General features: G+C 72.3%; 52 protein-coding genes (2 of these 52 only partly in view). 26 read left to right on the top strand and 26 right to left on the bottom strand.

Features of this window, described 5'->3' with window-relative positions; translation table 11 throughout:
- Window positions 1-380 carry the 3' portion of a hypothetical protein gene (locus tag ABZ562_RS26765; RefSeq protein ID WP_361484334.1) on the top strand. It extends 265 nt beyond the left edge of the window, so 380 of the gene's 645 nt are visible here — the last part of the coding sequence; its start codon lies beyond the left edge, outside the window; its stop codon occupies window positions 378-380.
- A gap of 79 nt (window positions 381-459) precedes the next feature.
- Here ABZ562_RS26765 and ABZ562_RS26760 read toward each other — a convergent pair whose 3' ends face one another.
- Window positions 460-1,305, bottom strand: a complete 846-nt coding sequence (locus ABZ562_RS26760; RefSeq protein WP_361484332.1) for an LLM class flavin-dependent oxidoreductase — start codon at window positions 1,303-1,305, stop codon at window positions 460-462.
- Between the two features lie 86 nt (window positions 1,306-1,391).
- Between ABZ562_RS26760 and ABZ562_RS26755 the strand changes: the two genes are divergently transcribed.
- The 8 genes from ABZ562_RS26755 to ABZ562_RS26720 all read left to right on the top strand — a co-directional run bounded on the left by ABZ562_RS26755 (window position 1,392) and on the right by ABZ562_RS26720 (window position 8,469).
- On the top strand, window positions 1,392-1,838 hold the full coding sequence (locus tag ABZ562_RS26755) for a protein-tyrosine phosphatase family protein (RefSeq protein WP_361484330.1): 447 nt from the start codon (window positions 1,392-1,394) through the stop codon (window positions 1,836-1,838).
- A gap of 68 nt (window positions 1,839-1,906) precedes the next feature.
- Window positions 1,907-2,872, top strand: a complete 966-nt coding sequence (locus tag ABZ562_RS26750; RefSeq protein ID WP_361484328.1) for a DMT family transporter — start codon at window positions 1,907-1,909, stop codon at window positions 2,870-2,872.
- A gap of 215 nt (window positions 2,873-3,087) precedes the next feature.
- Window positions 3,088-3,267, top strand: coding sequence for a hypothetical protein (locus ABZ562_RS26745; RefSeq protein ID WP_361484326.1), 180 nt, complete (start codon window positions 3,088-3,090; stop codon window positions 3,265-3,267).
- A gap of 28 nt (window positions 3,268-3,295) precedes the next feature.
- Window positions 3,296-4,297 (top strand): Ppx/GppA phosphatase family protein, encoded by a 1,002-nt coding sequence (locus ABZ562_RS26740; RefSeq protein WP_361484324.1) that lies wholly within the window; start codon window positions 3,296-3,298, stop codon window positions 4,295-4,297.
- 100 nt (window positions 4,298-4,397) lie between these two features.
- Window positions 4,398-4,844: a nitroreductase family deazaflavin-dependent oxidoreductase gene (locus ABZ562_RS26735; protein WP_361484322.1), complete on the top strand. Its 447-nt coding sequence runs from the start codon at window positions 4,398-4,400 to the stop codon at window positions 4,842-4,844.
- Between the two features lie 201 nt (window positions 4,845-5,045).
- A complete protein-coding gene (locus ABZ562_RS26730; RefSeq protein WP_361484320.1) occupies window positions 5,046-5,228 on the top strand; it encodes a hypothetical protein in 183 nt (60 codons plus the stop codon).
- 201 nt (window positions 5,229-5,429) lie between these two features.
- Window positions 5,430-7,367, top strand: coding sequence for a molecular chaperone HtpG (htpG, locus tag ABZ562_RS26725; protein WP_361484318.1), 1,938 nt, complete (start codon window positions 5,430-5,432; stop codon window positions 7,365-7,367).
- Window positions 7,368-7,512: 145 nt separating this feature from the next.
- Window positions 7,513-8,469 carry an alpha/beta hydrolase gene (locus tag ABZ562_RS26720; protein ID WP_361484316.1) on the top strand — a complete coding sequence of 319 codons (957 nt, stop codon included), beginning with the start codon at window positions 7,513-7,515 and terminating at the stop codon, window positions 8,467-8,469.
- Window positions 8,470-8,476: 7 nt separating this feature from the next.
- On the opposite strand, the gene ABZ562_RS26715 is transcribed toward ABZ562_RS26720, so the two are convergent.
- The gene (locus ABZ562_RS26715) at window positions 8,477-9,127 is read right to left on the bottom strand and encodes a TetR/AcrR family transcriptional regulator C-terminal domain-containing protein (protein WP_361484314.1); all 651 of its coding nucleotides are present in this window, start codon (window positions 9,125-9,127) and stop codon (window positions 8,477-8,479) included.
- Window positions 9,128-9,196: 69 nt separating this feature from the next.
- Here ABZ562_RS26715 and ABZ562_RS26710 point away from each other — a divergent pair, with 69 nt between their 5' ends.
- The gene (locus ABZ562_RS26710) at window positions 9,197-10,141 is read left to right on the top strand and encodes a serine/threonine dehydratase (protein WP_361484312.1); all 945 of its coding nucleotides are present in this window, start codon (window positions 9,197-9,199) and stop codon (window positions 10,139-10,141) included.
- Between the two features lie 64 nt (window positions 10,142-10,205).
- Here the strand turns inward: ABZ562_RS26710 and ABZ562_RS26705 are convergent, their stop codons facing one another.
- Window positions 10,206-10,688: a VOC family protein gene (locus ABZ562_RS26705; protein WP_361484310.1), complete on the bottom strand. Its 483-nt coding sequence runs from the start codon at window positions 10,686-10,688 to the stop codon at window positions 10,206-10,208.
- Window positions 10,689-10,745: 57 nt separating this feature from the next.
- Complete coding sequence (locus ABZ562_RS26700) at window positions 10,746-11,477, bottom strand: MerR family transcriptional regulator (protein WP_361484308.1); 732 nt, start codon at window positions 11,475-11,477, stop codon at window positions 10,746-10,748.
- Window positions 11,478-11,599: 122 nt separating this feature from the next.
- Here ABZ562_RS26700 and ABZ562_RS26695 point away from each other — a divergent pair, with 122 nt between their 5' ends.
- The gene (locus ABZ562_RS26695) at window positions 11,600-13,891 is read left to right on the top strand and encodes an excinuclease ABC subunit UvrA (RefSeq protein WP_361484306.1); all 2,292 of its coding nucleotides are present in this window, start codon (window positions 11,600-11,602) and stop codon (window positions 13,889-13,891) included.
- Between the two features lie 10 nt (window positions 13,892-13,901).
- Here ABZ562_RS26695 and ABZ562_RS26690 read toward each other — a convergent pair whose 3' ends face one another.
- The 5 genes from ABZ562_RS26690 to ABZ562_RS26670 form a co-directional block, all read right to left on the bottom strand.
- Window positions 13,902-15,473 carry a PTS ascorbate transporter subunit IIC gene (locus ABZ562_RS26690; RefSeq protein ID WP_361484304.1) on the bottom strand — a complete coding sequence of 524 codons (1,572 nt, stop codon included), beginning with the start codon at window positions 15,471-15,473 and terminating at the stop codon, window positions 13,902-13,904.
- A 19-nt stretch (window positions 15,474-15,492) separates the two neighbouring features.
- Window positions 15,493-16,284, bottom strand: a complete 792-nt coding sequence (locus ABZ562_RS26685; RefSeq protein WP_361484302.1) for a PTS sugar transporter subunit IIA — start codon at window positions 16,282-16,284, stop codon at window positions 15,493-15,495.
- The gene (locus tag ABZ562_RS26680; protein WP_361484300.1) at window positions 16,214-17,875 is read right to left on the bottom strand and encodes a cation acetate symporter; all 1,662 of its coding nucleotides are present in this window, start codon (window positions 17,873-17,875) and stop codon (window positions 16,214-16,216) included. The genes ABZ562_RS26685 and ABZ562_RS26680 overlap by 71 nt, the downstream gene beginning before the upstream one ends.
- Window positions 17,872-18,306 carry a hypothetical protein gene (locus tag ABZ562_RS26675; protein ID WP_361484298.1) on the bottom strand — a complete coding sequence of 145 codons (435 nt, stop codon included), beginning with the start codon at window positions 18,304-18,306 and terminating at the stop codon, window positions 17,872-17,874. The genes ABZ562_RS26680 and ABZ562_RS26675 overlap by 4 nt, the downstream gene beginning before the upstream one ends.
- 216 nt (window positions 18,307-18,522) lie before the next feature.
- On the bottom strand, window positions 18,523-19,824 hold the full coding sequence (locus tag ABZ562_RS26670; RefSeq protein ID WP_361484296.1) for a helix-turn-helix domain-containing protein: 1,302 nt from the start codon (window positions 19,822-19,824) through the stop codon (window positions 18,523-18,525).
- A gap of 259 nt (window positions 19,825-20,083) precedes the next feature.
- Between ABZ562_RS26670 and ABZ562_RS26665 the strand changes: the two genes are divergently transcribed.
- Complete coding sequence (locus tag ABZ562_RS26665; protein ID WP_361484294.1) at window positions 20,084-20,845, top strand: dienelactone hydrolase family protein; 762 nt, start codon at window positions 20,084-20,086, stop codon at window positions 20,843-20,845.
- A gap of 78 nt (window positions 20,846-20,923) precedes the next feature.
- Window positions 20,924-21,727: a lytic polysaccharide monooxygenase gene (locus ABZ562_RS26660; protein ID WP_361484292.1), complete on the top strand. Its 804-nt coding sequence runs from the start codon at window positions 20,924-20,926 to the stop codon at window positions 21,725-21,727.
- Window positions 21,728-21,790: 63 nt separating this feature from the next.
- On the opposite strand, the gene ABZ562_RS26655 is transcribed toward ABZ562_RS26660, so the two are convergent.
- A complete protein-coding gene (locus tag ABZ562_RS26655) occupies window positions 21,791-22,237 on the bottom strand; it encodes a hypothetical protein (protein WP_055552212.1) in 447 nt (148 codons plus the stop codon).
- Between the two features lie 112 nt (window positions 22,238-22,349).
- Entirely contained in the window at window positions 22,350-23,540 is a 1,191-nt protein-coding gene (locus ABZ562_RS26650) for a LacI family DNA-binding transcriptional regulator (protein WP_361484290.1), read from the bottom strand.
- A gap of 114 nt (window positions 23,541-23,654) precedes the next feature.
- On the opposite strand from ABZ562_RS26650, the gene ABZ562_RS26645 reads away from it, so the two are divergent.
- Window positions 23,655-23,816 carry a hypothetical protein gene (locus tag ABZ562_RS26645; RefSeq protein ID WP_361484288.1) on the top strand — a complete coding sequence of 54 codons (162 nt, stop codon included), beginning with the start codon at window positions 23,655-23,657 and terminating at the stop codon, window positions 23,814-23,816.
- Between the two features lie 166 nt (window positions 23,817-23,982).
- Window positions 23,983-25,719 carry a glycoside hydrolase family 13 protein gene (locus ABZ562_RS26640; RefSeq protein WP_361484286.1) on the top strand — a complete coding sequence of 579 codons (1,737 nt, stop codon included), beginning with the start codon at window positions 23,983-23,985 and terminating at the stop codon, window positions 25,717-25,719.
- 93 nt (window positions 25,720-25,812) lie between these two features.
- Here the strand turns inward: ABZ562_RS26640 and ABZ562_RS26635 are convergent, their stop codons facing one another.
- A complete protein-coding gene (locus ABZ562_RS26635) occupies window positions 25,813-26,994 on the bottom strand; it encodes an aminotransferase class I/II-fold pyridoxal phosphate-dependent enzyme (protein WP_361484365.1) in 1,182 nt (393 codons plus the stop codon).
- Window positions 26,995-27,269: 275 nt separating this feature from the next.
- On the opposite strand from ABZ562_RS26635, the gene ABZ562_RS26630 reads away from it, so the two are divergent.
- The gene (locus ABZ562_RS26630; RefSeq protein ID WP_361484284.1) at window positions 27,270-28,385 is read left to right on the top strand and encodes a mechanosensitive ion channel family protein; all 1,116 of its coding nucleotides are present in this window, start codon (window positions 27,270-27,272) and stop codon (window positions 28,383-28,385) included.
- 7 nt (window positions 28,386-28,392) lie between these two features.
- On the opposite strand, the gene ABZ562_RS26625 is transcribed toward ABZ562_RS26630, so the two are convergent.
- Both ABZ562_RS26625 and ABZ562_RS26620 read right to left on the bottom strand, forming a co-directional pair.
- Window positions 28,393-29,016 carry a hypothetical protein gene (locus ABZ562_RS26625; protein ID WP_361484282.1) on the bottom strand — a complete coding sequence of 208 codons (624 nt, stop codon included), beginning with the start codon at window positions 29,014-29,016 and terminating at the stop codon, window positions 28,393-28,395.
- A gap of 62 nt (window positions 29,017-29,078) precedes the next feature.
- Window positions 29,079-29,663 (bottom strand): hypothetical protein, encoded by a 585-nt coding sequence (locus tag ABZ562_RS26620; RefSeq protein ID WP_361484280.1) that lies wholly within the window; start codon window positions 29,661-29,663, stop codon window positions 29,079-29,081.
- 137 nt (window positions 29,664-29,800) lie between these two features.
- Here ABZ562_RS26620 and ABZ562_RS26615 point away from each other — a divergent pair, with 137 nt between their 5' ends.
- The gene (locus tag ABZ562_RS26615; RefSeq protein WP_361484278.1) at window positions 29,801-30,562 is read left to right on the top strand and encodes a DUF2071 domain-containing protein; all 762 of its coding nucleotides are present in this window, start codon (window positions 29,801-29,803) and stop codon (window positions 30,560-30,562) included.
- On the opposite strand, the gene ABZ562_RS26610 is transcribed toward ABZ562_RS26615, so the two are convergent.
- Entirely contained in the window at window positions 30,559-31,569 is a 1,011-nt protein-coding gene (locus tag ABZ562_RS26610; RefSeq protein ID WP_361484276.1) for a LacI family DNA-binding transcriptional regulator, read from the bottom strand. The two genes, ABZ562_RS26615 and ABZ562_RS26610, sit on opposite strands and share 4 nt — an antisense overlap.
- 153 nt (window positions 31,570-31,722) lie before the next feature.
- On the opposite strand from ABZ562_RS26610, the gene ABZ562_RS26605 reads away from it, so the two are divergent.
- A complete protein-coding gene (locus tag ABZ562_RS26605; protein WP_361484274.1) occupies window positions 31,723-33,369 on the top strand; it encodes a fucose isomerase in 1,647 nt (548 codons plus the stop codon).
- Window positions 33,366-34,853, top strand: coding sequence for an FGGY-family carbohydrate kinase (locus ABZ562_RS26600; protein WP_361484272.1), 1,488 nt, complete (start codon window positions 33,366-33,368; stop codon window positions 34,851-34,853). The genes ABZ562_RS26605 and ABZ562_RS26600 overlap by 4 nt, the downstream gene beginning before the upstream one ends.
- 1 nt (window position 34,854) lies before the next feature.
- Here the strand turns inward: ABZ562_RS26600 and ABZ562_RS26595 are convergent, their stop codons facing one another.
- The 8 genes from ABZ562_RS26595 to ABZ562_RS26560 form a co-directional block, all read right to left on the bottom strand.
- A complete protein-coding gene (locus ABZ562_RS26595) occupies window positions 34,855-35,586 on the bottom strand; it encodes an oxygenase MpaB family protein (protein ID WP_361484270.1) in 732 nt (243 codons plus the stop codon).
- Complete coding sequence (locus ABZ562_RS26590; protein WP_361484363.1) at window positions 35,583-36,335, bottom strand: GntR family transcriptional regulator; 753 nt, start codon at window positions 36,333-36,335, stop codon at window positions 35,583-35,585. Before ABZ562_RS26590 ends, ABZ562_RS26595 begins: the two co-directional genes overlap by 4 nt.
- 14 nt (window positions 36,336-36,349) lie before the next feature.
- Window positions 36,350-37,288 carry an ornithine cyclodeaminase family protein gene (locus tag ABZ562_RS26585; protein ID WP_361484268.1) on the bottom strand — a complete coding sequence of 313 codons (939 nt, stop codon included), beginning with the start codon at window positions 37,286-37,288 and terminating at the stop codon, window positions 36,350-36,352.
- A gap of 10 nt (window positions 37,289-37,298) precedes the next feature.
- Complete coding sequence (locus tag ABZ562_RS26580) at window positions 37,299-38,300, bottom strand: proline racemase family protein (protein ID WP_361484266.1); 1,002 nt, start codon at window positions 38,298-38,300, stop codon at window positions 37,299-37,301.
- 4 nt (window positions 38,301-38,304) lie between these two features.
- Complete coding sequence (locus ABZ562_RS26575; protein WP_361484264.1) at window positions 38,305-39,213, bottom strand: dihydrodipicolinate synthase family protein; 909 nt, start codon at window positions 39,211-39,213, stop codon at window positions 38,305-38,307.
- Window positions 39,210-40,619: an FAD/NAD(P)-binding oxidoreductase gene (locus ABZ562_RS26570; protein WP_361484262.1), complete on the bottom strand. Its 1,410-nt coding sequence runs from the start codon at window positions 40,617-40,619 to the stop codon at window positions 39,210-39,212. Before ABZ562_RS26570 ends, ABZ562_RS26575 begins: the two co-directional genes overlap by 4 nt.
- An 82-nt stretch (window positions 40,620-40,701) precedes the next feature.
- Entirely contained in the window at window positions 40,702-40,983 is a 282-nt protein-coding gene (locus ABZ562_RS26565) for a (2Fe-2S)-binding protein (protein WP_361484260.1), read from the bottom strand.
- Window positions 40,980-42,173, bottom strand: coding sequence for an FAD-dependent oxidoreductase (locus ABZ562_RS26560; RefSeq protein WP_361484258.1), 1,194 nt, complete (start codon window positions 42,171-42,173; stop codon window positions 40,980-40,982). The genes ABZ562_RS26565 and ABZ562_RS26560 overlap by 4 nt, the downstream gene beginning before the upstream one ends.
- A gap of 99 nt (window positions 42,174-42,272) precedes the next feature.
- On the opposite strand from ABZ562_RS26560, the gene ABZ562_RS26555 reads away from it, so the two are divergent.
- Entirely contained in the window at window positions 42,273-43,205 is a 933-nt protein-coding gene (locus ABZ562_RS26555) for a hypothetical protein (protein ID WP_361484256.1), read from the top strand.
- Between the two features lie 19 nt (window positions 43,206-43,224).
- Here the strand turns inward: ABZ562_RS26555 and ABZ562_RS26550 are convergent, their stop codons facing one another.
- On the bottom strand, window positions 43,225-43,908 hold the full coding sequence (locus ABZ562_RS26550; RefSeq protein WP_361484254.1) for a PAS domain-containing protein: 684 nt from the start codon (window positions 43,906-43,908) through the stop codon (window positions 43,225-43,227).
- A gap of 167 nt (window positions 43,909-44,075) precedes the next feature.
- Between ABZ562_RS26550 and ABZ562_RS26545 the strand changes: the two genes are divergently transcribed.
- The gene (locus tag ABZ562_RS26545; protein ID WP_361484252.1) at window positions 44,076-47,255 is read left to right on the top strand and encodes a cytochrome P450; all 3,180 of its coding nucleotides are present in this window, start codon (window positions 44,076-44,078) and stop codon (window positions 47,253-47,255) included.
- A 12-nt stretch (window positions 47,256-47,267) separates the two neighbouring features.
- Here the strand turns inward: ABZ562_RS26545 and ABZ562_RS26540 are convergent, their stop codons facing one another.
- Together ABZ562_RS26540 and ABZ562_RS26535 are read right to left on the bottom strand one after the other, a co-directional pair.
- On the bottom strand, window positions 47,268-47,861 hold the full coding sequence (locus ABZ562_RS26540; RefSeq protein WP_361484250.1) for a helix-turn-helix transcriptional regulator: 594 nt from the start codon (window positions 47,859-47,861) through the stop codon (window positions 47,268-47,270).
- A gap of 87 nt (window positions 47,862-47,948) precedes the next feature.
- Complete coding sequence (locus ABZ562_RS26535) at window positions 47,949-49,151, bottom strand: cytochrome P450 (protein ID WP_361484248.1); 1,203 nt, start codon at window positions 49,149-49,151, stop codon at window positions 47,949-47,951.
- A gap of 184 nt (window positions 49,152-49,335) precedes the next feature.
- Here ABZ562_RS26535 and ABZ562_RS26530 point away from each other — a divergent pair, with 184 nt between their 5' ends.
- The 5 genes from ABZ562_RS26530 to ABZ562_RS26510 form a co-directional block, all read left to right on the top strand.
- Window positions 49,336-52,713: a pyruvate carboxylase gene (locus tag ABZ562_RS26530; protein WP_361484246.1), complete on the top strand. Its 3,378-nt coding sequence runs from the start codon at window positions 49,336-49,338 to the stop codon at window positions 52,711-52,713.
- 155 nt (window positions 52,714-52,868) lie between these two features.
- Window positions 52,869-53,900, top strand: coding sequence for a LacI family DNA-binding transcriptional regulator (locus ABZ562_RS26525; protein ID WP_361484244.1), 1,032 nt, complete (start codon window positions 52,869-52,871; stop codon window positions 53,898-53,900).
- Complete coding sequence (locus tag ABZ562_RS26520; protein ID WP_361484242.1) at window positions 53,897-54,895, top strand: 2-hydroxyacid dehydrogenase; 999 nt, start codon at window positions 53,897-53,899, stop codon at window positions 54,893-54,895. Before ABZ562_RS26525 ends, ABZ562_RS26520 begins: the two co-directional genes overlap by 4 nt.
- On the top strand, window positions 54,892-56,124 hold the full coding sequence (manD, locus tag ABZ562_RS26515) for a D-mannonate dehydratase ManD (RefSeq protein WP_361484240.1): 1,233 nt from the start codon (window positions 54,892-54,894) through the stop codon (window positions 56,122-56,124). The genes ABZ562_RS26520 and manD overlap by 4 nt, the downstream gene beginning before the upstream one ends.
- An 11-nt stretch (window positions 56,125-56,135) precedes the next feature.
- Window positions 56,136-56,442: the 5' portion of a mannitol dehydrogenase family protein gene (locus ABZ562_RS26510; protein WP_361484238.1), read on the top strand. It continues 1,223 nt past the right edge of the window; 307 of the gene's 1,530 nt are visible here — the first part of the coding sequence; the start codon lies at window positions 56,136-56,138; the stop codon falls past the right edge of the window.

Below are 56,442 nucleotides of genomic sequence, written 5' to 3'. Positions count from 1 at the left end.
TCAAGCGGAAGCAGCAGGCCTCCGGTTGCGCCGTGGACGCCCCCGCCGCCGCGTCCTCGCCGGGCGGCGGGGACGCGGCGGATGACGCGGCGGCCTCCGGTGACACGGCGGCTTCCGGGGACACCGCCGACGGCGACGTGGTCTGCGCGGGCTCGACGGTCACCCTGTCCGGCGAGGCCGGAGCACCGGCCGCGTCCAGCAACCAGTTCCCCGCCGGCACCAAGCTCAAGGTGACCAATCTGGACAACGACAAGTCCACGACGGTCTCCGTCACCTCGACGTCGGGCAGCTGCGCGCTGCTCAACGACGCCGCCTTCGAGCAGGTCCGTGAGCCGGGCAAGAACCTGATCCGCAACGCACGCATCGAGCGCGTGGGTTAGGCCCTGTCCCTGGCCGCCCCCGCCACGAGGGCCGGGAGCGAGGCCATCGGCCACCGCTCACCGGCCCTCCAGCGGCTGATCAACCCACCGTGCCCCGGCGGGCGGCCACCGCGGCGAGCGCCTGCCAGGCCGCCTCCGGGTGGCAGGTCTCCTCCGGGTCTCCGTTGAACGGGTCGAGCAGCACCGACTCGGCGCCCAGTCGGCGCAGTTCCGCGATGTCGTCCATGACCTGGTCGATCGTGCCCTGTCCGGCCGGGCGTTCGGGACCGGTGACCGGCTCGTCGGTGAGCTTCAGCACCACGCGCGGAGCGAGCCCCGGCACCGGGCGGCCCAGCTCGTCCGCGATGCCCTTCAACCGGTCCAGCGCCTCGCGCAGCCAGTCGAGCGTGAACCAGATGGGGTGCCACGCCTGGCCGTGCCGTACCGCCCGGCGCAGCGCGGCGTCGCTGTTGCCGCCGACCCAGACCGGTATCTCCCCGCTGCGGTAGTCCGCGTCGTTCTCCCAGGCCGTGCGGATGGTCTGGAGGGCCTCGTCGGTCAGTTTCCCGCGCTGCCCGAACTCCACGCCCAGCGCCTCGTACTCCTGCTTCGCCCATCCCACGCCGACGCCGAGGACCAGGCGTCCCCCGCTGAGCTGGTTGAGGTTGGCGGCCATACGGGCGATGAGGAGCGGATGCCGGTACGGGACGACCAGCACGGTGGTGCCCAGCCGCACCCGCTCGGTGATCCCGGCCAGCCAGGAAAGGGTGGTGAAGGGCTCGTAGAAGGGGGCGGGGTACTGCTCCGCCACATCGGGGGTGACCGCGACGTGGTCCGAGACCATCAGCAGGTCGAACCCCAGCCCCTCCACGGTTTTCGCCCACTGCCGCAGCACGTCAGGGCGGGTGCCCGGGCCGAAGTTCGGAACGTTGACTCCTATGTCCATGCGGTCACCCTAAGCAGTGATCAGGATGTCGGGGACAGCGCCCGTACCCCCTGCCGCGCCGCCGTCCGCGCCGCTACTCTCGCTCCATGAACGCCACTTGGAACCCTTCCGCGCCAGGCGTGCTGCGACTGCCCTCGGGGCGGCTCATCCGTGGCCGGGGGCTGCGCCATCCCCTTCCCGAGGGGCCCGCGCCCGACTTCGCGCTGTATCTGCTGGGCCATCAGCCGCCGCCGGTCGACTGGGAGGCCCGCTGGCTGCGCTGGCCCGACTTCCGGTGCCCGCCGGACCGCGAGGAGGCCGCCGCCGCACTGCGCGAGGTGTGGGAGCGGGCCGCGAGCGAGCGCGTCGAGGTGGCCTGCGGGGGCGGCCGGGGCCGCACCGGCACGGCGCTGGCGTGTGTCGCGGTGCTGGACGGTGTACCGCCCGGGGACGCGGTGCGGTACGTACGCGAGCACTACGCGGCGCGCGCCGTCGAGACGCCCTGGCAGCGCCGCTATGTCGCCCGGTTCGGGCAGCCCGTGGCCGGCAGGTGACCTCCGCTTCCCGTCCGGCGCCGAAACTTCGTTGAGCGCCGAAAAGAGCGCGGCATAGTGTCGGCGTCATGACCAAAGCGCCGGACACCGGTTACCCAAAGGAATGGCCCGCCGTGGCGGCGGCAGCCGTCACCGTCGTCTTGTGGGCCTCGGCCTTCGTTTCCATCCGCAGTGCGGGCTCGGCCTATTCACCCGGTGCCCTGGCGCTCGGGAGACTGCTCGCCGGATCGGTGGCGCTGGGCACGATCAGCCTGATACGGCGGGTCGGGTGGCCGCCCCGCGCCGCCTGGCCGGGGATCGCCTGTTCGGGTTTCCTGTGGTTCGGCGTCTACATGGTGGCGCTCAACTGGGGTGAGCGGCTGGTCGACGCGGGCACGGCGGCGATGGTCGTCAACATCGGCCCGATCCTCATCGCGCTGCTGAGCGCCAAGCTGCTGGGCGAGGGGCTGCCGCGGCCGCTGCTGTGGGGGATGGCGGTGTCCTTCAGTGGCGCGGTCGTCGTGGGGGTCTCGATGTCCGGTTCGGGCGGCGCGTCCGTCCTCGGTGTGCTGCTGTGCGTGGTGGCCGCGGTGTCGTACGCGAGCGGTGTCGTCTCCCAGAAGCCGGCGCTGCGGCATGGCGGGGCGCTCCAGGTGACCACGTTCGGCTGTCTGATCGGGACCGTGACCTGTCTGCCCTTCGCCGGGACGCTGGTGTCGGAGGCCGCGCGCGCCCCGCTGTCCGCGACGCTGAACATGGTCTATCTGGGTCTGTTCCCGACCGCGCTCGCCTTCACCACCTGGGCCTTCGCCCTGGCCCGCACCACCGCCGGCCGGATGGGCGCCACCACCTATGTGGTACCGGCCCTGGTGGTGCTGATGTCCTGGCTGGTCCTGGACGAGGTGCCGGGCGCGCTGACGCTCGCGGGCGGCGCCCTGTGCCTGGCCGGGGTCGGGGTCGCCCGCCGCCGTCCGCGCCCGGCGGGCTCGACGGTCGTGACCACCGGCGGCCGCACCGCCAGGGAGACGTCTCCGGCCGATGAGCCCATGAGCTGATGAACTGATGAGCCGCATATCGGCATCAGGCCCCCGCTAGCAGCTTCGGGCTCAGCACCGGCGCGATCCGGCCGTTGTGCCCGGGGCCGCGTGGCACACTTTTCTGCCTGAAATCGATCGCTTCCCGCTCGATATAGTCCGAATGTGACCGGTATCGCAGAGAAGAATCCGCTCCGCCGCGGATGAGCGCGATGCGCGAGGGTACCCATCGCTTCATGGACACAAACGAGCAAACCTTGCTCACGCCCGATCTGCCGCCCGTGGTCGACGTACCGGATCTGACGTTCTCCAGTGGACGTCGCACCACCACGTCCCCGGGCACGGCGGAGCGGAACGGCGAAAAGGAATCCCCCGCCCCCTCCTCCACCCCCCAGCAGCGCCGCCTCGCGGCGTAAAGTCCGGCAACTCGGGCACTGAGCAGGCATGCGTCTTGCAGTGCTCGACATAGGTTCACGTGCCGTTCATCTGAAAATCGCCGACCTGGTTCCGGGCGGGCCGCCCGAGCCGGTGACCACGCTCAAGCAGTCGGTCCACCTGGCCGAGGCGACCGACCACCAGGGCGTGATCAGCCAGGACGCCATCGGGCGTCTGGTCGGCGCCGTGACCGAGAGCGAAGCGGTCGCTACGGCGTATCACGTCGACGACCTGGTGCCCTTGGCGACTTCCGCGGTGCGTGACGCGGCCAACCGGACGGCCGTTCTCGCCGCGATCGAGAACGCGACCGGAATCCGGGTGCGCTTCTTCAGCGGTGTGGAAGAGGCCCGTCTGACCTTCCTGGCCGCGCGCGGCTGGCACGGCTGGTCGGCCGGGCAGATGCTGCTGCTCGACATCGGCGGCGGCTCGATGGAGCTGGCCTGCGGCAGCCGTACGGAACCCGCCGTGGCGCTCTCGCTGCCGCTCGGGGCCGGCCGACTCACCCGCCACCACCTGCCCGACGAGGCGCCGGTCCACAAGCGGGACGTGGCGCGGCTGCGCCAGTATGTGCGTGCCGTCCTCACGGAGGCCACGGTCGACCTGCGCGACCAGCCGACCCCCGCCTCCGCGATCGCCACGTCGAAGACCTTCACCCAGCTCGCGCGGCTCGCCGGGGCCCCCAAGCCGGCGGCCGGGGCATCCGGCCGCGCCACCCTGACCCGCTCCGATCTGCGGCAGTGGATTCCCCGGCTGGCGGCCAGATCCGACGCCGAGCGCGCCCGGCTGCCGGGCATCTCCGCGTCCCGGGCCCATCAGTCGCTCGCCGGGGCGATCGTGGCCGAGGCCGCCATGGAGCTGCTGGACGTGCGGCGGGTCACCATCTGCCCCTGGGCCCTGCGCGAGGGGATCCTGCTGGACCGGCTGGCCGGGCTCGGCGCACAGCCGCTCCCCGCGGCGGCCGTGCCGAGGGCCCGCAACCACGCCCTCCACCGGCTGCACACCGTCTCGTGATCGTCCGCCCTGTTCCCGCCCGGTCCCCCGGGATGATCGCGTGGGCCCGGGGCGTTATGCGGTGCGGACATCTTTGCCGACGACGATGGGGACGGATGACATGCCGATTCAAGGCGAGTACGAGCCGAGCCCGACCCAGTGGGTGCGCGATCAGGTCGAGCTGATGGAGAGTTCCGGCGGCACCAAGGGCACGACGATGCGGGGCATGCCCGTGATCCTGCTGACCACGCGCGGGGCGAAGAGCGGGAAGGTCCGCAAGACGCCGCTGATGAGGGTGGAGCACGAGGGCAGGTACGCGGCGGTGGCCTCGCTCGGCGGCGCCCCCAAACACCCCGTCTGGTACTTCAACGTGCTGGCCGACCCCCGGGTCGAGCTGCGCGACGGGCCGGCGGTGTGGGACATGACCGCCCGCGAGGTCACCGGCGAGGAGAAGGCGCTGTGGTGGCGGCGCGCGGTCGAGGCGTTCCCGGACTACGCCGACTACCAGGAGAAGACCGCGCGCGAGATCCCCGTCTTCGTCCTGGAGCCCGCGGACACTCCGCACTGAGCCCTTGACGCTGGTGGGCGGGGGCACGGCCGCCCGGGCCGTGCCCCCGCTCACCGCGTGACGGCCTCCGCCCGGCCATCACACAATATTCACGCAACCGGACCCGCGGGACGACGGTGATATGCGTCCTCGCGACAAGGGAAACCGGAGGTTAGGCTCGGGTGGCACACCTGCACCACGGCACGAAGGAAGTACCTCAGCATGACCACCGCGAACAAGGGCGACCTGTCCCCGATCTACGACAGTCTCATAGCGGAACAGGGCGACGTTCCCGCCGAGGCCCGGGAAGCGGCCGAGGTGATTCAGCGGGAGGCCGCCGAAGCCCTCGACTGGAGCCGGCTGCGTCCCGGCCAGGACTCCCACCCGCACCAGAAGAGCGAGTGACGAGGAGTCCGTACCGCCTCACCCCAGCGGGTCTTCGGATACGACAACGACAACCGCGCGGCCCGGGGCTCCGGCCGTCGGGCCACGCGCAACAGCGCGAAGACACCGGACCACCACGCGCAGTGACCTCCCTCTTCGATAAGATCCGGGCGACGCACCGGACTTGAAGGCGTCGCACACTTATCGCATGAGGGGAATCTGGTGACTACAGGGGTAGAGACATTCGAGTTTCAGGTCGAGGCGCGCCAGCTCTTGCAGCTGATGATCCATTCGATCTACTCGAACAAGGATGTCTTTCTGCGGGAGCTCATCTCCAACGCCTCCGACGCCCTGGACAAGCTACGGCTGGAATCCCTCCGGGACGGGGATCTGGAGGCGGACACCTCCGATCTCCATATCGCGCTGGAGGTCGACAAGGAGCAGCGCACGCTGACCGTGCGCGACAACGGCATCGGCATGTCGCACGATGACGTGGTGCAGCTCATCGGCACGATCGCGAACTCCGGCACCGCGAAATTCCTCAAGGAGCTGAAGGAGTCGCAGGACGCGGCGGCCTCGCAGGACCTCATCGGGCAGTTCGGGGTGGGCTTCTACTCCAGCTTCATGGTCGCCGACGAGGTGACGCTGCTGTCCCGGCGCGCGGGCGAGAGCCAGGGCACCCGCTGGGTGTCCAGCGGCGAGGGCACGTACACCATCGAGCCGGTCGAGGACGCGCCCCAGGGCACCGCGGTCACGCTGCGGCTCAAGCCCGAGGACACCGAGGACCACCTCTACGACTACGCCTCGCCGTGGAAGATCCGGGAAATCGTCAAGCGGTACTCGGACTTCATCACCTGGCCGATCCGCATGGCCGGGGAAAGCGCCACCAGCACGTCCGAGGACGACGGCGCGTCCGAAGACGGCGGCACCGCCGAACTCGAGACGATCAACTCGATGAAGGCGTTGTGGGCCCGCCCCCGGGGCGAGGTCACCGACGACGAATACAACGAGTTCTACAAGCACATCAGCCACGACTGGAACAACCCGCTCGAAACCATCCGCATGCAGGCGGAGGGCACCTTCGAATACCAGTCGCTGCTGTTCATTCCCTCCCGCGCGCCGCAGGACCTGTATATGCAGGACCGTAAGCGGGGTGTACAGCTCTACGTCAAGCGCGTCTTCATCATGGACGACTGCGAAGCGCTCATGCCGGAATATCTGCGCTTCGTCAAGGGCGTCGTCGACGCCGCGGACCTCTCGCTGAATGTATCGCGCGAGGCCCTTCAGCAGGACCGCCAGATTCAGCTGATGCGCCGCCGGCTGGTCAAGAAGGTGCTGTCGACGGTGAAGGACATGATGTCCGACAACGCCGAGCGGTACGCGACGTTCTGGAAGGAGTTCGGCCGCGTCCTCAAGGAAGGTCTGCTGGGCGATTTCGAGAACCGGGACGCGATCCTGGAGGTCTCCTCGTTCGGCTCGACACATGACGCGGAGCAGCCGACCACGCTGCGGAGTTACGTGGAGCGCATGAAGGACGGGCAGGAGCACATCTACTACATGACGGGCGAGTCCCGCTCGATCGTGGAGAATTCGCCCCATATGGAGGCGTTCCAGGCCAAGGGGTACGAGGTGCTGGTGCTCACCGACCCCATCGACGAGCTGTGGGTCGACGCCGTCCCCGAGTTCGAGGGCAAGCAGCTGCGGTCGGTCGCCAAGGGGCAGGTCGACCTCGACGGCGAGGACGAGTCGAACGAGGGCGGGCCCGAGCGCGAGCAGCAGAAGAAGGACTTCGCCGATCTGCTGGCCTGGATGACGACGACGCTGAGCGAGCAGGTCAAGGAGGTGCGGCTGTCCTCCCGCCTCACCACCTCCCCGGCCTGCATCGTCGGCGACACCCACGATGTCACTCCGGCCCTGGAGAACATCTACCGCGCGATGGGGCAGAACGTGCCCCAGATCAAGCGCATCCTGGAGCTGAACCCCACGCACCCGCTGGTCAGCGGGTTGCGCGCGGCCCACGGCGAGCGCCCGATGGACTCCGGCCTCGCGGAGACGGCCGAACTCCTCTACGGGATGGCCCTGCTCGCCGAGGGCGGGGAGCTGAGCGACCCCTCGCGCTTCATCAAGCTGATGGCCGGTCGCCTGGAGCAGACGCTGTGACCCGCGCCCTCCCGGTGGGCCGTCGCCACGGCCCACCGGGAGGGCTTTTTGCCGGACCGGCAATTTCCCTCCGCTTCTCCCCGGCCGCCACCGCATGATCGTGGCGTGGTGGGGCCGCAGGGCCCCGGCGGCTCAGGGAGGATCCATGCACCACCGGCTGGTCGACGTTGCGGATGCCCGTATCCATGTGGTGGAGGAGGGCTCGGGCCCCCTGGTCCTCCTGATCCACGGCTTCCCCGAGACATGGCGCTCCTGGCGCCATCAGCTCCCCGCGCTCGCCGCGGCCGGGTATCGCGCGGTGGCCCTCGACGTACGCGGCTACGGCCGCTCCTCCAAGCCCCGTGACGTGGCGGCGTACCGCATGCTCGCCCATGTCGCCGACAACGTCGGCGTGGTCCGCGCCCTCGGCGAGGAGACCGCGGTGGTCGTGGGGCACGACTGGGGCTCCCCCATCGCCGCGAACTCCGCGCTGCTCAGGCCCGATGTCTTCACCGCCGTGGGGCTGCTGGGCGTGCCGTACGCGCCCCGGGGCGGTCCACGGCCCAGCGAGATCTTCGCGCGGATCGGCGGGGACGAGGAGTTCTACGTCGGCTATTTCCAGCAGCCGGGGCGGGCCGAGGCGGAGATCGAGCCCGATGTGCGCGGCTGGCTCGCCGGGTTCTACACCGCGCTCTCGGGCGACGCGGCACCCTCCCCCGACGGCGGCAGCCCCTTCTTCGTCCCGCGGGGCGGGCGGATGCGGGACCGCTTCCCCGACGGCCCGCGACCCGCCTGGCTCACCGAGGCCGACCTCGACGCGTGCGCGGCGGAGTTCGAGCGGACCGGGCTGACCGGGGCGCTGAATCGCTACCGCAACGCCGACCGCGACTGGGAGGATCTCGCCGCGTGGGACGGGGCACCGCTCACCCGGCCCTCGCTGTTCCTGGCCGGGGAGCGGGACGCCTCGCTCGGCTGGCTGGCCGACGCCATCGCCGCCTACCCCACCACCCTCCCGGGCCTGGTGTCCTCGCACCTCCTCGACGGCTGCGGCCACTGGGTGCAGCAGGAGCGCCCGGAAGAGGTCAACCGGCTGCTGATCGCATGGCTGGGGGCGCTCGGCTGAGGACGTCTCAGCCGAGGTGTTCGGCGGCCGCCGCGCGGATCAGCTGGCGCAGCGCGTCGTAGTAGACGCGGTGGTCGGTCATGGCGGGCAGCACCACGTCCAGCTGCCCCGTGAGCACCGGGAACTCCTCGGGATCCAGCGCGGCGAGCGCCGTACGCGCCGTGGCCAGGGCCCGCTTCCCGTCGCGGTGGTCGACGAAGGCGATGGCGCCGAGGGTGAGCAGATACAGCCGGCGGTAGACCTGGACGGCCGCCGCCGGTGTCATCCCGGCGGCGATGCTCTGGGCGAGCTGTGGCTCCACCAGGCGGCTCAGCAGCTGCGGGCCGAACCAGGAGCGGCCCGCGCGCAGCGCCGCCAGCCCCGGGTGCCGGATCAGCACCTCGTAGAGCGCGGTGAAGCGGGTCTCGGTGGCGTCGGCCCAGTCGGTGTCCCGCGGTACCTGGGGCAGCAGCGTGGCCAGGTGGTCGGCGCAGGCGTTCAGCAGTCCGTCGAAGTCACCGCAGCGGCGGAAGACGGTGGCGTGCGAGACGTCGAGGCGCTGTGCCACCGCCCGGAAGCTCAGGGCCTCGGGGCCCTCCTCGTCGATGACCGACAGGGCCGCCACCGCGATGGTGTCCAGGGCGGGTGTTCCGGCCGCGGTGGTCGGCTTCTTCCTCACGGGCGCTTCCTTATCACGGGCTTCTTTCCCACGGACCAGCGTGTAACAGTGGTTGTTACAGTGTATCGCGTGGTTGCTCATCAAGATATACAGGCCGCGGGGCGGCGCGTCGCGGGGCACGTCCGGCCGGTCGCGCTCGCCCCGGTGGACGAGGGAGCCTTCGGCGGCGCCGAGGGCTGGCTGGCGCTGGAATTCCTGCAGCACACCGGGTCCTTCAAGACGCGCGGGGCGTTCAATTTCATCGGCAGCCACGTCGAGGCGGGCACCGTTCCGGACGCGGGTGTCGTCATCGCCTCCGGCGGCAACGCCGGGCAGGCCTGCGCCTGGGCGGCGGCCCGGCACTCCGTGACCGCCACGGTGTTCGTGCCCGAGACGGCGCCCGCGGTCAAGGTCGGCAGGCTGCGGGCGCTCGGGGCGGATGTGCGCCAGGTCGGCCGGGAGTACGCCGAGGCGCTGGACGCCTCCCGCGCGTACGCCGCCGAGGCCGGCGCGCTGGAGTCGCACGCCTACGACCATCCGCTGATCGCGGCCGGTGCGGGCACCGTGATGGAGGAGATGCTGCGGTGCCGCCCGGACCTGGACACGGTGGTGGTGTCGGTCGGGGGCGGCGGGCTGTTCACCGGGGTCGCGGCGTCCGCGCTGGAGCACGGCGTCCGGGTGGTGGCCGTGGAGCCGCGCGGCTCCCGCGCTCTGAACGCGGCGCTGGAGGCCGGGGCGGTGGTCGACGTGCCCGTGGACTCGGTCGCGGCGGACTCGCTGGGGGCGCGGCGCGCAACGCCGATGGCGCTGGAGTGGGCGCGCGAGGACGGGGTGCGGTCGGTGCTCGTGCCCGATCAGGCGATCGTCTCGGCGCGGCAGGCCCTGTGGGACGACCGCCGGATCGCGGTGGAGCACGCCGCGGCGACGGCGCTGGCGGCGGTGCGGTCGGGGGCGTACGAGACCCGGCCGGGCGAGAAGGTGGCGGTGCTGCTGTGCGGGGCCAACACCGATCCGGGGGACCTGGCACGCCCATAGCCACGAGGATCCCGACCCGCCCCTGTCCCGAATGCGGGAAGGGGCGGGTGCGGCCGGTGGCCGTCTACTCCCCCGCGTACGCCTTCCGCAGTGCGCCGATGTCGAACTTGACCATCGACATCATGGCCTCCATGGCGCGCTTCGCCTTCACCGGGTCGGAGTCGGCGATCATCTCCATGAGGACCTGGGGGACGACCTGCCAGGACACCCCGAACTTGTCCTTCACCCAGCCACACGCGACCTCCTGGCCGCCGCCCTCCAGGAGCCGGCCCCAGTAGTAGTCGACCTCCTCCTGGTCGGCGCAGTGGATCTGGAACGAGATGGCCTCGTTGAAGGTGAACTCCGGCCCGCCGTTGAGCCCGACGAACTTCTGGCCGTTGATCTCGAAGTCCACGGTCAGCACCGAACCGGGGGCGCCGGGGCCGGCCTCGGTGTGGCGGACGGTCCGGCCGAGCTTGCCGTCCTTGAAGATCGAGACGTAGTGGTGCGCCGCCTCTTCGGCCCGGCCGTCGAACCACAGGCATGTGGTGAAACCGTCGCTGGCCATCGGTGCCTCCTGCTGGTGGGAGTGTTTACCTTTACCGACCGGCGCCGCGCGGCAAACTCATCGCTCCTCGGCGCCCTGGTCTCCGGTGAGATACGTGTGCAGCCGGCCGGCGCCTTCGAGCATGGCCGTGGTGCGCCGGGTCAGCCCCTCCCGGCGCTCGGCGATGACCTCGCGCAGGGCGGCGCTGCCGCCGGTGCGGCGCAGCCCCTCCAGGACGGGCCGGATCCGGTCCAGCGGGTAGCGGTCCTGCCGCAGCATATGGATCATCCGGGCATCCCGGACGTCGGCCGGGCGGTACGTGCGGTACCGGGTGCCGCGCTCCCGCTTCGGGACCAGCAGCCCGGCCGACTCCCACACCCTGAGCGCGGAGGTGCGGACGCCGAGGTACGCGGCCACTTCGCCGATGCGCAGGGCCCCCCGCGGTACGTCCAGGGCCTCGGGGGTCTGTCCGGCGACCGCTTCGAGCGCCTCGCCCGCGGCCCGCAGCGACAGCCGCTGGTCGTGCACGGCCGCGTGGGCGGCGTCCACGAGGCTGAGCGCCAGGGGTACGTCCCCGGCGTGCACCGCCCGCATGACCTCCCGGGCCGTCTGCTGTCCGTACCCCGGGACGAGCGCGTCGTAGGTGACCAGCGCCCGGCGGTGGCGGGTGTCGAGCCTGCGGTAGCCGGCCGGGGTGCGGGGCGCCGGGGGCAGGACCCCCGCGTCGACGTAGTTGCGGATCTGCTGGGTCGAGACTCCGGCCGAGCGCGCCAGATCGATGGGACGCAGCGGTGTTTCAGTGCGGCTCATGGGGTGAGCCTACCCGCGCTTCTTTCACGGCGAGTTGAGGGTTTTCCGACCTCACTGCCCGTCACAGCGGCGCCGGATGGTGAAAAGTCTCTACGCGGCACTTCAATGAAACACTTGAAGGCATGGATGTCAGCGACAGCGACGATGTACGACACCACCATGCCGCGGACGGCCACGATGTGATCCAGGTCCGCGGGGCCAGGGAGAACAATCTGCGGGGCGTCTCCCTCGACATACCCAAGCGGCGGCTCACCGTCTTCACCGGAGTCTCCGGGTCCGGGAAGTCCTCGCTCGTCTTCGACACGGTCGCCGCGGAGTCACAGCGGCTGATCAACGAGACCTATACGGCGTTCGTGCAGAACTTCATGCCGACGGTCGGCCGCCCGGACGTCGACGCGCTGCGCAATCTCAGCGCCGCGATCGTCGTCGACCAGGAGCGGATGGGCGCCAACTCCCGTTCCACCGTGGGCACCGCCACCGACGCCCACACCATGCTGCGGATCCTGTTCAGCCGGATCGGCACCCCGTATGTGGGCCCGCCGCTCGCCTTCAGCTTCAACACGGCCGAGGGCATGTGCCCGCGCTGTGAGGGGCTGGGCCGGGTGTCGGAGATCGACATCGGCCAACTGGTCGACCGGGAGCGGTCGTTGAACCAGGGGGCGATCACCGTCCCCGGATTCGGGGTGGACACGTGGTACTGGCAGCTCTTTGCGCACTCCGGCCTTTTCGACCCCGATGCCCGGCTCGGGGACTACACCCCCGAGCAGTGGGAGGACTTCCTGCACAAGCCCGCCACCAAGATCAAGTTGGGGAAGAACAACCTGACCTACGAGGGGCTGGTCACCAAGGTCCGGAGGCTGTACCTGGCCAAGGACCGGGAGACGATGCAGCCGCAGGCGCGCGCGTTCGCGGACCGGGCGGTCGCTCTCGCCCGCTGTCCCGACTGTGACGGCTCCCGGCTGAACGAGGCCGCCCGGTCCTGCGCGGTCGACGGCCGCACCCTGCCGGAGTGCTCCGCGATGCAGATCAGCGACCTGGCCGCGTTCGTCCGCGGCATCCGGGACGACGCGGTCGGGCCGGTCCTGGAAACCCTGCGCGGCACACTGGACTCGCTGGTGGAGATCGGTCTCGGATATCTGAGCCTGGACCGGGAGTCCGGCACGCTCTCCGGTGGCGAGGCGCAGCGGGTGCGGATGGTCCGCCACCTCGGTTCGAGTCTGTCGGATGTGACGTACGTCTTCGACGAGCCCACCGTCGGACTGCATCCGCATGACATCCGGCGGATGAACACCCTGCTGCTCCAGCTGCGCGACAAGGGCAACACGGTGCTGGTGGTGGAGCACAAGCCGGAGACGATCCGGATCGCCGACCATGTGGTGGATCTGGGCCCCGGCGCCGGTGCGGCGGGCGGGCTGATCACCTACGCGGGCGATCTGGCCGGGCTGCGGGCCTCCGGCACCCTGACGGGCGACTACCTCGGCCACCGGGTGAGCCCGCGCGACAAGGTGCGCAAGCCCCGCGGGCACCTGTCGATCACCGGCGCGCGGCTGCACAATCTGCGGGACGTCGATGTGGACATCCCCCTCGGGGTGCTCACCGTCGTCACCGGGGTCGCCGGGTCCGGCAAGAGTTCCCTGATCCACGGGTCGCTCGGCGGACGGGACGGGGTGATCGTCGCCGACCAGTCGGCGATCCGTGGCTCACGCCGCAGCAACCCTGCCACGTACACGGGGCTGCTGGACCCGATCCGGTCGGCGTTCGCCCGGGCCAACGGGGTGAAGCCGGGCTTGTTCAGCGCCAACTCCGAGGGGGCGTGCCCCCGTTGCAAGGGCATCGGCCTGACCTACACCGATCTCGCGATGATGGCCGAGGTGGCGTCGGTGTGCGAGGAGTGCGAGGGCAGGCGGTTCAAGGCGGAGGTGCTGGCGTACCGGCTGCGCGGGCGCAGCATCGGCGATGTGCTCGGCATGTCGGTGACCGAGGCGCGGGAGTTCTTCACCACCGGGCAGTCGCGGGTGATCCTGGACCGGCTGATGGCGGTGGGGCTCGGCTATCTCGGGCTCGGCCAGCCGCTCACCACCCTGTCCGGTGGTGAGCGGCAGCGGCTCAAGCTCGCCATCCACATGGCGAGGAACGGCACGACGTACGTGCTGGACGAACCGACGACCGGGCTGCATCTGGCCGATGTGGACCAGTTGCTGGCGCTGCTCGACCGGCTGGTGGACGACGGCAACACGGTCGTCGTCATCGAGCATCACCAGGCGGTGATGGCGCACGCGGACTGGATCGTCGACCTGGGCCCGGGGGCGGGCCATGACGGCGGCCGGGTGGTCTTCACCGGGACGCCCGCCGACCTCGTGGCCTCCGGTACGTCGCTGACCGCCACGCATCTGCGGGAGTACGTCGGCGGGTAGCCGCCGGGGGTCAGCGGGGCGGTGGCGGGGGTGCGGGGGCGCCCGCGGGCGGGGCGATCTTCGGGTACGACGCGCTCCGGCCCGGGGCGTCCGCCGCCGCCACCGCCCCCGCGTCCGCCGCCGCGTCCCTGGGCATCAGGGCGTCGCGGGCGGCGCCCGGGTCCCAGCCCGTGTCGACCACGCGCTTTTGCACCAGGACGGCGGCGCCCAGCACCGCCAGGCCGATGAGCAGGATGAGGGCGAGGCCCACCCCGCCACCGGCCTTGCCCGCGTTGCCGATGAGCGCGCCGAGCCAGCCGAAGTCGGCGTCGCCGAAGGTGGTGTTCTGCTGCCCGAACGCGCCGAGCACCTTGAGCAGCAGGGCGGGCAGGAAGGTGATGAGCACGCCGTTGAGGAACGCGCCCACGGCGGCCCCGCGCCGGCCGCCGGTGGCGTTGCCGTAGACGCCCGCCGCGCCACCGGTGAAGAAGTGCGGCACCAGGCCCGGCAGGACCAGCGCGAGCCCGAACGCCGGGTTGAACACCCAGGTGAGCAGTGCCAGGCTGACCAGGCCGCCGGTGAAGCTGGAGAGGAAGCCGATGAGCACGGCGTTCTGCGCGTACGGAAAGACGATCGGGGCGTCCAGGGCGGGCAGCGCGCCCGGCACGACCTTGCTCGCGATGCCCTGGAAGGCGGGCACGAGTTCGCCGAGGATCGTCCGCACACCGAAGAGGATGACGGCGACGGCGATGCCGAACTGCAGACCCTGCATCACCGACTGCATCACATAGTTGCCGGTGTCCGTGGCCGCTGTTCCGGTGCCGGTGGCGAACGCCTTGAAGGCCGTCTGCTGCCCCGCCTCGAGGAGGAAGAGCACCGCCATCACCACATAGATGAACAGCATGGACAGGGCCGTGGCCACCATCGAGTCGCGCAGGAAGCGCAGCCCCTCGGGGAGCTTCATCTCCTCGGTGCTGCGGCTGCGCCTGCCGACCACCTTCCCGGCCGCGCCCGCCACCACGTAACCGGCCGTGCCGAAGTGGCCGATGGCGACGGTGTCGTTCCCCGTGACCCGCTTGGTCCAGGGGTGGGCGAACGCGGGCATGGCCACCAGCATGATGCCGAGCAGCACGCCGCCGACCGCCACCACGACGACGGTGGACTGGCCGGCGCCCGCCAGCACCACGGTCAGCAGGGTGGCCATGAACAGCATGTGGTGTCCGGTCAGGAACACATAGCGCAGCGGCGTGAACCGGGCCAGCAGCAGGCTGACCACGAAGCCCAGGATCATCAGCCAGGCGACGCGCGACCCGAACTGTGCCTGGGCGATGCCGACGATGGCCTCGTTGGTCGGGATCACGCCGTGCGCGCCGGTGACGCCCTGGATCATCGTGCCCAGCGGGGCGAGGGAGTTGGTGACCAGCCCCGCGCCCGCTCCGATGAGCAGAAAGCCGAGGGTCGCCTTGATGGCGCCGCCGATGATCTGCCCGGTGGTCTTCTTCATCGCGATGAGTCCGACGGCGGTGATGATGCCGATCAGATACGCGGGTTCGCTCAGGATCTCGTTCACGAGAAACTTCGCGGGTGTTACGAGCCAGCCCATGATTCTTCCACTGTTCCCGTCAGCTCGGTCGGACGTCGTACGTGTCCCGGAGCACCGCGTCGACCTCCGCGGTGCTCGTGAAGTCCTGAACCACCTTCACCGGCCGTCCCACGTCGCCCAGGGTCCGGGCGATCTCGCGGGAGGTGAGCAGGGCCACGGCCTCGGACGCCTTGCCCTTCGCGGAGATGGTGTCGGTGGCCTCCACGGTGACGTACGCCGACCACCCCCAGCGGTCCAGCACCTGCTCCAGGGTGTTCTTGAGGAAGAGGCTCGTGCCCACACCGTTGCCGCACACCGTGAGGATCTTGTGCAGCGAGGGCCCGGCCGCCGTGGGCTTCCCGGCGGCGGGGGCGGGCCGTTCGGCGTCGCCGCCCAGCACGGCGCGCAGCGCCTCGGGGGTGGGCGCGGCGGCGAGGGCCGCCGTGGCGGCGGGGTCGCCGAGCAGCCGGGCCAGGCTCGCCATCGCGGAGGTGTGTGCGCCGGAGTCGGTGGCGGCGAGGGCCACGACCAGGGCGACCGGATCGTTGGTCTCGTGGCCGAACGCGACGGGTTCGGCCAGGCGCACCCAGGACATGCCGGTCGCGCGTACGGCGGGAGAGGGCCGGGCGTGGGCGAACGCCACGCCGGGGGCGACGACGATGTACGGCCCGTTCTCCTCGACGCTCGCGATCATCTCGGCGGTGTACTCGGCGGTGGTGCGGCCCGCTTCCACCATGAGTCCGCCGGCGATCGCGATCGCCTCACGCCAGTCCGCCGCCCTCGCGCCGAGCCGCACGGACTCGACGGGGAGCAGGTCTATCAGTTCGTCCATGGCGCGAAATCCTCGCATCCCCGCCCTGCGTCCCAGGTGGCGAGGGGTCCTCCAGGCGCGGCCGCCCGCCGAGGCGGGAGCCGGCCCAGCCCAGCAGGAAGCCCACCGGGATGGTGATCAGGCCCGGGTTGCGCAGCGGGAACCAGTGGAAGTCGCGGTCGGGGAAGACCGCGAGGGCGCCGCCCGAGACGGCCGGGGAGAAGACGATCGTGAGGAGGGTCAGGCCGAGGCCGCCGTACATCGCCCAGCGCATTCCGGCCACCGTGAAACCGCGCCACATCGTCCCGTACAGCAGGACCGGCAGCAGCGCGGAGGCAGCGGCCGTGAAGGTGAAGGAGATCAGGACCTGGCGGTTCCAGGCTTGCGTCACGAGCGCGAGGGCGACGGCCACCACGCCGACGCTCACGATCGCCGCGCGGGCCGCGGCGAGTTCGCGGACCGGGGAGAGTCGTTCCGGGAGCACGACCTTGGCCAGCACATCGTGGGCGAGGGAGGCCGCGGCGGCGAGGGTGAGCCCCGCGACGGCCGCGAGCGTGGTGATGACGACCGCGCAGGCGATGAGGGTGAACAGCAGGCTGCGGTGGGCCGCGGCGTCGGGGTCGAGCGCGCGGGTGAGCAGCAGCAGGGAGTTGGTGCCGGTGGGGTCGGCGGCACGCAGCGCCGGGAGCCCGACGATGGCCGTGGCGCCGGCGCCGACGACGACGATCAGCGCGCCCAGCGCGGCGACGGCGCCGACGGCCCAGGTCGTGGCGGCGCGGGCGGCGCGGGCGCCGCGGATCGGGTGCAGCCGCATGGTGATGTGCGGCAGGCAGGCCGCGCCGACGGCCAGGGTGAGCTGGACGCTGATGACGTCCAGCTTGCCGGTGAAGGAGTCGCCGAACTGGCGGCCGGACTCCCAGAAGGCGTCGCCGTAGCCGCTCTTGTCGGCCGCCGCGCCGAAGAGGCGCGCCGGGTTCCAGTCGAAGGGCTTGACGACCAGCACGGCGAGCAGGATGAACGCGCCCAGCAGGATGACGGTCTTGAGGATCTGGATGAAGCCGGTGCCCTTCATCCCGCCGAGGGCGGCGTAGCAGACCATGAGGGAGCCGATGAAGATGGTGCAGCCGGTGACCGAGGCGGCGCCGGGGATGCCGATCAGCAGGGACATCATGTCGCCCGCGCCGTTGAGCTGGACGGTGAGCAGCGGCATGGTGACCGCCAGCACCAGGACGGCGGTGCCGATCCGGGCCGGGCGCTCGCTCAGCCGCTCGGACAGCACATCGCCCAGGGTGTACCGGTCGCGTCCGCACAGGGGCCCGGCCATCACCAGCATGAACAGCAGGATCGAGACCACGGTGGACAGGGTGATGAGGACACCGTCGAATCCCGCGATGGCGATGGTGCCGGTGGTGCTGAGGACGGTGGCGGCCGAGATGTAGTCGCCCGCGATGGCCAGGCCGTTCTGCAGGGGGCCGAGCGCGCCGGTGCCGACGTAGAACTCGGAGGGGTCGTCGCTGTCGGTGGCCGCCAGGATGCAGAGCAGGAACGATACGGCGACAAAGCAGGCGAACAGCACGAACGCCAGGGTTCTCGGCTCGAAGTCGCCGCTCATCGCTCCCTCTCGCGGGTGTCCTCGGCGGGGGCACGTCGCTCGGCCCGGACGAGAACGGTGACCAGGACCGCCGCGTCGGCGGCCACCAGCAGGGCGCCCACCGTGAAACCGCCGCTCGCTCCGATGGCGATCCCTCCGCCCGCGGTGCAGTTGACCACCACGGCGGCCAGATGGCAGGCGAGCGCGGCACACGCGGCCCGCGCCGTCCACGGCCACGGCCGCCGCCACCGTGGCGAGCGCCGCGCCCGGCGCTCCCCACGGTGTCCGGAGCGGGAGCCGGGGTGGTCCGGACGGAAGCCGGGGTGGTCCGGACGGGAGTCGGGGTGCGTGCCGGGGCGGGGGCCCATCGCCTCCGGCGGCCGCGGTGGCATGACCTCGGCGGTGCGCACCGGGCGCGGTTGTGTGGCCTGCCCCCATGCGTGATCGGACATGTCGTGCTCCTCGTGGCGGATCCGTCCGGTACGGGTGGACGGGACCGCCACGACAGCAGCTCACCGGGACCGCCGTACAGTCCGTCGAGGGACCGCGTGGCAGAGGCACATGATCCACTGGCAGCCGTTGTGCACGCCCACACTCATCCTGGTCATGCGAAGCCGTTTACCGGCTTTCCGGCCGCAAAGGTCTGTACCGGAGCCTCACGCCCCCGGTCAGGGCGGCAGCAGTCCGTGTGCCGCGAGGGCGAGCGACAACTCGACGACGTCGCGCGGGCGGTGCAGCGTCCGCCCGGTCAACTGCTCGTAGCGGCGCAGCCGGTTGAGGACGGTGTTGCGGTGGCAGAACAGGGCCCGCCCCGCCTCGCGCGCCGATCCGTCGGCGTCCAGCCAGGCCGTCAGGGTCTTCAGCAGGACGTCCCGGTCGGCGGGTTCGAGCGCCAGGACGGGCCCGAGCATGCGGTCGGCGAGCGCGGTGGCCAGGTCCGGGGAGGACACCACCAGGGCCTCCGGGTAGTGCTCCTCCAGCAGCGCCGCCCCGCCGGTGGCGGGGCATGCGCGCAGCGCCGTGTCGGCGAGCAGGCGGGCGGCGTTCACCGAGGCCAGGCCCGTGACGGCGGGGCTGACCCCGGCCCGGGCGCCGGGCGGGACGGTGAGGGAGCGCGCCACCTCCTTGGGGTGGCCGTCCCCGAGGAGGACGATCGCGTGGGCGGTGGACTCACCCGTGTGCCACACCGTACGGCCGCCGCCGTGGACCTCCGGCGGGCGCGGCGCGGCGGGCCCGGAGCCCGAGTGGTCCATGGCCACGACCGCGTAACGCCCCTGCTCGGGCAGGCCCAGCACCTCCTCCGCCTCCGGGAAGTCGCTCACCCGGGCGGTGCCGTCCAGCAGCGCCTCGACGATGATCCGGAACCGGTTCTCGCGGTGCCAGGCGAGCTGCCGTCCGACCTCGTGGTACGCCTCGGAGACGAGCGTGCAGTGCTCGTCGACGAAGTTCCAGATGTCGGACGCCACATGGACCAGCCCCCGGGCGCCCACCGGGTCCTCCCGCGAGGCCGTCTCCACCAGCTCGTCCCAGACGACGGTGCACCCGATGCGGAAGCCGTGCAGCAGTGCGTCCAGCGGGAGGCCCTGGGCCGCGCGGTCGGCGCCGATCCGCCAGGAGACGGAGCGGGCCGTCTCCCGGGTCTCCTTGGGATACAGCAGGGAGCGCACATTGTTGGACAGCGAGTCGTTGACGTCCCGCCACAGCTCGTGCGGATCGATGGAACCGGCGCGGTAGACGGGTTCTCGCTCCCGCATCAGGGCGACCACCTCGTCGGTCAGCCGCGGCAGTTCGTCGATCAGGACGCGGGCGGTCCGGTGCAGCAGCGCGATGGCCTCGGGGTCGGCCCGCGAGCGTATGGGCGGGCGGGCGGCGGGCATCCGGGGCAGCGCCCGGGCCCTGTCGGCAGACAGTCGGCTGGCAGAGCGCCCGGCGGCGGGGCCGACGGTGCGGGAGCCGGTGACTGGGTGCATGACGTTCCTCCACCTCTGACGTGCGATGCGCCGCTCGACGCGGCATCATGAGGCCCGCTCCACTCCGGGCCGGGCCTCCCCCGCTATTGCATCATCGGCATACCGCCTGGTCGGTGTCTTCGGTCAATTCCCTTCCGCGCCGACGCACCGTCAGGCCGCTGGAGCCGGTCCACGGGGCGCCGGAGCCACGGCGGTACGGTGGGGCCGCACCGGCGATGGTGACCGGTGCTGCCCCACGACGTGAGAGAAGGTTGCGGCAATGGTTTCCGCGCACGGCGCCTCCCTTGACATCCCCACCCCCGACGGGATTGCCGACGCCTACCTGGCCCATCCCGACGACGGGAACCCGCATCCCGGCGTCCTGCTGTACCCGGACGCGTTCGGTCCGCGCGCCTCGGTCGAGGAGGCGGCGAAGCGCCTCGCCGGCCACGGCTACACCGTGCTGGTGCCCAACGTCCTCTACCGCGCGGGGCGGGCGCCCGTGGTGGAGCTGCCGGAGTTCATCGACCCCTCGAACCGGTCGGACCTCTTCGACCGGCTCGGCCCGCTGATGAGGGCGCACACGCCCGAACTGGCGGTGCGGGACGCCGGTGCGTACCTCGACTGGCTGGCCGCCTCTCCCCAGGTCGCGGACGGGCCCGTGGGCAGCGTCGGCTACTGCATGGGCGGCGTGCTTGCGGTGCGCACCGCGGCGGCCCACCCCGAGCGGGTCGCGGCTGCGGCCAGCTTCCACGGCGGTCATCTGGTCACGGACGCCCCGGACAGCCCGCACCGGCTCGTCGACCGGATCTCGGCGGAGCTGTACTTCGGCCACGCCGACCAGGACCCGTCGATCCCGGCGGACCAGATCGCCGTGCTGGAGCAGGCCATGGACGCGGCCGGGGTGCGCTACCGCAGCGAGGTGTACGAGGGCGCCCACCATGGGTTCACGCAGGTCGACACCGCCATGTACGACGCCGCCGCGGAGGACCGGCACTGGCGGGAGCTGCTGGCGCTCTTCGAGCGCGCGCTGGGCGAGTAGCCGAGCGCCCGTTGGGGCGAGTAGCACCCCATCGGCGGCCCGTTGAACACACCGCCCCTCCCTCTCGTACTCCCCGGCATGACCGCGCATCGCCTCGCCGCCCCGGCCGCCGTCGCCGGAACCGCCTCGCTGCTGCTCACCGTGGTGGGCGCCGGGCCCGCCCTGGCCCACGGGGCGCCGGTGGCCCCGGTCAGCCGGACGGTGGCCTGCTCGCCGGAGGGCGGGCGGGAGGCGCGGTCGGCGGCCTGCACGGCGGCGAAGGCGGCCGGGGGCGCGGCGTTCGGCGAGTGGGACAATCTGCGCGTCGCCGGGGTGAACGGCAAGGACCGGCAGCGGATCCCGGACGGCAAGCTGTGCAGCGCGGGCCTCGACGGATACCGGGGGCTGGACCTGCCGCGCGCGGACTGGCCCTCGACGCGGCTCGCCCCCGGGGCCGCCCTCACGCTCGACTACAGCTCCACGATTCCGCACACCGGCGCCTTCGAGCTGTATCTCACCAAGCGGGGCTACGATCCGACGCGGCCGCTGAAGTGGTCCGACCTCGACGCCAAGCCGTTCGCGAAAGTGAAGGACCCGGAGCTGACCGACGGGGCCTATCACCTCAAGGCGAAGCTGCCGTCGGACCGCCGTGGCCGTCAGGTCCTGTACACGATCTGGCGCAACTCCAGTACGGCGGACACGTATTACTCCTGCTCGGACGTCGTGCTCTCCGCCGGGGCGAGGAACGGCGGCGCGCTGGTGCCCGCCGAGGGCACCGCCGAGCGCGCCGATGACGGCGACAGCGGCGGCGGCAGCACCGCGATGCCGCTGGTGGCGGGCGGCTCGGCCGCCGCCGTACTGGCGGCCGCCGGGGTGTTCGTGACACGGCGTCGCCGCCGCTGAGTGGCAGCGGCGGCGACCCGTGGGGTGGTGCGTCAGGTGGTGCGGTGTGCGGGGCCGCGCGGATTACCAGCCCTTGGTCACCCGGTGCGCGGTGAGGGATCCGCAGTTCGATCCGTAGGTGTAGGTCGCCTGGTTGTCGATGCCCCCGGCCCAGTCGATGCACTTCCCGCGCCCGGTGTCGTAGATCGGACCGGCGTAGGACTTGTACAGGCCGCTGTCCTGCTGCGGCTCGTCCGAGCCGTTGACGTAGAGGTAGGCGAACATGTTCTTCGCCGCCCCCGCCGAGTTCCGGACGGTGACGACACAGTTCTTGCCCTTGGCGGAGTTGTAGGTCAGGAAGACGGTGCCCTGGGAGCCGACCGGCGCCGAGTTCACCACCTTGTACCCGCTGCCGCAGGCCCCGTTGTACGCGGCCTTGGCCGCCGCCGAGGCGGACGGGGCCAGGACCACGCTGCCCGCGACGGCCGAAGCCAGGACCGCGGTCGCGGCAACATAGCGTGAAATCTTCACATTTCCCCCTTGTGACCCTAGGACGCTTTTTGCGTCGTCTAGGTGACATGTGGGTGCCCAGGATGGTTGTACGGGAATCCGCCGGGACCGACCCGAACGACAGTGCCCGGGATCAGGCCGGTGTGCTGGCGCGGATGACGAGACGGGTGGGGAGTTCCGGCGGCGCCGCAGCGGCCGCGGCCGCGGGCGGGACGGCGGAAGCCCCGTGGCCGGAGCGGGGGTCGGGGCGGTGCTCGCCGAAGTGGTCGGTGTGATCGAGGAGCAGCCGGGCCGCCGACTCGCCCTTCTCCACGGTGGGCTGATGGACCGTGGTGAGCGGCACGGCGGCGGTGGCGGCCGCGGGAATGTCGTCGTAGCCGATGACGGCCAGGTCGCCCGGCACGGCGAGGCCGTGCTCCCGGACGGCCGCGCACGCGCCGAGCGCGAGGGTGTCGGAGACGGCGAGCAGCGCGGTGGGGCGCGGGCCCGGCGCGGTGAGCAGGGTGTGGACGGCCGTGCGGATCGCCGCGATGTCGTTCCTGCCGCATTCGATGACGGTGAGGTCCGCGAACGGCAGCCCCGCCTCGGCCCACGCGTCGCGGTAACCCAGCAGCCGGCGGCGCAGGATGGCGCTGGTGGTGGCGAGCGCCTCGGGCCAGGTGGCCGGGCCGAGCCGCGGCTGCACGGCGAGCCTGTCGACCAGGATCACGGCCCGCCGGTGGCCGAGGCCGACCAGATGGCGGGCGGCGCGCCGGGCGCCGCCGAAGTCGTCGACGGTGACGAATCCCGCCCAGGCACCTCCGAAGCGGTCCCGTCCGGTGTCATGGCCGGGCGAGTCCACGGCCAGCACCGGCAGTTCGCGCTTGACCAGGATGTCGAGACCGGGATGGTCCTCCTCCACGCTGTACAGGAGCGCGGCGTCGATCACCGCCTTCTCCAGCGCCGCGAGCGGCGCGTCGGCCACCTGCTGGACGGGGGCCGCGGCGTGCCGGGCGAGCGGCCCCACGGCGGGCGGCAGGGCCAGCAGGGTCATGGTGGTGCGGCGGCGCTGGAACTCACGGGCCACGCCCTCCAGGAAGGCGGTGGCGGCCGGATCGGCGAACGCCGTCTCCAGCGGGAGGGGCAGCACCACCCCGACGGTGCCGGTGCGTCCGCGCCGGAGCGACGCGGCGGCCGGGTCGGGGCCCGCGTAACCGACCTCCTCGGCGGCCTGGAGCACGCGTTCGCGCATGGTGGCGGAGAAGCGGCCGGTGTCGTTGAGGACGTTGGAGACGCTCATCACCGAGACCCCCGCCGTGCGGGCCACATCCTTCAGCGTCGCCATCCGCTCTCCCGGTTTGCTCCGGCTTCTCGTGATCGCTTGCCGCTCACCCCCATCCTATGACACTGTGCTTTATCGATACATCAACGGTGATGTGCCGCACGAGAGGGCCTGTCCGTGAGCAGTCAGAGGCACCACATGCTCGCCGGGGTACCGTACGCCGCCCCCGCCCCGGCCGCCGACGCGCCGCGTCCGGCCGCGCCCCTGAGCCGCAAGGCCCTCAACCGCCGGACCCCCGGCCGCCCGGCCGCTCACCACAAGGCCCCGCGCGGCATCTGAGACCCGGCCCGGGGCGTGACGAGCGCCGCCCGCACCGCACCTGACCGGCCATCGCGCCGATCCGCGACAACCTGCCACATGGCGCCGGACCGCCCCTGCCCCGCCGACTCCCCACGTCGGCGATCGCACCAGCAAGAGCCAGCACAACCAGTAATGGGATGGACGCATGACAGCCCCGGATGAGCGCCGGACGACCTCGATACCGGCGAGTGACGAGGCATCGGGCCTCGCCACGGCCACCACGGCGCCCCGCCCCTCCACGCATCGCACGGAGGGCTCGCCGCACGCCTGGTGGCGCGACGCGGTGATCTACCAGATCTACCTCCGCAGCTTCCTCGACAGCACCGGGGACGGCATCGGCGACCTCGCCGGGGCCCGGCTGGGGCTGCCGTACCTCAAGAAGCTGGGGGTGGACGGGATCTGGCTCAGCCCGTTCTACCCGTCGCCGCAGCACGACCACGGGTACGACGTCGCCGACTACCTCGACGTCGACCCGATCTTCGGCGACCTGGAGGAGTTCGACCGGCTGGTGCACGACGCCCACCGGCTCGGGCTGAAGGTCCTCATGGACATCGTCCCCAACCACTGCTCCAGCGAACACGCCTGGTTCAAGGCCGCCCTGGCCGAGGGGCCCGGCGGACCGGCCCGGGCGCGCTTCCACTTCGCCGACGGCCGCGGCGCGGACGGCGAACTGCCGCCCAACAACTGGCACGCCATGTTCGGCGGCCCCGCCTGGAGCCGGGTCACCGAACCCGACGGCACCCCCGGCCAGTGGTACCTCCACCTCTTCACCCCCGAACAGCCCGACCTCAACTGGCGCGAGCCGTCGGTCGGCGAGCACTTCCACGAGGTGCTGCGGTTCTGGCTGGACCGGGGTGTCGACGGGTTCCGTATCGATGTGGCCGCGGGCCTGTTCAAACACCCCGACCTGCCCGACTCCGACGACCCCACCATCGACGAACGCACCCGCGACTCCGTCAACCCCCTCGCCTGGAACCAGCCGGAGATCCACGAGGAGTGGCGCCGCTGGCGCGCGATCTGCGACGAGTACGCGGCCCGCGACGGGAACGACCGGCTCCTGGTCGGCGAGGTCTCCGTGCCGACGCCGCTGGAGCAGGCCAAGTACGTGCGTTCCGACGAGCTCCACCAGGCCTTCTTCTTCCACCTGCTCACCGCGCCCTGGAACCCGGACGTCTTCCGCAAGGTGATCAGCGAGGCGATGCGGGACATCGCCGACACCGGCTCCACCGTCACCTGGGTCCTCAACAACCACGACCAGGTCCGCACCGTCACCCGGTACGCGGGCGAACCGGCGACCGGCGAGGTGGCGTGCCTCGGCCCGGCCCGGGCCCGCGCCGCCGCCCTGCTGATGCTGGCCCTGCCCGGCGCCGCGTACGTCTACCAGGGCGAGGAGCTGGGCCTGCCCGAGGTGGTCGACCTGCCGGACGAGGTGCTGACCGACCCCATCTTCCACCGCACCGGCAGCCGCCAGCACATCCGCGACGGCTGCCGGGTGCCGCTGCCGTGGTCGGGGCTCGCCTCGCCGTTCGGCTTCACCACCGGCGAGGCGGTGGCCCAGCCGTGGCTGCCGCAGCCCGAGTGGTTCGCCGAACACGCCACCGACCGGGCCCTGGCCGACACCGACTCGTTCTGGCACCTGTACCGCGAGGGGCTGTATCTGCGGCGCAGCCTTCCGCAGATGGGCGAGGGGCCGCTGGTGTGGATGGAGTCGCCGCCCGAGGTCCTGGCGTTCATCCGCGGCGACGGGCTGGTGTGCGCGATCAACTTCAGCGACCACCCGGTCCCGGCTCCGGTCACCGGCGCGCCGATTCTGGCCAGCACCTCCTGCCCGCCCGGGACGCTGCCGGGCAGCGCCGCGGCCTGGTGGATCACCGATATGTGACCGGCTGACGCCGATGGGCCCCCGGACCGGCCGTACAGCGCGTCGTGCTGACGGCCGGTCCGGGCGGCCTCAGGACTCGGATGAAGGCGGGGCTCAGTCGAGGGCGGCGGCCATCCGCCGTACCGCCTCGGCGAGCAACTCCGGCGAGGTGGCCAGGTTGAGCCGGACATGGCCCGCCCCGCCCGTACCGAACGGCAGCCCTGAGTTGAGGGCCACCCTGCCGCGGTCGAGGAAGACGGCGGCGGGGTCGTCCCCCAGGCCCAGGGCGCGGCAGTCGAGCCAGGCGAGGAAGGTCGCCGGGCCCGGCCGGTAGCGGACCCCGGGCAGGTTACGGGCCAGCAGAGCGGTGAGCAGCGCGCGGTTGTCGTCGAGCCCGCCCAGCAGGGCGTCCAGCCAGTCCCCGCCCTCGCGCAGCGCGGCGGTGTGGGCGATGACGCCGATGTGGCTGGGGCCGTGGCCGACCTCTTCGGGGAGGCGCGCCAGGTCCTCGGCGGCGGCGGGCCCGGCGATGGCCAGCGCGGCCTTGAGCCCGGCGAGGTTCCACCCCTTGGATGCCGACATCAGCGACAGCCCGCTCTCCGCGCCGGGCACACTCAGATACGGCGTGAAGGTGGTCCCCGGGGCGACCAGGGGAGCATGGATCTCGTCGGCCACGACCCGTACGCCATGGCGGCCGGCGAGCGCGGCGACGGCGGCCAGCTCCTCGGCGGTGTGCACGGTTCCGGTCGGATTGTGCGGGCTGCACAGCAGATAGGCGGCCCGCCGGCCGCCCGCGACGGCCCGCCGGAAGGCGTCCTCCAGCGCGGCGAGGTCGAGCCGCAGGTCCGCGCCCAGCGGCGCCTCCACGACCCGGCGGTCCATGTGCTCCACGAACGGGTAGAAGGGCGGATAGACCGGGCAGTTGACCACCACCGCGTCCCCCGGGCCGCTGACCAGCTTGAGGGCCTCGACGACGCCCAGCATCACATCGGGCACGATCGCCGTGCGCTCCACGGCGAGCCCGTCCCAGCCCCAGCGCTCCCGGGCGAAGCCCGCCAGCGCCTCGGCGTACTCCGTACCGGCCGGATAGCCGGTGTCGCCGAGGGTCATCGCGTCGGTGACCGCCCGCACCACCGGCTCGGCGAGCGGGACGTCCATCTCGGCCACCCACAGCGGCAGCACGTCGTCCGGGTAGGTGCGCCACTTCATACTGGTCCGGCGGCGCAGTCGGTCGAGGGAGAGCCGGTTCAGCGGGTTGGGGTCGTCCTCGGCCGGCCGGCGCGGAATGAGATCCATGTCATCCATATCTTCCATGCTGCCCATGTTGTCCCTGTGCCCCATGCTGTGACGATGGGCCAATTCCGTCATGACGGTCATGGCCGGGCGGTCATCGGGAGGTTGACGGGATACGGCAAGATGGCAGGTCGCGTCGAGGCCGTGTGTACGTGCCGCGACGGAATCGGCACATCCTCCGCACGAACAGGTGACCAGGTGAGCAGCAGACAGAACTCCGGGCCGGTGACGACACGGTCCGCCGCTCCGAGGACGGCGGCCACATCGGGAGGTGGGCGGTGAACCGGGCACTCACGCTGCATGACGTCATCGTGGTCGGCGCCGCGCTGATAGCCGCCGCCGGGGCCGGAGTGCTGCTGCGGATGGGGCTGCGCTGGCTGGGCGAGCGAGCCCGCAGGACGCGGTGGAGCGGGGACGACATCATCGTCGACACCCTGCGCACCCTGGCCCCTTGGGCGTCCATGGCGGTCGGCGTGTCGTCGGCCGCCGCGGCGCTGCCGTTGACCCGTACGCTCGGTCACACCGTCAACCAGGTGGTGATCGCGGCGCTGATCCTGGCCACCACGGTCACGGCGGCGCGGGTCGTCGCCGGTCTGGTGCAGACGCTGGCGCTGTCCCGGTCCGGGGTCGCGGGCACGGCCACCATCTTCGTCAACATCACCCGTATCGCGGTGCTGATGATGGGCGTGCTGATCCTGCTGCAGACGCTGGGCATCTCGATCGCGCCGCTGCTCACCGCGCTGGGCGTGGGCGGTCTGGCGGTCGCGCTGGCCCTGCAGGACACCCTGGCCAACCTGTTCGCGGGCGTGCACATCCTGGCGTCCAAGACGGTGCAGCCCGGTCACTACATCCGGCTCAGCAGCGGGGAGGAGGGGTACGTCGTGGACATCAACTGGCGTAACACCACGATCCGTCAGCTCTCCGACAACCTCGTCATCATCCCCAACGCCAAGCTGGCGGGCACGATCACCACCAACTACCACCAGCCGGGGCAGGAGATGTCGGTGATGGTGCAGGTGCGGGTCGCCTACCGGAGTGATCTCGAGCATGTCGAGCGGGTGACGGCCGAGGTGGGTGCGAAGGTGATGGCCGATGTTTCCGGCGGCGTGGTCGATTTCGAGCCGAGTATCCGCTTTCACACGTTCGGCGAGTCCGGCATCGATTTCTCGGTCTTCCTGGGGGCGCTGGAGTTCAGCGACCAGTACCTGATCAAGCACGAGTTCATGAAGCGACTGCACCGGCGCTACCAGGCCGAGGGCATCGAGATCCCGCTGCCGATGCGTACGGTCGTCCTCCACCAGCCGGGCCAGGTGCCGCTGCCCGCCCAGCGCACCGGCGAGCCGGACCTGACCCCGGGCCCGGGGGCCGTCACGGGCCCGGGGAGCACCGCCTAGGGCGCGCCTAGCCGCAGTGTTCGGCCTTCTCCTGGTCGGTCATGGGGCGGGTGTGCTGGGTCTTGGTGCTGGGCGCGTCCGGTTTGGGGCCGGTCGCGTCGAACGGCACGTACCAGATGTAGTGGCCGTAGAACTTGTCCTCGAAGTGCAGTTCGTAGGTTCCTGACACGCGCTGCGTCCGGGGCGCCCGGGTCACCCAGCCGACCTCACCGGGGCGGACGTCCACATTGGTGGTGTCGGTCTCGGTGTGCGAGCTCTCCCAGGTGTGTCCGTACGACGTCTCGACGCTCACCTTGAAGACCTCCGAGAAGCCGTACTCGGCGCTGAGCGAGACCCCGAGGCTGTTGGTCTCCCCGGTCGTGTCGGCCCAGGCGATGCTGGAGCGCTGGAGGTCCTGGGTGCAGTTGTACGCGCTGTCGCCCACCTGGTGCGACTGGCCCACGGCGTCCGTGGGCGCGCCGTCGGGGTGGAAGACGCAGGAGTCGGTGCCGTTGCCGCACTTGTCGAGCAGTTCGCGGTTGGTGGGGGCCTCCTCGGCCTGTGCGGGGGCGGCGAGCGCCATGCCGCCCATGGTGGCCATCGCCGCCAGCACGAGGCTGATACGGGTCCGGGAGGTGCGGATTCGGCTCACTGTTGGGTGCTCTCTGTGGGGGGATTTCGGCGGTCCGCTGCGGGACCGCGGCGGATGAGGGATCAGCTGAAGCCGATCGACTGGGCACGGTCGTTCATCATCTGGCCGATGTCGGCGGTGTTCTCGTCGAACGGTCCGTCGCGGTCGCCGCCGAGGTTCGGCTCCGGGTAGAGCCAGATCGCGCAGTCGCCCCAGGGCTGCACGGAGGAGACGCGGTTCTTCCAGTCGTCGTCGAGGTCGTACTGCCAGTTGACCCAGCCGTCCTTCTCGCACAGCCCGGGTCCGCTGATGGTGAGCGAGGCGCCGGTGAAGTCCTTGTCGTCGAAGAACGTCCCCTGGATGACGTCACCCCGCGCTCCGACGTCGGCCTGCGCCGCCTCCGCCCGGAAGGACTTCGCCGCGGCGGCGGCCCCCGGGGTGGTGGGCGCGTCGGCGATCCGGCCGCCGGTCGCCCTCTCGACCGCCTCGGTGAACGTGCCGAAGCAGCTCTGCTGCCCGGAGCGCGCGTCGACCACGCAGTGGCGCGCGGCGGCCGACGGCTCGGGGGCGGCGGCCGAAGCGGACGGCGCCCAGGGGGCGCAGACGAGTCCGGTGGCCACGGCGGCGGTGGCGCCGGCGAATCGGCGGGGTGTGGTCCGTAAGGGCATGACGGACACCTCCTTGGTGTGGTGGGCCCGATACGGCCCGTGTTGGGGCAGCGCCTGCTCGTTTTGGTCCGGACCAAAACTGGCGGAACCACTAGTTCCGGCCTGAGGGGTGCGCCGGGGCATGCCATGCCGGCGCCGTGCCGTACCCCGTCGCGACGCCCGAGCCCGTCACCCCCGACGCCCCCGCGGGCATACGGAAACCCTGCTCACCCAGGGGTGGCTCGATCGCCTTCCTCCACTGGGCCATGGACCCGTCCGAGGTGGCGGGGCTGCTGCCGGCCGGGACGATGCCGGACACGCTCGACGGGGTCACCTATGTCGGTCTGGTGGCGTTCCGGATGCATCGGGTCGGCTGGCTGCGGCTGCCCGGGGTCCCGTATCTCGGGACGTTCCCGGAGACCAACGTGCGGCTGTACACGGTGGACGCGCACGGGCGGCGCGGGGTGGCGTTCCGCTCGCTGGACGCCTCCGGGCTGGTACCGGTGGTCATGGGGCGGGCGGCCTTCCGGCTGCCCTACGTGTGGTCGAAGATGGCCGTCCGCGCCGAGGGCGGCACCCTCACCTACACCAGCTCACGGCGGTGGCCGGGGCCGCGCGGCGCGCGCTGCCGGATCACCCTGCGGCCCGGGGAACGCGTCGGGGAGCCGACCGGTCTCGAGCACTTCCTGACCGCCCGGTGGGGCATGCACAACGCCTTCTCCGGCGGGGTGGCGTACCTGCCGAACCATCACCCCCGGCGGCCGCTCCACCGGGCGCGGCTGGTCTCCTGCGAGGAGGACCTCATCGCCGCGGCCGGACTGCCCGCCCCGGCCGGGGACCCGGTCAGCGTGCTGTACTCACCGGGCGTTCCGGTCCGGCTCGGCCGCCCGGCCCGCCCGGCCGGGATCTCCACGCCCTAAGCGGCGCCTTGTGGCCGCAGCGAGCTGGCGCGCACGATGAGGGTGGGCGAGAGCGTGATGCGGCGCGGGCGCCGTTCCGCGGGGGCGTGAAGGGCCTCCAGCAGCAGCCGCGCCGAGCGCTCCCCCAGCGGACGGGCGGGCTGGGCGACCACCGAGATGGGCGGCGTCATGTACGGCGCCCAGGGGGCGTCGTCGAAGGAGACGAAGCCGACGTCGGAGCCGACGCGCAGGCCCCGTTCGGCGAGCGCGGCCAGCGTGCCGAGCGCCATCGGGGCGTTGGCGACGAAGAACGCGTCGGGCGGATCGGCCCGGTCCAGCAGCTCCCGGGCGGCGAGCATCGCACCGTCCTGCCGGAAGTCGGCGTGCGCGACGATCTCCGGCATGCCGTGGTGCTCCCGGAGGGCGGCGTGGTAGCCGCGCAGCCGGGCCCGGGCGGTGTCGGCGGACGCCGGGCCGGTGACACAGGCCGGGCGCGACCAGCCCTGCTCGATGAGATGGCTGGTGGCGGCCCGTGCGCCCGCGAAGGAGCGCACGACGATGGCGTCGGTCTTCTCGCGCAGCGGGCGGTCGATCACCACGACCGGGATACGGCTCTGGCGCAGCCGTGAGATGTCGGTGTCCCGGCCCTGCGGGGACAGCACGACCCCGGCCACCCGGGCCTGCTCGGCCACGGCGAGGTGGCGGCGCTCCTTCTCGGGGTCCTCGTCGGTGTTGCAGAGCAGGACCGTATAGCCCTCCGCCTCGGCGGCGTCGGTGACGCCGCGCGCGACGGCGGTGAAGAACGGGTTGCCGATGTCGGGGATGAGCAGCGCGATGACCTTGGTGGTGCGGGTGCGCAGGCTCCGGGCGATCCCGTTCGGCCGGTATCCGACCGCGTCGGCGGCCCGCATCACCCGCTCGACGATCTCCGGCGCGATGGACGGATTGCCGTTGAGGGCCCGGGACACGGAGGCCGGTGAGACCCCCGCCGCCTCGGCAACGGTTTTGATCGTCGGTGTTGGTGTCACCTCACCCACGGTAGCCACCCGGCGCGGCGGCATCACCACCGGAGCCGGTCGGCCGCCCCGGCCCTTGCTCGAGAAATCGATTTCTGAGAGCCTGCGGGCACCCGCGGCGGCCGTCGCGGGTGCCCATCGAAAACGCAGGGAATGGGTGGCGCCATGCCGTACACCGTGCCGGTCCGTACGCCGAGGCCGACCGTGGAGCCCGCCACGGTCTGGCTGGTGGCCAGCGGCGATCTGCGCCCCTCCGCCAATGCCGCGGGGTGGCCGGTCCAGGAGGCGATGGAAGCCGCGCTGGGCGACGCCTTCGGGAAGCTGGGCTGGACGGTGCGCCGGGCGCATGAGGTGGATCCGGTCAAGGGCCATGGCTTCATCGACAGCCAGCGCATGGGGCTGACCGTCTTCCGCTCGATCCCCTCCGACGCGCCCCTGGTGGTCGCCGAGGCGGTGTGGCAGTACAGCCACCATGTGCTGGCCGGGCTGCGCACCCACCGCGGGCCCATCCTGACCGTGGCCAACTTCGACGGCACCTGGCCGGGCCTGGTGGGGCTGCTCGGGGTGAACGCGGGCCTGACCAAGATGGGCAAGGAGTACTCCACGCTGTGGAGCGTGGACTTCACCGACGACTGGTTCCTGGAGGGCCTGCGGAGCTGGGTGGACACCGGCACCGTTCCCCATGACGCCTCGCACGTACGGCCGTTGCCGCCTCTTGCGGCCACGCCCGAACGCGAGCTGGGGCACGCGGTCGCCGACCAGCTGATGGCGGACAAGGCCATCATCGGCGTCTTCGACGAGGGCTGCATGGGCATGTACAACGCCATCATCGACGACGAACTCCTCAACCCGCTCGGCATCTACAAGGAGCGCCTGTCCCAGAGCGCCCTGTACGCCGAGATGGCCACGGTGCCGGAGACGGAGACCACCGCGGTGCGCCAGTGGCTCACCGAACGCGGCATGCGCTTCGAGACCGGTACGGACGAGGCCACCGAACTGACCGACGAACAACTGCGCCAGCAGTTCGCGATGTACATCGCCGCGCTGCGGATCAGCGACGACTTCGGCCTCGACGCGGTCGGCATCCAGTACCAGCAGGGCTTGAAGGACCTGGTGGCCGCGTCCGACCTCGCCGAGGGGCTGCTGAACAACGCCGAGCGTCCCCCCGTGCGCAGCCGCGACGGCTCCCGGGTGCTGTGGGAGGACCGGCCCCTCCCCCACTTCAACGAGGTGGACGAGGGCGTGGCGGTGGACGCGCTGCTCAGCAACCGCCTCTGGACGGCGATGGGCCTGGACCCGGCCACCACCCTGCACGACGTCCGCTGGGGCGAGAGTTACGACGGCCGGTTCGTCTGGGTCTTCGAGATCTCCGGCTCCGTCCCGGCCTCCCACCTCGCCGGGGGCTACGCCGAGGCCGTGTCCCTGCGGCAGAACCCGGTGTACTTCCCGGCCGGTGGCGGCACCCTGTCCGGGGTGTCCCGGCCCGGAGAGATCGTCTGGTCCCGGCTGTACATCGCCGGCGGCGCGCTGCAGCTGGACCTCGGCCGCGGCCGGGCGGTGGAGCTGCCCGAGGAGGAGACGCGGCGGCGCCGTCAGGCCACCAACCCGGAGTGGCCGATCATGCACGCGGTCCTCGACGGGGTGAGCCGCGACCAGTTCATGGCCCGTCACAAGGCCAACCACATCCAGGTGGTGTACGCGCCCGACGCGGCCACCGCCGACCGCGCGCTGGCCGCCAAGGCGGCGGCCTTCGACCGGCTGGGCGTGGCCGTGCACCTGTGCGGCGACGTGCCGATCGAGGCCGCGCGATGACGTCGCCGAACGCGACGCGGCGCGCCGTGGTGGGCGTGGACATCGGGACCTCCGGCTCCAAGGGGGTGCTGGTGTCGCCCGACGGCACGGTCCTCGCCCGGTCCGTCGTGCGCCACTCCGTGGACCGGCCGCATCCGGGCTGGGTGGAGATGGACCCGGAGGTGTGGTGGCGGGAGTTCATCACCCTCGTCCGGGATCTGCTCGCCGAGTGCGCCGAGGTGACCGTGGAAGCGGTCGGTGTCAGCGGGATGGGGCCGTGTGTCGCCGTCACGGACGACTCCGGTGTGCCGCTGCGCCCGGCCCTGCTGTACGGCATCGACACCCGCGCCACCGAGCAGATCCGCGAGCTGGAGGACGAGCTGGGCCGCGAGGAGATCCTGCGCCGCTGCGGTTCGGTGCTCTCCACGCAGGCCGTCGGTCCCAAGCTCGCCTGGCTCGCGCGGCACGAGCCCGGCGTCTTCGCCCGCGCCCGGCGGCTGTTCATGCCCAGCTCCTGGCTGGTGCACCGGCTCACCGGGGAGTACGTACTGGACCACCACTCGGCCAGCCAGTGCACCCCGCTGTACGACACCGGCGCCCTCGACTGGTACCGCCCCTGGTCGGACGGGCTGGCCGGGCGCATCGAACTGCCCCGGCTCGCCTGGTCCGGGGACACCGCGGGCCGGGTGTCGCCGCGGGCGGCGGAGGCGACGGGCCTGGCGGCGGGCACCCCGGTGACGGTCGGCACCATCGACGCCTGGGCGGAGGCGGTCAGCGGCGACGCGCACAACGCCGGTGATCTGATGCTGATGTACGGCTCGACCATGTTCCTGATCAACACGGTGCGGGAGCGCGTCACCTTCCCCGCCCTGTGGGGCACCGTGGGGGCGCTCCCGGGCACCCGCAACCTGGCCGGCGGCATGGCCTCCTCGGGTGCCATCACCGACTGGCTGCGCTCGCTGTTCGGAGACCCCTCGATCCCCGAACTGCTGGCCGAGGCGGAGGCCTCGGGCCCCGGTGCGCGAGGGCTGCTGATGCTGCCGTACTTCGACGGGGAACGCACCCCCGTGGCCGACCCCGCGGCCCGCGGGGTTCTCGCGGGCCTCACCCTCGCGCACACCCGCGGCGACATCTACCGCGCCGCGCTGGAGGCCACCGGTTTCGGTGTCCGCCACAACGTGGAGGCGATCCGCGCCGCCGGTGGCCGCATCGACCGGGTGGTGGCCGTGGGCGGTGGCGCCCAGGGCCGTCTGTGGACGCAGATCGTCTCCGACATCACCGGGCTGACCCAGGACATCCCCACGCACACCATCGGCGCGAGCCTCGGCTCGGCGTTCCTCGCCGCGTCGGCCGTCGGAGACGCCGCCATCGCCCGCTGGAATCCCCCCGCCACCCGCTGCCACCCCGACCCGTCCACCACGGCACGCTACGACGAGCTGTACACCCGCTACCGCGAGCTGTACCCGGCGACCGCGGACATCGTCCACGGCCTGGCCACGGGCTGAGTCACCGAGCCTCCGGAGCCCGCGCCCGCCGCCCGCCCCACGCCCGCGCCCGCAGCGCGGCCCGGGTGGCGGCGCGGACCAGGGCCGGAGGCCGACGGGCGCCGAAGGCGTCCCGCGCCCGGTCGTCGAACAGGCTGTCAGCGGCCGCGCCCGCGAGCGGGCCGAGCACCCGGGGCACCCGGTCGGCCAGCATGCCGCGGGTGGCCCGCCACAACTCCCGGCCCTGCGGGGTGGCGGCGAAGTGCGCGCGCTCGTACGTCCTCATCCAGCTCTCGAACTCTTGCCAGGTGGCAGGCACTTCCGGTATGCCCATGCGGTCGGCGAGGCCGAGATAGAAGGTGTGCGAGGCGGTTCGCTCGGCGTCGGTGGGAGCGCGCCAGGCGTGGGCCGCGCACCAGCTCATCGGGGCGAGGTCGAAGCAGGCCAGGACATAGCGGAACGCGTCGTCACCGATGGCGTACGGGGCGTGCAAGCGTTCCAGAGCCGCGATGGTCTCGGCGCCCCGCTCGCTGTCCAGCCCGTACTCGAAGAGCCCGTACATCATCGCGCCGGTGGCCTTGGCGCGTACCCGGGTGTGCTGGGTCATGCGGCCCGTGGCGGCGAGCACCCGGGCGATCTCGGGGACCGCGAACGTACGGCAGAAGCCCAGGTTGAACCCCATCTTGAGGTCCCCGGCGAAGGTGTCGTACGCCATCCGCCGATAGGTCTCCTCCGCCTCGCGTAACGCGCTCACCGGGGCGGCTCCCCGGCCGGGCGGGGCGTGGGGCCCTCGGGGGCCGGGGCGGGGCCGGCGTCGGGGGCCGGGGGCTTCTCGGCCCAGATGCCGCGGACGTGGCCGAGGTGGCGGCGCATCAGGGCCTCGGCGCCTTCCGCGTCCCCCGCCTCGATGAGGTCGAGGAGTTCGGCGTGTTCGTGGGAGGAGTCGAACAGGGCGCTGCCTTCGGTCAGCGTGCGCAGTCCGTAGAGCCGGGAGCTGGTGCGCAGGGAGCGCACGGTCTCCACCAGCCTGCTGTTCCCGGCCTGTGCCAGCAGGGTGAGGTGGAATTCCATGTCGATGGTGACGTGGGCGATGAAGTCTCGGCGGTTGGCGGCGTCCTCGATGCCCGCCGCCAGCGGCCGCAGCCGCGCGATGACCTCGGGGGCGACGCCCGCCTCGGTGATCTGCCGGATCACCGGGATCTCGATGAGGGCGCGCAGCTGGGTGATGTCGTCCAGTTCGGCCCCCGAGAGGTGGGTGACCCGGAAGCCCTTGTTGCGGGCGATCTCGACCAGCCCCTCCTTGGTGAGGTCGAGCATGGCCTCGCGTACCGGTGTGGCGGACACCCCGAAGTGTTCGGCCAGGCTCGGGGCGGAGTACACGACGCCGGGCTTCAGTTCGCCGGAGATCACCGCGCCGCGGAGGGTTTCGGCGATCTCCTCGCGGAGGCTGCGGCGGCCGCGGAGCGAGGGCAGGCGGGTGGTGGCCCCGTCGTCCACGATCATGCGGTCGGTCTCCTTCATCTGTCGCTCTCGTCGGTCCGTATGGCGTCATACGCGGCACCGGCGATCACGAGATCTTCCCATGCCATTCCCACGCTCTTGAACAGCCGGGGGCGCCCCGGGGCCACTGCCGGGGCGGCACGTACCAGGTCGGCGAGGGGCAGCAGGTGGGCGGGGTCGAGCAGACCGCGGTCGATGACCTGGATGAGATCGCCCGCCTCCCGGGTGGCGGCGGCGCGGGACTCGACCACCACGGTGGCGTGGCGGACGGTGTGGTCGTCGACCTCCCTGGCGCCGGGTTCATGCGAGCCCACGGCCATCACGGTGGCGTGCGGGGGCAGCAGGGTCCCGTCGAACAGTGGGGTGCGGGCCGTGGTGCAGCAGGCGATCAGATCGGCGTCCGCGACCGCTTCCGGCTGCCCGGCCGTGAGGCCGATCCCGGTGGTGTCCGGGAAGCCGCCGGCCAGTCGGCGTGACCGCTCCGGGGTGCGGCCGACGACGGTGACCTGGGTGATCGGGCGGATCGCACGCAGCGCGGCCAGATGGCTGTGGGCCGCCGGGCCGCCGCCGAAGAGCACCAGCCGGGACGCGTCCGGCGGGGCGAGCAGGTCGGCGGCCGCGGCGGTACGGAGGTTGGTGAGCGCGACCCCGTCCAGCAGGGCGAGCGGGGTGAGGGTTTCGGCGTCCAGCAGCAGGTACCGCCCCTGGATGCGCGGCAGTCCGCGCGCCGGGTTGTCCGGTGCGACGGTGGCGATCTTGACGCCCGCGTAGCCGCGTCCCCGGGCGCCACGACCCTCGGCGGGCATCAGCAGCAGCTGGCCGTGGGCCACCGGCACCACGCCGCGGGGCGGGTCGGCCTCGGGGTCGAGCCCGTCCCGCAGCGCCTGCTGGAGGGCTCGTATCGCGGTGTGCGGGGGCAGGGCGGCGGCGATCGCGGCCGCGTCGATGGTCTTCATGGGCGGCTCTTCACAGCTCGAAGCCTTCGGGGAACGGGTCGTCGGGGTCGCGCAGATACTGGGCGGTGCCGGTGATCCAGGCGCGCCCGGTGACGGTGGGCACCACCGCGGGCCGTCCGCCGACCGTGGTCTCCTCGACCAGGCGGCCGGTGAAGTGGGTGCCGATAAACGACTCGTTGCGGAAATCGGTGTGCAGCGGCAGCAGCCCGCGGGTGTGCAGCTGGGCCATGCGGGCGCTGGTGCCGGTGCCGCAGGGCGAGCGGTCGAACATGCCCGGGTGGATGACCATGGCGTGCCGGGAGTGCCGGGCGGTCGATCCGGGGGCGGCCAGATACACGTGGTGGCAGCCGCTGATCTCGGGGTTGCCGGGGTGCACCGGGCGGGCCTGCTCGTTGATGGCGGCCATGAGGGTCAGCCCGGCCTCCAAGATGCGGTTCTTGTGGGCCCGGTCGAAGGGGATGCCGAGGTCGTCCAGGTCGACGATGCCGTAGAAGTTGCCGCCGAAGGCCATGTCGTAGCGGATGTCACCGTACGGCACGGTCGTCACGGTGCGGTCCAGGGCGAGGGTGAACGCGGGCACGTTGCGCAGCGTCACACCGCGCGCCGCGCCCCGCTCGACGGCCACGTCCACCACGACCAGCCCGGCGGGGGTGTCGAGACGGATGGTGGTGACGGGCTCCTCGACCGCCACCATGCCGGTTTCCACCAGGACGGTGACGACACCGATGGTGCCGTGTCCGCACATCGGCAGACAGCCGGAGGTCTCGATGAACAGCACCCCCCAGTCGGCGTCGGGACGGGTCGAGGGCTGGAGGATCGCCCCGCTCATCGCCGAATGGCCACGCGGCTCGTTCATGAGGAACCGGCGGATGTGGTCGAGGTGTTCGATGAAGTACCGGCGCCGGTCGAACATGGTGGCGCCGGGAATCACCCCGGCGCCACCGGTGATGACGCGGGTCGGCATCCCTTCGGTGTGCGAGTCGACGGCGTGGAAGACCCGGTCGCTGCGCATGAGTTCAGACGAGCCCTTCCGCGAGGGCCTTCTCGGTGGCCTTGCGCACCGTGTCGGCGTGTTCGGGGGTGAGCGGTACGCGCGGGTGGCGGCAGGGCCCGCCGTAGCGCCCGGCGATGTCCATGCTGAGCTTGATCGCCTGGACGAACTCGGTCCTGGCGTCCCAGCGCAACAGCGGGTGCAGGGTGCGGTAGAGCGGCAGCGCGGACGTCAGGTCGCCCGCGGTGGCGGCGCGCCACAGCTCGGCGCAGGCGCGCGGGAACGCGTTGGGGTAGCCGGCGATCCAGCCGGGCGACCCGGCCACGGCCAGTTCCAGGGATACGTCGTCGCTGCCGCACAGCACATCGAGCCCGGGGGCCAGCTCATGGATCCGGTAGCCGCGGCGGACATCGCCGGTGAACTCCTTCACCGCCACGATCAGCCCCTCGTGGTACAGCTCCGCCAGCAGCTCGGGCACCAGGTCGACCTTGGTGTCGATGGGGTTGTTGTACGCCACGACGGGCACCCCGGCCCTGGCCACCTCCCGGTAGTGGTCCAGCACCGCGCGCTCGTCGGCGCGGTAGGCGTTGGGCGGCAGCAGCATCACGGCGGGGGCGCCCGCCTCGCCCGCCTGCTCGGCCCAGCGCCGGGCCTCGTCCGCGCCGTAGGCCGCCACGCCGGGCATCACGGTGAAGCCCTCGGGGGCGGCCTCGATCGCGGTGGTGACCACGCGGGCCCGCTCCTCGGCGGTCAGGGTCTGGTACTCGCCCAGGGAGCCGTTGGGGACGACACCGTGACACCCCGCGTCCGCGAGCCAGCCGACGTGTTCGGCGTAGCCGTCGAAGTCGACCGCGAGCCTCCCGGAGGTGTCCTCGCGCAGCGGCAACGCCGTCGCGACGAGCACTCCGTGCCATGACTTGGCCTGTGCGTTCATGCGCCCTCCTCGTCGTGGTGTGGCATGGTTCCGCTCCTTGGATCCCTCAGCAGTCCGAGCGGCACCGGCTGGGCGATGGGCCTGCTCGCCAGCCCGCGCAGGTCCTCCGCGGTGACGTCGCGCCCGGCGTGGGCGGCGGTCAGGGCGGCGGTGGCGTAGCCGCACACCCGGCCCTGGCACAGGCCCATTCCGGGGCGCGCGCACAGCTTCACCGCCCGTGGGTCGGTGGCGCCCAGCTCCCGCACCGCATGGCGGATGGCACCGGCGGTCACCTCCTCGCAGCGGCAGACGACGGTTTCCTCGGTCAGCCACTCCCGCCAGCCGGGCCGGACCGGATACGCCGTGTGCAGCGCGGTGGCGAAGCCGCGCCGGGCGGCCCGGAGCCGCAGCAGCCGGGCGACCCCGCGCGGGTCGGGGCGGGCGCCGGTGGTGGCGTACGCCGCGTGCAGGCCCGCCAGTTCCCCCTCGGTGCAGGCGAGCCCGGCGCCGCCCACCCCGCATGCCTCGCCCGCCACGTAGACCCCGGGCACGGTGGAGCGCTGCCGGGTGTCCACGCGGGCGATCAGGCTGCCGTCGGCGTCCCGGTCCATCGCGCAGCCGAGCTGCGCCGCGATCTCGGTCTGCGGGGTGAAGCCGTAGCCCACGGCCACCGTGTCGCACTCCAGCCGCCGCCGGGTGCCGGGCACGATCCGCCACCGGTCGTCCAGCCGCGCCACCACGGCCCCGGTGACGCTGTCCGCCCCGTGGGCCTCGACCACGGTGGTGCGGGTGCGGTACGGGACGCGGTGGCGCCGCAGCGTCCGCAGGTAGTGGGCGGCCTCGGCGAGTTTGCCGGCCGCGCGCAGAGTGGTGAGCGGGTGGCGGGCGAAGGCGGTGGGCCGTCCGGCCTCGAAGACTCCGAGGACCGTGGCCCCCGCCTCGGCCATCCCTACAGCCGCCGGAAGCAGGAAGGGCCCGGTCCCGGCGACGACGATGCGGCGGCCCGCGACGACGCCGTGCCCCTTGAGCAGGGCCTGCACCCCACCGGCGGTGTAGACACCGGGCAGGGTCCAGCCGGGGAACGGCAGCTGACGGTCGTAGGCGCCGGTGGCCACGACGACGGTACGGCTGTGGACTTCGCGGGGCGCGCCGTCGCTCAGGGCGTGGGTGACGAAACCGGTGACGGTGCGCTCGATGTGCCAGACGGCGTGGCCGGGCAGGTGGTCGAGCCGGGCGCGATGGGTGTGCGCGGCGGCGCGCAGCCGCTGGAAGAGGGGCCAGTCGTGGTGTGCGGCGCCGTCGTCGGCGGAGCGGTGGCGCCAGTACTGGCCGCCGGTGCGGGGAGCCGCGTCCAGCAGCGCGACCCGGGCGCCGTGGGCCGCCGCCGCGGTCGCCGCGGACAGCCCGGCGGGTCCGGCGCCGAGCACCGCGATGTCGTACGCAGCGGCCGCCGGTTCGGCGGGCTCAGCCGATTCAGCGGGCTCAGCGGGCTCAACGGGCTCAACGGGCTCAGCAGGCGAGGTCGGCACGGCCCGCCCCCTCCTGGGATTCCACCACATCCCCGGGAGCGGCCTCGACCAGGCACGCCCGGTGGTTGGGGCGCCCGTTGACGGTCACCAGGCAGTCGAAGCACACACCGATGCCGCAGAACATCCCGCGCGGACGGCCGCCTTCACGGGTGCGGCGCCAGGAGCGCTGTCCGTCGGCGATGAGCGCGGCCGCGATGCTCTGGCCGGGCTCGGCCCGAACCGTCCGGCCGTCGAAGCGGAAGGTGAACGGGGTCCGGTTCACGCGGCGGCCTCCTCGAATCGCTGCGGGCGAAACGGTGTCAGGGGCAGATCCGGTGCCCGGCCGGTGAGCGCTTGCGCGAGCAGATGTCCGGTGGCGGGGGCGAGGCCGATCCCGGCGCCCTCGTGGCCGCAGGCGTGGACGAGGCCCGGGGCGCGCGGATCGGGCCCGATCACCGGCAGATGGTCGGGGCAGTAGGGACGGAAGCCCGGATAGCTGCGGAGCAGCGCGACATCCGCGAGGAACGGGAAGAGCCCGATGGCCTGGTCCGCCAGCTTCCGCAGCACGGGCAGCGCCACCGTGCGGTCGAAGCCCACCCGCTCCCGGCTGGCGCCGATCAGGACGGTGCCCGCCCGGGTGCCCTCGACCACCACCGAGGTCTCCAGACCGGCGTCGTCACTGGCGACGTTGGCCACGTACTCGGCGGTGTACACCTTGTGCCGGACGACCCGTGGCAGCGGCTCGGTGACCAGGATGAACCCCTTGCGGGGCAGTACCGGCACCGGTGCCCCGGCGAGGTCGGCGAGCTGCCCGGCCCAGGTGCCCGCGGCGTTGACGACCCATCGGGCGGGCAGCGCGGGCAGGGCGGCCGCGTCGGTGCGCACCCCCGTGACGGCGCCGTGCCGGTCCCGGAGGAAGCCGGTGACGTTGACACCGCTGTGGACGGTCGCGCCCCGGGCGCGCGCGTGGCGCAGCAGATGCGCGGCGGCCAGCACGGGCTGGACCTGCGCGTCCTGCGGGTAGTGGGCGCCGCCCGCCACCTCGGGGGTCAGATTCGGCTCCAGCTCGGACAGTTCGTCCGGGCCGATGTCCACCGCCTCGACCCCGGCCGCGCGCTGCTCGGCGGTGAGCCTCCGCAGTCCGCGGGCGGTGGTGTCCGAACCGGCCACCACCACACCGCCCTTGGCGTGGTATTCCACGGTGTCGGCCCCGAGGTCGTCCCGGATCTCCCGCCATAACCGGGAGGACAGCAGCGCCAGATCCAGTTCGGGGCCGGTCTCCTTGTCGGACACCAGGATGTTGCCCTCGCACGCGCTCGTGGTTCCGCCGCCGATCGCGCCGCGCTCCACCACGGTCACCCGTAACCCTGCTGACGTGCAGTAATACGCGCAAGCCGCACCGATGACGCCCGCCCCGACGATGAGCACGTCCGGGAGGCGGGAATCGCCGGGTCGGGCACTCGTGCCGGTCATAGCCGGTAGCATGTCATATTGCACTATCCCTGGCCAGGGTGCGGCACCGGCGCATGGCTAGAATGCGCCGCCACGGCACATAACGAGGGAGGAGTGCACGTGGCTACGGGGGGATGGCAGCCGCCGAACAATCCTGGACAGGGAGGCGGGCCGTACGGGCCGCCGCCGCAGAATCCGTACTACGGGCCGCCACCGCAGAACCCTTACGGTCCGCCGCCGCCCGCCCCGTATGGTGTGCCGCCGCAGCCACCCGGCCCGTATCGGCCGGCCCCGGTGCGCCGCCGCCGGTGGTGGCTGTTCTCGCCGCTCATCCCGCTGGTCCGCTCGGCGAACCGCGTGGCGAAGCGGCTGTTCGACCGGGAGGGCGGCGGACGGGTCCGTGACCAGCTCGTCGACAAGGTCCAGCTCACCCGCTCCGTCCTCGGCATCCTCGCGACCCTGGCGCTCGTCTACATGTACGGGGCGGACGGCGGCTGGAGCGGCGCGGCGACCGACGGTGTCGGCAATCTCTTCGCGACCCCGCTCCTGCTCCTCGTCACCGGACCGTTGGTCGTGTTCGGCTTCATCCTCTACGCGCCCGCGCACCGGCGCCCGGAGCTGCGCTCCCGGCTGCACGGCCCGCTCAAGACGGTGGGCTGGTATGTGCTGTCCCTGGGGGCCTTCGGTGTCTTCATCTACGTGGCGGGCCAGACGACGCTGCTGCACGGGCTGCACGGCGTGATGTTGTGGGTGGTCGGCCTCTCGCTGATGGTAGGGCTGCCATGGGTGCTGGTGTTCTTGTTCCTGGCCTCCGCGTACGTCGCGCGCAGCGCCTTCAACACCGCCTATGTGCACGCCGCGCTGCCGCCCGTGCTCACCGGGGTGCTGGTGTGGCTGATCGCGGTCTTCAACCTGCTGTCGGACGGGCTGCCCAACGGGCCGCTGCCCGCCCAGCTGTGCGCCGCGTTCGGCGGTCCGCTGTCGGTGACCGCGCTGTCGCTGTGGGAGCTGCGGCGGCTGCGTACGCACCACGGGGTGACGGTACGCGGCTGAGCCCCGGTTCACGGTGCCCTCAGGCGGGTTCCGGCGGCCAGACGCCGGGGGCCAGCACGCCGAGCACATACGCCCGGGCCACCAGCTCCGCGCGGTTGCCGACGCCCCAGCGCCGGGAGAGCCGGGTGAGGTGGTAGTTGACGCCGTCCACGGTGAGGCCGGTCTGCCGGGCCATCCGCGCGGTGGTGTGGCCACCGGCGGCGAGCGCGAGAATCCGGGCCTCGACGGGGCCGGGCCGCTCCGACTCGCCCGGCGCGGTGTCCACCGCACCGGGGGCCTGCGGCCGGGGTTCCTCGCCGAGCACCCGCAGCAGCACCAGCAGCCACATCGGGCTGTCGGTGTCGCTCACGGTGTCGGCGGTCAGTTCGCCGTACCGCCGCGTCCCGTCCGGCGACTGCCACCGCACCTCGATCGGATAGCGGGAGCGGCGGCCGAGCCGGACCGCCTCCACGATGCGATACACCTGGCCGGCCGCGTTGGGGTGGAACAGCTCCAGCACATTGCGGCCCGCCAGCTGCCCGGGGGCGGCGCCCCATTCGGCCGCCATCGCAGGATTGGCCATCAGGATCCCGCCGTCCGTGCGGCACACCGCGCACGGCACCGGGACCCGGTCGAAGAGCAGCAGGGAGCGGTTGCGCCAGACGACCCAGTCCTCCCCGCCGAGGATCCTCCTCGCCTCTTCCGGCACCTCGTGGTCGTTCATGCCGGGCCTCGCTCTCGTCGGGTACCACCTCTTGACACCACGGACGGTGCGTGCGCAAGTCCGTCGCACCGTCCGGCACTACAAAATCATGTAGTGCGACGTGCGAGCGGCGTGGTCCACGGGGGCGAGGCTGGAGACATCCCCCGCATGGAAGGCATCGCACCGTCATGACCGAAACCCCCCTCCTTCCGGCCGAGACCGCCGAGGGCGCCGCCGACGGCGTCCCGCTCATCGACATCTCCGAGCGGACGAGCAACACCCCGATCCAGCAGGCCATGGAGCTGACCCGGCGCCATGGCCCGGTGCTGCGGCGCCGGCTGCACGGGACCGACATCCTGTTCGTCAGCGATCCCGACATGGTGGCGGAACTCTGTGACGACGAGCGGTTCGCCAAGTACGTCAACCAGTCGCTGGAGAACGTCCGGGAGTTCACCCACGACGGGCTGTTCACCGCGTACAACGACGAGCCGAACTGGGCGAAGGCGCACGACATCCTGATGCCCGCCTTCGCGCTCGGCTCGATGCGCACGTACCACCCGGTGATGCTCCAGGTGGCGCGGCGGGTGATCGACGCCTGGGACGCGCGCGCGGCGAGCGGCGAGCCGGTCGCGGTGACCGACGACATGACGCGGATGACGCTGGACACCATCGGGCTGGCCGGGTTCGGCTACGACTTCGGCTCGTTCGACCGCGCGGAACCGCATCCGTTCGTGCAGGCCATGGTGCGCTGCCTGGAGTGGAGCATGCGCAAGGTGGCGCGCCGCCCGGACGTGGACTACAGCGAGCAGGACGAGGCGTTCCGCGCCGATACGGCCTATCTCGCCTCCGTCGTCGACGAGGTGATCCAGGCCCGGGTCGCCGCGGGCCAGACGGACACGGACGATCTGCTGGGGCTGATGCTCAAGTCCACGCATCCTTCGGACGGCACCCCGCTGGACCACGCCAACATCCGGGACCAGGTGATCACCTTCCTGATCGCGGGTCATGAGACCACCTCGGGCGCGCTGTCCTTCGCCCTGCACTACCTCGCCAAGAACCCGGGCGAACTGCGCCGGGTGCAGCGGGAGGCGGACGCCCTGTTCGGCGCCGACGGGGACCCGGAGCCGACGTTCGAGCAGGTGGGGTTGTTGCGCTACACCCGCCAGGTGCTGAACGAGGCGCTGCGGCTGTGGCCGACCGCGGCCGCCTTCTCCCGGCAGGCGCGCGAGGACACGATGCTCGGCGGGCGCGTTCCGATGCGGGCCGGGCAGCCGGCCATCGTGCTCACCCCGATGCTGCACCGCGCCGCGGTGTGGGGCGACAACCCGGAGCTGTTCGACCCCTCGCGCTTCGACCCGGAGGCCGAGGCGGCGCGTCCGGTGCACGCGTACAAGCCGTTCGGCACCGGTGAACGGGCGTGCATCGGGCGGCAGTTCGCGCTGCACGAGGCCACCATGCTGCTGGCGATGCTGGTGCACCGCTACCGGCTGATCGACCACGCGGACTACCGGCTGCACATCAAGGAGTCGCTCACCCTCAAGCCCGAGGGCCTGACCCTGCGGCTCGTCCCCCGCACCCCGCGCGAGCGGGCGGTGGCGGTGGCCGACGCGGTGGCGGCAACCGCGCCCGTACGGGACGCCTCGCTGCCCACCCGGGTCCGCCAGGACACCGGCGCGCTGCTGCTGTACGGCACCAACTTCGGCACCTGCCGCTCCTTCGCCGAGGACCTGGCCGCCGATGCCGACGGGCTGGGCTGCGCCACCGAGGTCGCCCCGCTCGACGCCTACGCGGGCGGGCTGCCCACCGACCGCCCGGTGGTCGTCACCGCCGCGTCCTACAACGGTCAGCCCACCGACGACGCCGCCGCCTTCCTGGCCTGGCTGCAGACGGCCGAACCGGGCGCGGCGGACGGCGTGAGCTACGCGGTGCTCGGCGTCGGCGACCGCAACTGGGCCGCCACCTACCAGCGCGTGCCGACCCTGATCGACGAGCGGCTGGCCGCCCTCGGCGCGACCCGGCTCATCGACCGGGCCGCGGCCGACGCCTCGGGCGATCTGAGCGGCACGGTACGGGACTTCCGCCAGCGGCTGCGCACCGCGCTGCTGGAGCGCCACGGCGACCCGGCCACCGTGGGCGTGGCCCCGGGCGACGCCGTGGACGACGGCCCGGCGTACACCGTCACCGAGGTCACCGGCGGCCCGCTGGACGGTCTGGCGCGGCAGCACGGAATGGTGGCGATGGAGGTCACCGAGACCGGCAGCCTCAGCGATCCGTCGTATCCGCGGGTCAAGCGGTTCGTCCGGCTGGCCCTGCCGGAGGGGGTCGAATACCGGACCTCCGACCACCTCACCGTGCTCCCGGCCAACGACCCCGCGCTGGTGACGCGGGCGGCCGAGCTGCTCCACGCCGATCCGGAGACGGTGCTCAGCATCGTGCCCGCCCGCCCGGGTCGCCGTGGCGGTCTGGCGGTGGACCGGCCGGTCACCGTACGGGAGCTGCTGACGCGCCACGTGGAGCTGAACCACCGCCCGGACGCCGGGCAGCTGGCCCTGCTCGCCGAGCTGAACCCGTGCCCGCCGGAGAAGGCGGCGCTGGCCGCGCAGGCCCCCGGGGAGCGCACCCTGCTGGATCTGATCGAGGCCAACCCGGCGCTGCGCGAGACGCTGACCTGGCCGGTGCTGCTGGAGCTGCTGCCGCCGCTGCGGCCGCGCCACTACTCGATCTCCTCCTCCCCCGCCGTCTCGCCGCGCCACGTCGATCTGATGGTGTCGCTGCTGCGCGACGAGGCGAGCGGTTTCCAGGGCACCGGCTCCGGCCATCTGAACGCGGTGCGGCCCGGGGACACCGTGCTCGCCCGGGTGCAGCCCTGCCGTGACGCGTTCCGCGTCGGCCACGCGCCGGACCGGCCGGTCATCATGGTGTCCGCCGGTACCGGGCTCGCCCCGTTCCGCGGCACCATCGCCGACCGGCGGGGGCTCGTGGAGTCCGGGGCCCGGCTCGCCCGGGCGCTGTGCTACTTCGGCTGCGACGCGCCGGACGCCGACTATCTGCACGCCGAGGAGCTGCGCGCCGCCGAGGCCGCCGGCGCGGTGTCCATGCGCCCGGCGTTCAGCCAGGCCCCGGTGGACGGTCACCGCTTCGTCCAGCACCGCGTCGCGGCCGACGCCGAGGAGATCTGGCGGCTGCTGGCGGAGGGCGCCCAGGTGTACGTGTGCGGCGACGGCGCCCGGATGGCCCCGGGGGTTCGGGATGCCTTCAAGTCGGTGTACGTGGCGCACACCCCCGGCGCCGACGACGCGGCGGCACAGCGCTGGCTGGACTCCCTGATGGGCGAGGGCCGCTTCGTGGAGGACGTCTACGCCGGGTGACCCCGGCCCGGCTCAGTCGCCGGAGGGGCGGGCGCGCACATGCATCCGCTCGCCCTGGGCGCCGAAGAGGCTGAGGAATTCGACGGGCTGTGCGCTCGCGCTGGCGAAGCCGTGGGGCGTACGGGTGTCGAACTCGGCCGCCTCGCCCGCGGTGAGCGTCAGATCGTGCTCGCCGAGGGCGAGGCGCAGCTTGCCCGAGAGCACGTACAGCCATTCGTAGCCCTCGTGCACCGCCTGCGAAGGCCGGGCGTCGGCGTCCGACGCCCGGCCGGGCAGGATCTGCTTGTACGCGTGCAGCCCGCCGAGATAGCGCGTCAGCGGCACGAACGTCTGCCCGTGCCGGGTGAAGGGGCGCGGGTAGATGCGGGGGTCGCCGGTGGGCGGCGCGCCGACCAGCTCGTCCAGCTGGACTCCGTGGACCTTGGCCAGGGGCAACAGCAGTTCCAACGTGGGCTTGCGCTGCCCCGACTCCAGCCGCGAGAGGGTGGAGAGCGAGATCCCGGTGGTCTCGCTCAGCTGGGCCAGGGTGGCCCCGCGCTCCCGCCGCAGCGCCCGCAGCCGCGGGCCGACGGCGCTCAGCACCCCGGGAATGTCATCGTCTGCCATGACCCCCATTTGCCGGTGCGGCAAGAGGTTTTGTCAAGCGCGGCGATCACGAGGGGCTCACGCGGTCATGTAGTGCTCACCGGCGGCTCACCACGTGACGGGCAGCTCATGGGCCCCGTAGATGACCATGTCACTGCGCATCGGCACCTCCTCCGGCGCCACCGCGAGCGCGAGGTCCGGGAACCGGCCGAGCAGTCCGCGGTAGCCCGCCGCCAGCTCGATCCGGGCCAGGTTCTGGCCGAGGCACTGGTGGATGCCGTATCCGAACGCGAGGTGGCTGCTGCGGGGGCGGGCGACGTCGAGCGTGTGGGGCTCGTCCACCAGCGCGGGGTCCCGGTTCGCGGCCGGGACGGAGACCGCCACGCTCTGGCCCGCCGTGATGGTGACGCCGCCGATCTCGACGTCCTCCAGCGCGATCCGGACCGGGAAGGCGTTGACGATGCTCAGGTAGCGCAGCAGCTCCTCGACCGCGCCGGGCACCAGCGCGTCGTCCTCGCGCAGCCGCCGCATCTGCGCCGGGTTCTGCAGGAGGGTGAAGGTGCCGAGGCTGAGCATGTTGGTGGTGGTCTCGTGCCCGGCGATCAGCAGCAGCGCCGCCATGTTGACGATCTCGACGTCGGACAGCTCGCCGACGGAGGTGAGATACGAGATCAGATCGTCCTGGGGGGCGCGCCGCTTGGCGGCGGTCAGTTCGCCGAGGAATCGGGTGATCGTACGCATCCCCTGGTCGAACTGGCCGCCGGTCTGGTCCTGGACCAGGATCTGCGCGCTGGCCCGCTGGAATGTCGCGCGCTCCGCGTAGGGCACGCCGAGCATTTCGCAGATCACCAGCGAGGGGACCGGCAGCGCGAAGTGTTCCACCAGGTCGGCCGGTTTTCCCGCGGCCTCCAGGGCATCGAGGCAATCGGTGACGATGCCGTCGATCCGGGGTTCGAGGGCGCGCATCCGCCGTACCGTGAAGTAGCGGGTGAGTAACCCGCGATAGTGACTGTGTTCGGGAGCGTCCATGGCCAGAAACGACCCCGGACCGTTGCCGTGGTTGTCCCGGACGGTCTGCGAGATGGGCCGCACCGTGTCGTCACCGCGCCACCGCTCGGCGCTGAAGCGCGGGTCCCGCAGCACCTCGCGGGCCTCGTGGTATCCGGTGACCAGCCATCCCGTACTGCCGCCGACGAACCGGAGCGGGCTGACGGCGGGCCCGGTGACGAGTGCGGGCGGGGGGTCGACGTAGTTGGCTCGCTGCCGGGGGTACGGCGGGGCCTGATGGGGCGCGGACGACGGGGCACTCACGATGGTCCTCCTCGGAGCGGCCTGCGGACTTTCCGGGGAACGCCGTTCGGACGTCCCCTGGGCACCATGCCCGAGGTGCGAACTGGATCACAAGGGTGCCCTCTGGCGTGCGGGGCAGCAGTAGTGTCGCGAGCAGGCTGTTTTCGTACCGGGCAGTAGGACGGGCAGTAGGAAGGGATGGGACATGTTCCGCAAGGTGCTGGTCGCCAACCGTGGAGAAATCGCCATTCGGGCGTTCCGCGCCGGCTATGAGCTGGGGGCGAGAACCGTCGCGGTGTTCCCCCACGAGGACCGCAACTCGCTGCACCGGCTCAAGGCCGATGAGGCGTATGAGATCGGTGAGCCGGGCCATCCCGTGCGGGCCTATCTGTCCGTGGAGGAGATCGTCCGCGCGGCGCGGCAGGCCGGCGCCGACGCCGTGTACCCCGGATACGGGTTCCTGTCCGAGAACCCCGACCTCGCACGGGCGTGCGAGGAGGCGGGGATCACCTTCGTCGGCCCGAGCGCGGAGATCCTGGAGCTGACCGGAAACAAGGCGCGGGCGGTGGCCGCGGCCCGGGCGGCGGGGGTGCCGGTGCTCGGCTCCTCGGAGCCCTCCTCGGATGTGGACGAGCTGGTGCGGGCGGCGGAGGAGCTGGGCTTCCCGGTGTTCGTCAAGGCCGTCGCGGGCGGTGGCGGGCGCGGGATGCGGCGGGTCGAGGAGCCCCGGCTGCTGCGCGAGTCGATCGAGGCGGCGGCCCGCGAGGCCGAGTCGGCGTTCGGGGACCCGACGGTCTTCCTGGAGAAGGCGGTCGTCGAGCCCCGCCATATCGAGGTGCAGATCCTCGCCGACGCCGAGGGTAATGTCATGCACCTGTTCGAACGGGACTGTTCGGTGCAGCGCCGCCACCAGAAGGTCATCGAGATGGCGCCCGCGCCCCACCTCGGCCCGGAGCTTCGGACACGCATCTGCGAGGACGCGGTGAAGTTCGCCCGGCAGATCGGCTACCGCAACGCGGGCACCGTGGAATTCCTGCTGGACCGCGACGGCAACCATGTCTTCATCGAGATGAACCCGCGGATCCAGGTCGAGCACACGGTGACCGAGGAGATCACCGATGTCGACCTCGTCCAGTCGCAGATGCGCATCGCGAGCGGGGAGACCCTGGCCGACCTCGGCCTGTCGCAGGACACCGTCTATCTGCGCGGCGCCGCCCTGCAGTGCCGGATCACCACCGAGGACCCGGCCAACGGCTTCCGCCCGGACATCGGCATGATCAGCGCCTACCGCTCGCCGGGCGGCTCGGGCATCCGCCTCGACGGCGGCACCACCCACGCCGGCGCCGAGATCAGCGCCCACTTCGACTCGATGCTGGTGAAGCTGACCTGCCGGGGCCGCGACTTCCACCATGCCATCGGGCGGGCCCGGCGGGCGGTGGCGGAGTTCCGTATCCGCGGGGTGTCCACCAACGTTCCGTTCCTCCAGGCCGTGCTGGACGATCCGGACTTCCAGGCCGGAAGGGTCACCACCTCGTTCATCGAGCAGCGGCCGCATCTGCTGACCGCGCGCCACTCCGCCGACCGCGGCACCAAGCTGCTCACCTATCTCGCCGACGTCACGGTCAACAAGCCGCACGGCCCGCGGCCCCAGCTGATCGACGCGGCCGGGAAGCTGCCGCCGGTGCCCGACGGGGCGCCGCCCGCCGGGTCCAAGCAGACCCTCACCGAGCTGGGCCCGGAGGGTTTCGCACGCTGGCTGCGCGAGTCGCCGCGCATCGGGGTCACCGACACCACCTTCCGGGACGCACACCAGTCGCTGCTGGCCACCCGCGTGCGCACCAAGGACCTCCTCGCGGTGGCCCCGGCGGTGGCGCACACCGTGCCGGAGCTGCTGTCGCTGGAGTGCTGGGGCGGCGCCACCTACGACGTGGCGCTGCGGTTCCTCGCCGAGGACCCCTGGGAGCGGCTGGCCGCGCTGCGCGAGGCGGTGCCCAACATCTGTCTGCAGATGCTGCTGCGCGGCCGCAACACCGTCGGGTACACCCCGTACCCGACCGAGGTCACGGACGCCTTCGTGCAGGAGGCCACCGCCACCGGCATCGACATCTTCCGGATCTTCGACGCGCTCAACGACATCGGGCAGATGCGTCCCGCCATCGAGGCGGTACGGGGCACCGGCAGCGCGGTCGCCGAAGTGGCGCTGTGCTACACCAGCGATCTGTCCGATCCGTCGGAGAAGCTGTACACCCTGGACTACTATCTGCGGCTCGCCGAGCAGATCGTGGACGCGGGCGCGCATGTGCTGGCCATCAAGGACATGGCGGGGCTGCTGCGCGCCCCGGCCGCCGCGAAGCTGGTGTCCGCCCTGCGCCGGGAGTTCGACCTGCCGGTGCACATCCACACCCATGACACCGCGGGCGGCCAGCTCGCCACGTATCTGGCCGCGATCCAGGCCGGGGCGGACGCGGTGGACGGGGCGGTGGCGTCCATGGCGGGCACCACCTCACAGCCCTCGCTGTCGGCGATCGTGGCCGCCACCGACCACTCCGACCGGCCCACCGGCCTCGACCTGGAGGCGATCGGGGGCCTCGAGCCGTACTGGGAGAGCGTGCGCAAGGTCTACGCACCGTTCGAGGCGGGCCTCGCCTCGCCGACCGGGCGCGTCTACCACCACGAGATCCCCGGCGGCCAGCTGTCCAACCTGCGCACCCAGGCCATCGCGCTCGGCCTCGGCGACCGCTTCGAGGACATCGAGGCGATGTACGCCGCCGCCGACCGCATCCTCGGCCACCTGGTGAAGGTCACCCCCTCCTCCAAGGTCGTCGGCGACCTCGCGCTGCACCTGGTGGGGGCCGGGGTGTCGCCGGAGGACTTCAAGGCCGAGCCCAACAAGTTCGACATCCCGGACTCGGTCATCGGCTTCCTGCGCGGCGAGCTGGGCAGCCCGCCCGGCGGCTGGCCGGAGCCCTTCCGCACCAAGGCGCTGGAGGGCCGCGCGGAGGCCAGGCCGGCGACGGAGGAGCTGTCCGCCGAGGACCGCCAGCAGCTCGCCGCCGACCGCCGCACGACCCTGAACCGGCTGCTGTTCCCCGGCCCGACGAAGGAGTTCGAGACCCACCGGGAGACGTTCGGCGACACCAGCGTGCTGGACAGCAAGGACTTCTTCTACGGGATTCGTCCGGGGAAGGAGTACACCGTGGACCTGGAGCCCGGGGTGCGGCTGCTCATCGAACTGGAGGCGATCGGCGAGGCCGACGAGCGCGGCATGCGGACGGTGATGTCGACCCTGAACGGCCAGCTGCGCCCGATCCAGGTCCGCGACACCTCCGCGGCCTCCGACATCCCGGCCACCGAGAAGGCCGACAAGAGCAACCCGGGCCATGTGGCCGCGCCGTTCGCCGGGGTGGTGACGCTGACCGTCACCGAGGGCGACCAGGTCGAGGCGGGCGCCACCGTGGCGACCATCGAGGCGATGAAGATGGAGGCCACCATCGCCGCGCCGAAGTCCGGCCGGGTCTCCCGGGTGGCCATCAACGCCATCCAGCAGGTGGAGGGCGGTGACCTGCTGGTCGACCTCGGCTGACGGCCACGCCTCTCGGCCCCGGTCCGGTGCGCTTCGGCCCACCGGACCGGGGCCTTGCCAATATTTCGGCAAGCGTTGACAAGGTTGCCGGGCGGTGAACACCATGCGCTATGTCGTTCACCCGCACCCCCTCCTCCCACCGGTAGCGGGCCGCCATGGCCCCCACCCTCACCGACGTCGCCAAAAGCGCCAATGTGGCGCTCTCCACGGCCTCCCGGGCCTTCAGCAACCCGGACCGGCTCGGACCGCGGACCTTGCGCAAGGTGCTGACGGTTGCGCAAGAGCTGGGATACGAACCACCGGTGGTCCGTGCCACCGAGGCCCCCACCGGCGCGGAGACCGCCACCGTCGCCGTCGTCGTCCCCGACATCGCCAACCCGGTCTTCGGGTCGTTCGTGAAGGCCGCGCAGGGCGAGGGCTGGCGCCGCCGGCAGACCGTCGTCCTCGCCGACACCGATCTCGACCCGGGCCGTGAGCGCGAGGTGATCGCGCACCTGAAGGGGCAGGTCGACGGTCTGATCGTGTGCTCGCCCCGGCTGGACGCGGACGAAGTCCTCGACCTGTGCGGGCGGACACCCGTCGTCCTGGTCAACCGTGAGACGGCCGGCGCCGACTGCGTCATCGCCGACGCCGCCCACGGGCTGCGCCAGGCCGTGGAATACCTGGCCGCGCTCGGCCACCGGCGGATCGCCTACGTCCAGGGCATGCAGCGCTCGTGGTCCAACTCCCACCGGGTCGCGCTGATCCGCGCCGAGACCGAACGGGCCGGGCTGGAGCTGGAGTTGCTGGGCTGGCAGGCCGAGACGGCGGCGGGCGGAAAGGCCGCCGCGGCGAGCGTCATGGCCTCGGGAGCGTCCGCCGTGATCGCGCACAACGATCTGATGGCCCTGGGCGTGATCGCCGGGGCGCGGGCGCTGGGGCTGGGCGTGCCCGAGCGGCTGAGCGTCGTCGGGGTCGACGACATCCCGTTCGCCGAGGTGGCACAGCCGTCCCTGACCAGCATCGCGGTGCCGATGGCCCGGGCCGGTGCGCTCGGCCACGAGCTGCTGGGACAGATCCTCGGCGGCGAACGGCAGACCCCGCGCACCCTGCGGCTGCCCACCCAGCTCATCGTGCGCGGGTCCACCGGCCCGGCGCACTCCGTCCCGGAGAAGGCCACGGTGGCGGCGGGGAAGGACACCCCATGACGGCCGAGCCGCTGACCGTGGTGGTCGCCGACGCCAATCTGCGGCCGCTGCGCGACGCGTTCGAGGCCGCCCTTCCGGCGGGTACGGTCACCCACTGGCCCGACCCCCGGGACGCGGAGGCGGTCGAGGCCGCGGTGGGCCACGCGGAGGTGCTGGTGGCGGGGCAGTGCACCGCCCGGACGGCCGCCCTCGCCACCCGGCTGCGGCTGGTCCACACGGCCGGTGCGGGGACGGACAAGATCGACCTGACCGCGCTGCCGCCCGGCACCCAGGTGGCCAACACCTTCCACCACGAGGACTCGATCGCCGAGTACGCCGTATCGTCCGCGATCCTGCTGCGCCGCGGCTTTCTGCGCCAGCACCGGGCGCTGCGCCGCGCGGTGTGGGACTCCCCCGCGCACGATCCGCGCTCCCCCTGGATGGACTCGCTGTCCGCGGCCACCGTCGGCTTCGTCGGCTTCGGCCACATCGGTGCCCGCTGCTGGCAGCGGTTCCGGGCCTTCGGCGCGCGCGGGGTGGCGGTCACCCGGCGCGGCGAGGTGGACGCGGCGGCCGAGGGGCTGGTGTGGGCCGGGACCAACGACGACCTCGGCGCGCTGCTGGACGCCTCCGACGTGGTCGTGGTGTCGGCGCCGCTCACCCCGCAGACCACCGGGCTCATCGGCGAGGCCGAGCTGTCCCGGATGGGCCCGTCCTCGGTGCTGGTCCATGTCGGACGCGGTCCCGTCGTGGACGAGGACGCGCTGTACCGGGGCCTGCGCGCGCACACCATCGGGGCCGCGGCGCTCGACGTCTGGTACCGGTATCCGACGAGCGGACACACCGGCGCCCCGAGCAAGCATCCCTTCGAGACGCTGGACAACGTACTGATGACCCCGCATTCCTCCGGCCTCACCCGCCAGACCTTCATCGGCCGCGCCGCCGACATCGCCGCCAACATCGGCCGGCTGGCCGCGGGCGAGCCGCTGCACAACGTGGTGGCGGTGACCCGATGAGCGCGACGCCCCGACAGGACACCATCACAGGCGCCGAGGTGCTGGTGACCAGCCCCGGCCGTAACTTCGTCACGCTCAAGATCACCACCGCCGAAGGCCTCGTCGGCTGGGGCGACGCCACGCTCAACGGCCGTGAGCTGGCCGTGGCCTCGTACCTTCGGGACCATGTGGCGCCGCTGCTCATCGGCCGCGACCCGGCGCGGATCGAGGACACCTGGCAGTACCTCTACCGCGGGGTCTACTGGCGGCGCGGCCCGGTGACCATGACGTCCATCGGAGCGGTGGACATGGCGCTGTGGGACATCAAGGGCAAGACCACCGGCCAGCCCGTCTACCAGCTGCTGGGCGGCGCGGTCCGCGACCGGATCCTCACCTACACCCATGCCACCGGCTGGGACGTCCCGCAGCTGCTGGACTCGGTCGACGCCCGGCGCGCGGAGGGGTTCCGCGCGGTGCGGGCGCAGAGCGGTGTCCCCGGCCTGGACACGGTGTACGGGGTGAGCCGCGGCGGCCGGGGGTACGAACCGGCCGACCGGGGCGCGGCCCCCGTGGAGGAGGTGTGGGACACCGACGCCTACCTCCGGCACGCGCCGAAGGTCCTCGCCGCGGTGCGGGAGCATGTGGGGCCCGAGCTGAAGGTGCTGCACGATGTACACCACCGCCTCACCCCCGGCCAGGCCGCCCGGCTCGGCCGCGCGCTGGAAGAGGCGGACCTGTTCTGGCTGGAGGACGTCACCCCCGCGGAGAACCAGCAGGTCCTGCGGCATGTGCGGCAGCACACCACCGTGCCGCTGGCGATCGGCGAGGTGTTCAACACGGTCTGGGAATGCCAGTCGCTGATCACCGAGCAGCTGATCGACTTCGTACGGACCTGTGTGAGTCACGCGGGCGGGATCAGCCATCTGCGGCGGATCGCGGCCCTCGCCGAGATCTGGCAGATACGGCTCGGCCCGCACGGCCCCTCGGACGTGTCCCCGGTGGCGCTGGCCGCGTCACTGCACGTGGGACTGGCCACACCGAACTTCGCCATCCAGGAGTACATGGGCTACGAGCCGGTCGTGCACGAGGTGTTCCGGCACGCGTGGTCCTACGCCGACGGGCATCTGCACCCCGGCGACCGGCCCGGCCTCGGAGTCGAGGTGGACGAATCGCTCGCCGCCGGTTTCCCGTACGAACCCGCCTACCTGCCCGTCGCGCGACGGCTCGACGGCTCGATGACGGATTGGTGAGGACTTCCCCCATGACCGGGACCCCCACGACCGCCCCGCCCACCGCCCCGGCGCCACTGCCGCGCCTGAACCGCACCACCACCGCGTCCGCGCTCACCCCGGCGCGACCGCCCGCCGAGACCGGCATCGTGCATCTGGGGCTCGGCAACTTCCACCGCGCCCATCAGGCCGTGCACACCGCCGCCGCGCTGGACCACACCGAGGGCCCCTGGGGCATTCTCGGGGTCGCCGGGCGCTCGGCCACGGTGGCCCGGGCGCTGTGCGAGCAGCAACTGCGCTACGCGGTGGTGGAGATCTCCCCCTCCGGCACCCGGGTCA

Source organism: Streptomyces sp. NPDC019937 (assembly GCF_040631655.1).
Lineage (GTDB): Bacteria > Actinomycetota > Actinomycetes > Streptomycetales > Streptomycetaceae > Streptomyces.
This window is presented reverse-complemented; position numbering and strand designations above follow the sequence as displayed.

Bases quoted from the DNA above. Each gene is read 5' to 3' on its own strand.
- ABZ562_RS26760 (WP_361484332.1), bottom strand. From the start codon at position 1,305: ATGGACATAGGAGTCAACGTTCCGAACTTCGGCCCGGGCACCCGCCCT.
- ABZ562_RS26755 (WP_361484330.1), top strand. From the start codon at position 1,392: ATGAACGCCACTTGGAACCCTTCCGCGCCAGGCGTGCTGCGACTGCCC.
- ABZ562_RS26750 (WP_361484328.1), top strand. From the start codon at position 1,907: ATGACCAAAGCGCCGGACACCGGTTACCCAAAGGAATGGCCCGCCGTG.
- ABZ562_RS26745 (WP_361484326.1), top strand. From the start codon at position 3,088: ATGGACACAAACGAGCAAACCTTGCTCACGCCCGATCTGCCGCCCGTG.
- ABZ562_RS26740 (WP_361484324.1), top strand. From the start codon at position 3,296: ATGCGTCTTGCAGTGCTCGACATAGGTTCACGTGCCGTTCATCTGAAA.
- ABZ562_RS26735 (WP_361484322.1), top strand. From the start codon at position 4,398: ATGCCGATTCAAGGCGAGTACGAGCCGAGCCCGACCCAGTGGGTGCGC.
- ABZ562_RS26730 (WP_361484320.1), top strand. From the start codon at position 5,046: ATGACCACCGCGAACAAGGGCGACCTGTCCCCGATCTACGACAGTCTC.
- ABZ562_RS26720 (WP_361484316.1), top strand. From the start codon at position 7,513: ATGCACCACCGGCTGGTCGACGTTGCGGATGCCCGTATCCATGTGGTG.
- ABZ562_RS26705 (WP_361484310.1), bottom strand. From the start codon at position 10,688: ATGGCCAGCGACGGTTTCACCACATGCCTGTGGTTCGACGGCCGGGCC.
- ABZ562_RS26700 (WP_361484308.1), bottom strand. From the start codon at position 11,477: ATGAGCCGCACTGAAACACCGCTGCGTCCCATCGATCTGGCGCGCTCG.
- ABZ562_RS26695 (WP_361484306.1), top strand. From the start codon at position 11,600: ATGGATGTCAGCGACAGCGACGATGTACGACACCACCATGCCGCGGAC.
- ABZ562_RS26690 (WP_361484304.1), bottom strand. From the start codon at position 15,473: ATGGGCTGGCTCGTAACACCCGCGAAGTTTCTCGTGAACGAGATCCTG.
- ABZ562_RS26685 (WP_361484302.1), bottom strand. From the start codon at position 16,284: ATGGACGAACTGATAGACCTGCTCCCCGTCGAGTCCGTGCGGCTCGGC.
- ABZ562_RS26680 (WP_361484300.1), bottom strand. From the start codon at position 17,875: ATGAGCGGCGACTTCGAGCCGAGAACCCTGGCGTTCGTGCTGTTCGCC.
- ABZ562_RS26675 (WP_361484298.1), bottom strand. From the start codon at position 18,306: ATGTCCGATCACGCATGGGGGCAGGCCACACAACCGCGCCCGGTGCGC.
- ABZ562_RS26670 (WP_361484296.1), bottom strand. From the start codon at position 19,824: ATGCACCCAGTCACCGGCTCCCGCACCGTCGGCCCCGCCGCCGGGCGC.
- ABZ562_RS26665 (WP_361484294.1), top strand. From the start codon at position 20,084: ATGGTTTCCGCGCACGGCGCCTCCCTTGACATCCCCACCCCCGACGGG.
- ABZ562_RS26660 (WP_361484292.1), top strand. From the start codon at position 20,924: ATGACCGCGCATCGCCTCGCCGCCCCGGCCGCCGTCGCCGGAACCGCC.
- ABZ562_RS26650 (WP_361484290.1), bottom strand. From the start codon at position 23,540: ATGGCGACGCTGAAGGATGTGGCCCGCACGGCGGGGGTCTCGGTGATG.
- ABZ562_RS26640 (WP_361484286.1), top strand. From the start codon at position 23,983: ATGACAGCCCCGGATGAGCGCCGGACGACCTCGATACCGGCGAGTGAC.
- ABZ562_RS26635 (WP_361484365.1), bottom strand. From the start codon at position 26,994: ATGGATCTCATTCCGCGCCGGCCGGCCGAGGACGACCCCAACCCGCTG.
- ABZ562_RS26620 (WP_361484280.1), bottom strand. From the start codon at position 29,663: ATGCCCTTACGGACCACACCCCGCCGATTCGCCGGCGCCACCGCCGCC.
- ABZ562_RS26605 (WP_361484274.1), top strand. From the start codon at position 31,723: ATGCCGTACACCGTGCCGGTCCGTACGCCGAGGCCGACCGTGGAGCCC.
- ABZ562_RS26600 (WP_361484272.1), top strand. From the start codon at position 33,366: ATGACGTCGCCGAACGCGACGCGGCGCGCCGTGGTGGGCGTGGACATC.
- ABZ562_RS26590 (WP_361484363.1), bottom strand. From the start codon at position 36,335: ATGATCGTGGACGACGGGGCCACCACCCGCCTGCCCTCGCTCCGCGGC.
- ABZ562_RS26585 (WP_361484268.1), bottom strand. From the start codon at position 37,288: ATGAAGACCATCGACGCGGCCGCGATCGCCGCCGCCCTGCCCCCGCAC.
- ABZ562_RS26580 (WP_361484266.1), bottom strand. From the start codon at position 38,300: ATGCGCAGCGACCGGGTCTTCCACGCCGTCGACTCGCACACCGAAGGG.
- ABZ562_RS26575 (WP_361484264.1), bottom strand. From the start codon at position 39,213: ATGAACGCACAGGCCAAGTCATGGCACGGAGTGCTCGTCGCGACGGCG.
- ABZ562_RS26560 (WP_361484258.1), bottom strand. From the start codon at position 42,173: ATGACCGGCACGAGTGCCCGACCCGGCGATTCCCGCCTCCCGGACGTG.
- ABZ562_RS26550 (WP_361484254.1), bottom strand. From the start codon at position 43,908: ATGAACGACCACGAGGTGCCGGAAGAGGCGAGGAGGATCCTCGGCGGG.
- ABZ562_RS26545 (WP_361484252.1), top strand. From the start codon at position 44,076: ATGACCGAAACCCCCCTCCTTCCGGCCGAGACCGCCGAGGGCGCCGCC.
- ABZ562_RS26540 (WP_361484250.1), bottom strand. From the start codon at position 47,861: ATGGCAGACGATGACATTCCCGGGGTGCTGAGCGCCGTCGGCCCGCGG.
- ABZ562_RS26530 (WP_361484246.1), top strand. From the start codon at position 49,336: ATGTTCCGCAAGGTGCTGGTCGCCAACCGTGGAGAAATCGCCATTCGG.
- ABZ562_RS26525 (WP_361484244.1), top strand. From the start codon at position 52,869: ATGGCCCCCACCCTCACCGACGTCGCCAAAAGCGCCAATGTGGCGCTC.
- ABZ562_RS26520 (WP_361484242.1), top strand. From the start codon at position 53,897: ATGACGGCCGAGCCGCTGACCGTGGTGGTCGCCGACGCCAATCTGCGG.
- manD (WP_361484240.1), top strand. From the start codon at position 54,892: ATGAGCGCGACGCCCCGACAGGACACCATCACAGGCGCCGAGGTGCTG.